The 55300-nt window shown below is 68.1% G+C and carries 54 protein-coding genes and 1 tRNA gene (2 of these 55 only partly in view); 31 read left to right on the forward strand and 24 right to left on the reverse strand.

What is annotated here, in order from left to right; genetic code table 11:
- Together ACXJLH_RS17990 and ACXJLH_RS17995 are read left to right on the forward strand one after the other, a co-directional pair.
- Window positions 1-1990: the 3' portion of a molybdopterin cofactor-binding domain-containing protein gene (locus tag ACXJLH_RS17990; RefSeq protein WP_457445627.1), read on the forward strand. 326 nt of this gene lie to the left of the window's left edge; the window shows 1990 of its 2316 coding nt (coding positions 327-2316); its start codon lies off the left edge, out of view; the stop codon is at window positions 1988-1990.
- Window positions 1991-2041: 51 nt separating this feature from the next.
- Window positions 2042-2821: an SDR family NAD(P)-dependent oxidoreductase gene (locus tag ACXJLH_RS17995; protein WP_457445628.1), complete on the forward strand. Its 780-nt coding sequence runs from the start codon at window positions 2042-2044 to the stop codon at window positions 2819-2821.
- 4 nt (window positions 2822-2825) lie between these two features.
- On the opposite strand, the gene ACXJLH_RS18000 is transcribed toward ACXJLH_RS17995, so the two are convergent.
- The 4 genes from ACXJLH_RS18000 to ACXJLH_RS18015 are packed head-to-tail and all read right to left on the reverse strand — an operon-like array spanning window position 2826 to window position 7702.
- Entirely contained in the window at window positions 2826-3653 is an 828-nt protein-coding gene (locus ACXJLH_RS18000; protein ID WP_457445629.1) for an alpha/beta fold hydrolase, read from the reverse strand.
- Window positions 3654-3661: 8 nt separating this feature from the next.
- On the reverse strand, window positions 3662-4348 hold the full coding sequence (locus ACXJLH_RS18005) for a response regulator (protein ID WP_056195706.1): 687 nt from the start codon (window positions 4346-4348) through the stop codon (window positions 3662-3664).
- Window positions 4345-5628 carry a sensor histidine kinase gene (locus ACXJLH_RS18010; RefSeq protein ID WP_457445630.1) on the reverse strand — a complete coding sequence of 428 codons (1284 nt, stop codon included), beginning with the start codon at window positions 5626-5628 and terminating at the stop codon, window positions 4345-4347. The genes ACXJLH_RS18005 and ACXJLH_RS18010 overlap by 4 nt, the downstream gene beginning before the upstream one ends.
- Window positions 5629-5641: 13 nt before the next feature.
- On the reverse strand, window positions 5642-7702 hold the full coding sequence (locus tag ACXJLH_RS18015; RefSeq protein ID WP_457445631.1) for an SPFH domain-containing protein: 2061 nt from the start codon (window positions 7700-7702) through the stop codon (window positions 5642-5644).
- A 458-nt stretch (window positions 7703-8160) separates the two neighbouring features.
- Here ACXJLH_RS18015 and ACXJLH_RS18020 point away from each other — a divergent pair, with 458 nt between their 5' ends.
- Window positions 8161-8850, forward strand: coding sequence for an N-acyl amino acid synthase FeeM domain-containing protein (locus ACXJLH_RS18020; protein ID WP_457445632.1), 690 nt, complete (start codon window positions 8161-8163; stop codon window positions 8848-8850).
- Window positions 8851-8854: 4 nt separating this feature from the next.
- On the opposite strand, the gene ACXJLH_RS18025 is transcribed toward ACXJLH_RS18020, so the two are convergent.
- The 6 genes from ACXJLH_RS18025 to ACXJLH_RS18050 all read right to left on the reverse strand — a co-directional run bounded on the left by ACXJLH_RS18025 (window position 8855) and on the right by ACXJLH_RS18050 (window position 13276).
- The gene (locus tag ACXJLH_RS18025) at window positions 8855-9073 is read right to left on the reverse strand and encodes a hypothetical protein (RefSeq protein WP_457445633.1); all 219 of its coding nucleotides are present in this window, start codon (window positions 9071-9073) and stop codon (window positions 8855-8857) included.
- 36 nt (window positions 9074-9109) lie between these two features.
- Window positions 9110-10141 carry a bifunctional nicotinamide-nucleotide adenylyltransferase/Nudix hydroxylase gene (locus tag ACXJLH_RS18030; protein WP_457445634.1) on the reverse strand — a complete coding sequence of 344 codons (1032 nt, stop codon included), beginning with the start codon at window positions 10139-10141 and terminating at the stop codon, window positions 9110-9112.
- Window positions 10138-10329 (reverse strand): hypothetical protein, encoded by a 192-nt coding sequence (locus ACXJLH_RS18035; protein ID WP_457445635.1) that lies wholly within the window; start codon window positions 10327-10329, stop codon window positions 10138-10140. The genes ACXJLH_RS18030 and ACXJLH_RS18035 overlap by 4 nt, the downstream gene beginning before the upstream one ends.
- Window positions 10326-11522: a nicotinate phosphoribosyltransferase gene (pncB, locus tag ACXJLH_RS18040; RefSeq protein ID WP_457445636.1), complete on the reverse strand. Its 1197-nt coding sequence runs from the start codon at window positions 11520-11522 to the stop codon at window positions 10326-10328. The genes ACXJLH_RS18035 and pncB overlap by 4 nt, the downstream gene beginning before the upstream one ends.
- A complete protein-coding gene (locus ACXJLH_RS18045; protein WP_457445637.1) occupies window positions 11519-12361 on the reverse strand; it encodes a cysteine hydrolase in 843 nt (280 codons plus the stop codon). The genes pncB and ACXJLH_RS18045 overlap by 4 nt, the downstream gene beginning before the upstream one ends.
- Before the next feature lie 105 nt (window positions 12362-12466).
- Window positions 12467-13276: an AraC family transcriptional regulator gene (locus tag ACXJLH_RS18050; protein WP_457356008.1), complete on the reverse strand. Its 810-nt coding sequence runs from the start codon at window positions 13274-13276 to the stop codon at window positions 12467-12469.
- 69 nt (window positions 13277-13345) lie between these two features.
- Here ACXJLH_RS18050 and ACXJLH_RS18055 point away from each other — a divergent pair, with 69 nt between their 5' ends.
- Both ACXJLH_RS18055 and arr read left to right on the forward strand, forming a co-directional pair.
- Entirely contained in the window at window positions 13346-14605 is a 1260-nt protein-coding gene (locus ACXJLH_RS18055) for an MFS transporter (protein ID WP_056195675.1), read from the forward strand.
- Window positions 14606-14666: 61 nt separating this feature from the next.
- Complete coding sequence (gene arr, locus ACXJLH_RS18060) at window positions 14667-15083, forward strand: NAD(+)--rifampin ADP-ribosyltransferase (RefSeq protein ID WP_457445638.1); 417 nt, start codon at window positions 14667-14669, stop codon at window positions 15081-15083.
- A gap of 31 nt (window positions 15084-15114) precedes the next feature.
- Here arr and ACXJLH_RS18065 read toward each other — a convergent pair whose 3' ends face one another.
- Window positions 15115-15507: a hypothetical protein gene (locus ACXJLH_RS18065; RefSeq protein WP_056195669.1), complete on the reverse strand. Its 393-nt coding sequence runs from the start codon at window positions 15505-15507 to the stop codon at window positions 15115-15117.
- A gap of 233 nt (window positions 15508-15740) precedes the next feature.
- On the opposite strand from ACXJLH_RS18065, the gene ACXJLH_RS18070 reads away from it, so the two are divergent.
- The 8 genes from ACXJLH_RS18070 (at window position 15741) to ACXJLH_RS18105 (ending at window position 22359) form a co-directional block, all read left to right on the forward strand.
- A complete protein-coding gene (locus ACXJLH_RS18070; RefSeq protein WP_457445639.1) occupies window positions 15741-17738 on the forward strand; it encodes an OPT family oligopeptide transporter in 1998 nt (665 codons plus the stop codon).
- 16 nt (window positions 17739-17754) lie between these two features.
- Window positions 17755-17831, forward strand: a tRNA-Arg gene (locus ACXJLH_RS18075).
- A 448-nt stretch (window positions 17832-18279) separates the two neighbouring features.
- Entirely contained in the window at window positions 18280-18918 is a 639-nt protein-coding gene (locus ACXJLH_RS18080; protein WP_457445640.1) for a hypothetical protein, read from the forward strand.
- Complete coding sequence (locus tag ACXJLH_RS18085) at window positions 18884-19120, forward strand: hypothetical protein (RefSeq protein ID WP_157281400.1); 237 nt, start codon at window positions 18884-18886, stop codon at window positions 19118-19120. The genes ACXJLH_RS18080 and ACXJLH_RS18085 overlap by 35 nt, the downstream gene beginning before the upstream one ends.
- 403 nt (window positions 19121-19523) lie before the next feature.
- A complete protein-coding gene (locus ACXJLH_RS18090; protein ID WP_457445641.1) occupies window positions 19524-21419 on the forward strand; it encodes a glycoside hydrolase in 1896 nt (631 codons plus the stop codon).
- Between the two features lie 241 nt (window positions 21420-21660).
- Window positions 21661-21849, forward strand: a complete 189-nt coding sequence (locus tag ACXJLH_RS18095; protein ID WP_457325013.1) for a hypothetical protein — start codon at window positions 21661-21663, stop codon at window positions 21847-21849.
- A complete protein-coding gene (locus tag ACXJLH_RS18100) occupies window positions 21846-22082 on the forward strand; it encodes a hypothetical protein (RefSeq protein WP_457391565.1) in 237 nt (78 codons plus the stop codon). Before ACXJLH_RS18095 ends, ACXJLH_RS18100 begins: the two co-directional genes overlap by 4 nt.
- A complete protein-coding gene (locus ACXJLH_RS18105) occupies window positions 22069-22359 on the forward strand; it encodes a hypothetical protein (protein ID WP_157281397.1) in 291 nt (96 codons plus the stop codon). Before ACXJLH_RS18100 ends, ACXJLH_RS18105 begins: the two co-directional genes overlap by 14 nt.
- On the opposite strand, the gene ACXJLH_RS18110 is transcribed toward ACXJLH_RS18105, so the two are convergent.
- Both ACXJLH_RS18110 and nadB read right to left on the reverse strand, forming a co-directional pair.
- Window positions 22350-22550: a putative motility protein gene (locus tag ACXJLH_RS18110; RefSeq protein WP_056195652.1), complete on the reverse strand. Its 201-nt coding sequence runs from the start codon at window positions 22548-22550 to the stop codon at window positions 22350-22352. The genes ACXJLH_RS18105 and ACXJLH_RS18110 overlap by 10 nt on opposite strands.
- A gap of 109 nt (window positions 22551-22659) precedes the next feature.
- Window positions 22660-24273 carry an L-aspartate oxidase gene (gene nadB, locus ACXJLH_RS18115; RefSeq protein ID WP_457445642.1) on the reverse strand — a complete coding sequence of 538 codons (1614 nt, stop codon included), beginning with the start codon at window positions 24271-24273 and terminating at the stop codon, window positions 22660-22662.
- Window positions 24274-24402: 129 nt separating this feature from the next.
- Between nadB and ACXJLH_RS18120 the strand changes: the two genes are divergently transcribed.
- Together ACXJLH_RS18120 and ACXJLH_RS18125 are read left to right on the forward strand one after the other, a co-directional pair.
- Window positions 24403-26385, forward strand: coding sequence for an alpha/beta hydrolase family protein (locus ACXJLH_RS18120; protein WP_457445643.1), 1983 nt, complete (start codon window positions 24403-24405; stop codon window positions 26383-26385).
- Window positions 26382-28388 (forward strand): S9 family peptidase, encoded by a 2007-nt coding sequence (locus tag ACXJLH_RS18125; protein ID WP_457445644.1) that lies wholly within the window; start codon window positions 26382-26384, stop codon window positions 28386-28388. The genes ACXJLH_RS18120 and ACXJLH_RS18125 overlap by 4 nt, the downstream gene beginning before the upstream one ends.
- On the opposite strand, the gene ACXJLH_RS18130 is transcribed toward ACXJLH_RS18125, so the two are convergent.
- Window positions 28378-29253, reverse strand: coding sequence for a sterol desaturase family protein (locus ACXJLH_RS18130; protein WP_457356017.1), 876 nt, complete (start codon window positions 29251-29253; stop codon window positions 28378-28380). The genes ACXJLH_RS18125 and ACXJLH_RS18130 overlap by 11 nt on opposite strands.
- Window positions 29254-29380: 127 nt before the next feature.
- Between ACXJLH_RS18130 and ACXJLH_RS18135 the strand changes: the two genes are divergently transcribed.
- The 3 genes from ACXJLH_RS18135 to ACXJLH_RS18145 all read left to right on the forward strand — a co-directional run bounded on the left by ACXJLH_RS18135 (window position 29381) and on the right by ACXJLH_RS18145 (window position 32747).
- Window positions 29381-30367 carry an AraC family transcriptional regulator ligand-binding domain-containing protein gene (locus ACXJLH_RS18135; RefSeq protein ID WP_457445645.1) on the forward strand — a complete coding sequence of 329 codons (987 nt, stop codon included), beginning with the start codon at window positions 29381-29383 and terminating at the stop codon, window positions 30365-30367.
- Entirely contained in the window at window positions 30364-31347 is a 984-nt protein-coding gene (locus tag ACXJLH_RS18140) for a DUF2804 domain-containing protein (protein WP_457445646.1), read from the forward strand. The genes ACXJLH_RS18135 and ACXJLH_RS18140 overlap by 4 nt, the downstream gene beginning before the upstream one ends.
- Window positions 31348-31430: 83 nt before the next feature.
- On the forward strand, window positions 31431-32747 hold the full coding sequence (locus tag ACXJLH_RS18145) for a GGDEF domain-containing protein (RefSeq protein ID WP_457445647.1): 1317 nt from the start codon (window positions 31431-31433) through the stop codon (window positions 32745-32747).
- Window positions 32748-32772: 25 nt separating this feature from the next.
- Here the strand turns inward: ACXJLH_RS18145 and clpB are convergent, their stop codons facing one another.
- From clpB to ACXJLH_RS18160, 3 genes are read right to left on the reverse strand one after another with little or no spacing between them, the layout of a single operon-like run.
- The gene (gene clpB / locus ACXJLH_RS18150; protein ID WP_457445648.1) at window positions 32773-35364 is read right to left on the reverse strand and encodes an ATP-dependent chaperone ClpB; all 2592 of its coding nucleotides are present in this window, start codon (window positions 35362-35364) and stop codon (window positions 32773-32775) included.
- A gap of 59 nt (window positions 35365-35423) precedes the next feature.
- Window positions 35424-35789: a fluoride efflux transporter CrcB gene (gene crcB, locus ACXJLH_RS18155; RefSeq protein WP_056195632.1), complete on the reverse strand. Its 366-nt coding sequence runs from the start codon at window positions 35787-35789 to the stop codon at window positions 35424-35426.
- A complete protein-coding gene (locus tag ACXJLH_RS18160; protein ID WP_056195629.1) occupies window positions 35786-36259 on the reverse strand; it encodes a molybdenum cofactor biosynthesis protein MoaE in 474 nt (157 codons plus the stop codon). The genes crcB and ACXJLH_RS18160 overlap by 4 nt, the downstream gene beginning before the upstream one ends.
- Window positions 36260-36371: 112 nt before the next feature.
- Here ACXJLH_RS18160 and ACXJLH_RS18165 point away from each other — a divergent pair, with 112 nt between their 5' ends.
- From ACXJLH_RS18165 to ACXJLH_RS18205, 9 genes are all read left to right on the forward strand, one after another.
- Window positions 36372-37400, forward strand: a complete 1029-nt coding sequence (locus ACXJLH_RS18165) for an SPFH domain-containing protein (protein ID WP_056195627.1) — start codon at window positions 36372-36374, stop codon at window positions 37398-37400.
- A 250-nt stretch (window positions 37401-37650) separates the two neighbouring features.
- Entirely contained in the window at window positions 37651-39249 is a 1599-nt protein-coding gene (locus ACXJLH_RS18170) for a DUF4178 domain-containing protein (RefSeq protein WP_457445649.1), read from the forward strand.
- A gap of 22 nt (window positions 39250-39271) precedes the next feature.
- Entirely contained in the window at window positions 39272-39493 is a 222-nt protein-coding gene (locus ACXJLH_RS18175; RefSeq protein WP_057300037.1) for a DUF350 domain-containing protein, read from the forward strand.
- Window positions 39494-39539: 46 nt separating this feature from the next.
- Window positions 39540-40169 (forward strand): hypothetical protein, encoded by a 630-nt coding sequence (locus ACXJLH_RS18180; RefSeq protein WP_457445650.1) that lies wholly within the window; start codon window positions 39540-39542, stop codon window positions 40167-40169.
- Window positions 40162-40512 carry a YciI family protein gene (locus ACXJLH_RS18185; protein ID WP_457445651.1) on the forward strand — a complete coding sequence of 117 codons (351 nt, stop codon included), beginning with the start codon at window positions 40162-40164 and terminating at the stop codon, window positions 40510-40512. Before ACXJLH_RS18180 ends, ACXJLH_RS18185 begins: the two co-directional genes overlap by 8 nt.
- A 35-nt stretch (window positions 40513-40547) precedes the next feature.
- On the forward strand, window positions 40548-41492 hold the full coding sequence (locus tag ACXJLH_RS18190) for a TolB family protein (RefSeq protein ID WP_457445652.1): 945 nt from the start codon (window positions 40548-40550) through the stop codon (window positions 41490-41492).
- Window positions 41489-43045, forward strand: a complete 1557-nt coding sequence (locus ACXJLH_RS18195; RefSeq protein WP_457391541.1) for a polyamine aminopropyltransferase — start codon at window positions 41489-41491, stop codon at window positions 43043-43045. The genes ACXJLH_RS18190 and ACXJLH_RS18195 overlap by 4 nt, the downstream gene beginning before the upstream one ends.
- A 59-nt stretch (window positions 43046-43104) precedes the next feature.
- Window positions 43105-43362: a hypothetical protein gene (locus tag ACXJLH_RS18200; RefSeq protein ID WP_056195613.1), complete on the forward strand. Its 258-nt coding sequence runs from the start codon at window positions 43105-43107 to the stop codon at window positions 43360-43362.
- A 38-nt stretch (window positions 43363-43400) separates the two neighbouring features.
- Window positions 43401-44987, forward strand: a complete 1587-nt coding sequence (locus tag ACXJLH_RS18205) for a flavin monoamine oxidase family protein (RefSeq protein WP_457445653.1) — start codon at window positions 43401-43403, stop codon at window positions 44985-44987.
- Here ACXJLH_RS18205 and speD read toward each other — a convergent pair.
- The 6 genes from speD to ACXJLH_RS18235 are packed head-to-tail and all read right to left on the reverse strand — an operon-like array spanning window position 44945 to window position 50783.
- Complete coding sequence (gene speD, locus ACXJLH_RS18210; protein ID WP_457445654.1) at window positions 44945-45331, reverse strand: adenosylmethionine decarboxylase; 387 nt, start codon at window positions 45329-45331, stop codon at window positions 44945-44947. The genes ACXJLH_RS18205 and speD overlap by 43 nt on opposite strands.
- Window positions 45328-45585 carry a molybdopterin converting factor subunit 1 gene (moaD, locus tag ACXJLH_RS18215; protein WP_457445655.1) on the reverse strand — a complete coding sequence of 86 codons (258 nt, stop codon included), beginning with the start codon at window positions 45583-45585 and terminating at the stop codon, window positions 45328-45330. Before moaD ends, speD begins: the two co-directional genes overlap by 4 nt.
- Window positions 45582-46790 carry a molybdopterin molybdotransferase MoeA gene (locus tag ACXJLH_RS18220; RefSeq protein ID WP_056195608.1) on the reverse strand — a complete coding sequence of 403 codons (1209 nt, stop codon included), beginning with the start codon at window positions 46788-46790 and terminating at the stop codon, window positions 45582-45584. Before ACXJLH_RS18220 ends, moaD begins: the two co-directional genes overlap by 4 nt.
- A complete protein-coding gene (gene thrC, locus ACXJLH_RS18225) occupies window positions 46783-48174 on the reverse strand; it encodes a threonine synthase (protein WP_457445656.1) in 1392 nt (463 codons plus the stop codon). Before thrC ends, ACXJLH_RS18220 begins: the two co-directional genes overlap by 8 nt.
- A 12-nt stretch (window positions 48175-48186) precedes the next feature.
- Window positions 48187-49533, reverse strand: a complete 1347-nt coding sequence (locus tag ACXJLH_RS18230; RefSeq protein WP_457391533.1) for a homoserine dehydrogenase — start codon at window positions 49531-49533, stop codon at window positions 48187-48189.
- 23 nt (window positions 49534-49556) lie between these two features.
- Entirely contained in the window at window positions 49557-50783 is a 1227-nt protein-coding gene (locus ACXJLH_RS18235; RefSeq protein ID WP_457445657.1) for a pyridoxal phosphate-dependent aminotransferase, read from the reverse strand.
- 19 nt (window positions 50784-50802) lie between these two features.
- Here ACXJLH_RS18235 and ACXJLH_RS18240 point away from each other — a divergent pair, with 19 nt between their 5' ends.
- From ACXJLH_RS18240 to ACXJLH_RS18255, 4 genes are all read left to right on the forward strand, one after another.
- On the forward strand, window positions 50803-51291 hold the full coding sequence (locus ACXJLH_RS18240) for an Mth938-like domain-containing protein (RefSeq protein WP_235531919.1): 489 nt from the start codon (window positions 50803-50805) through the stop codon (window positions 51289-51291).
- A 143-nt stretch (window positions 51292-51434) separates the two neighbouring features.
- Complete coding sequence (locus tag ACXJLH_RS18245; RefSeq protein WP_056195593.1) at window positions 51435-51914, forward strand: peroxiredoxin; 480 nt, start codon at window positions 51435-51437, stop codon at window positions 51912-51914.
- Window positions 51915-52110: 196 nt separating this feature from the next.
- The gene (locus tag ACXJLH_RS18250) at window positions 52111-53778 is read left to right on the forward strand and encodes a PhoH family protein (protein WP_056195591.1); all 1668 of its coding nucleotides are present in this window, start codon (window positions 52111-52113) and stop codon (window positions 53776-53778) included.
- An 82-nt stretch (window positions 53779-53860) separates the two neighbouring features.
- The gene (locus ACXJLH_RS18255) at window positions 53861-54841 is read left to right on the forward strand and encodes an aldo/keto reductase (protein ID WP_457445658.1); all 981 of its coding nucleotides are present in this window, start codon (window positions 53861-53863) and stop codon (window positions 54839-54841) included.
- A gap of 65 nt (window positions 54842-54906) precedes the next feature.
- Here the strand turns inward: ACXJLH_RS18255 and ACXJLH_RS18260 are convergent, their stop codons facing one another.
- On the reverse strand, window positions 54907-55300 hold the 3' portion of the coding sequence (locus tag ACXJLH_RS18260; protein WP_457445659.1) for a PEP-CTERM sorting domain-containing protein. 239 nt of this gene lie beyond the right edge of the window; only the last 394 of its 633 coding nucleotides appear in the window; its start codon lies beyond the right edge, outside the window — the gene reads right to left on this strand; it ends in the stop codon at window positions 54907-54909.

Here is a 55300-nt window from a genome sequence, read left to right on the forward strand (position 1 = left end):
CCCGGGCGACGAGGACAAATACGGCAACCAGGACACCGACGGCTCGCGCAGCATGCGGCACTGGTTCATGCCGATGCGCCGCTGCGGCGCGGCCGCGCGCGCCATGCTGGAGCTGGCCGCGGCCCAGGCCTGGGGCGTGCCGGTGGCCGAGGTGCAGGCCGGCAACCACGCCGTCACGCACAAGGCCAGCGGCCGCTCGCTGGGCTATGGCGCGCTGGCCGAGGCCGCCGCCAAGCTGGACGTGCCCAAGCGCGAGGCGCTGAAGCTGAAGGACGCCAAGGACTTCCGCTACATCGGCAAGCAGGACAGCCACCTGGTGGACGCCGAGGTCATCGTCACCGGCAAGTCGCAGTACGGCATCGACACGCGGCTGCCGGGCATGCTCTACGCCGTCGTCGCGCGGCCGCCGGTGCTGGGCGGCAAGCTCAAGTCCGTCGACTCTTCCGAGGCGCTGAAGGTGCCGGGCGTCGTCAAGGTCATCGAGCTGGCGGGCACGCCGCCACCGTCGGAGTTCCAGCCGCTGGGCGGCGTGGCCGTCGTGGCCAAGGACACCTGGGCCGCGATGAAGGGCCGCGAGGCGCTGAAGATCGTCTGGGACGATGGCGCGCACGCGAGCTATGACTCGGCCGCCTTCCGCAAGGAACTGGAGGCCGCCGTGGCCAAGCCGGGCGGCAAGGTGGTGCGCAACGACGGCGACGCCGAGGCGGCACTCGGCAAGGCCGCCAGGCGCGTGGCGGCGGACTACTACGTGCCCCACCTCGCGCACGCGACGATGGAGCCGCCGGCCGCCACCGCGCGCATCGTGGACGGCCGCTGCGAGGTCTGGACCTCGGTGCAGTCGCCGCAGGCCGCGCGCGAGCGGGTCGCCCAGCGGCTCGGCCTGGACCTGGCCAAGGTGACGGTGAACGTGACGCTGCTCGGGGGCGGTTTCGGGCGCAAGTCCAAGCCCGACTTCGCGGTCGAGGCGGCGCTGGTGTCGCAGGCCATGCAGGGCGTGCCGGTCAAGCTGACCTGGACGCGCGAGGACGACCTGCATCACGACTATTTCCACACCGTCACCGCCCAGCACCTGGAAGCGGGGCTGGACGCCAAGGGCCGGGTCACCGCCTGGTTGCAGCGCGCAGCCGAGCCGACCATCCTGTCCATCTTTGCACCCGACCCCAAGCAGCTGGCGGAGTTCGAACTGGGCCTGGGGCTGATCAACCTGCCCTACGCGATTCCAAACGTCCGCATCGAGAACCCGGCCGCGACCGCGCATGCGCGCATCGGCTGGCTGCGCTCCGTCAACAACATCCAGCATGCCTTCGCGGCCCAGTCCTTCGTCGCCGAACTGGCCCACGCCGCCAAGCGCGACCACCGCGACTTCCTGCTGGAATTGCTCGGCCCGCCGGCACAGATCCCGCCGCCGCAACTGGGCGACGGCTGGAACCATGGCGAGTCGCCCAAGCTCTATCCGGTCGACACCGGCCGGCTGCGCGGCGTCATCGAGCGCGTGAGCAAGGAGGCCAGTTGGGGCCGCAAGCTGCCCAAGGGCCAGGGCCTGGGGCTGGCGGCCAACTACAGCTTCGTGACCTATATGGCCGTCATCGTCGAGGTGCGGGTGTCGCCCAAGGGCGAGCTCAGCATCCCGCGCATCGACGTGGCGCTGGACTGCGGCCCGGCCATCAACCCGGACCGCATCCGCTCCCAGGTCGAGGGCGCCTGCATCATGGGCCTGAGCCAGGCGCTGTACAGCGAGATCACCTTCAAGGACGGCCGCGTCGAACAGAGCAACTACCACGACTACGAGATCGCCCGCCTCAACGTCGCGCCGAAGAAGATCGCCGTCCACATCATGCCGGCCAAGGGCTATGACCAGCCCCTGGGCGGCGTCGGCGAGCCGGCCATCGGCCCCATCGCACCGGCGCTGATGAACGCGATCTTTGCGGCCACGGGCAAGCGCATCCGGCAGTTGCCGTTGAAGGACCAGCTGACGGCGAAGAAGGCCTGAGGCGGCGGCGGGTCCTGGACTGAGCCGCCGCAATTCCACTGGAGAAGACGTATGGCTACGGCAGGCAAGGTCGCGCTGATCACCGGCGGCGGCACGGGTGTTGGCGCCGCCACGGCCCTGATGCTGGCCGGCAAGGGCTACGACCTGCTGATCAACTACTCGCGCAGCGCGGACGAGGCCGCAGCCTGCGCCGTGGCCTGCCGTGCGGCCGGGGCCGGCGTGCTCGTGAAGCAGGGCGATGTGGCGCAGGACGGCGACTGCCGCGCGCTGGCGCAAGCCGCGCTGGACCGCTGGGGCCGCATCGACGCACTGGTGAACAACGCCGGCGTGTCGGTGTTCGGCGCCGCGGCCGACTGGGACGCGCTGGACGCCGACACCTTCCAGCGCATCCTGGCCGTCAACGCGCTGGGCAGCTTCCAGATGGTGCGCGCCTGCGTCGACGCGCTGAAAGCCGCGCAGGGCTGCATCGTCAACGTGTCGTCGGTGGCCGGCGCTCTGGGCGTGGGCTCGTCCATGCCCTACATCGCGTCCAAGGGCGCCATCAACGCGATGACGCTGCACCTGGCCCGGTCCCTGGCACCCGCCGTGCGCGTGAACGCCGTGTGCCCTGGCCTCATCACGTCACGCTGGTTCGTGCAGGGCGTGGGGCAGCAAGGCTACGAGGCCGGCCTGAAGGCCTATGAAGCCGGCGTGCCGCTGCAGCGCGCCTGCTCCCCCGAAGACGTGGCGGAAGCCATCGTCTGGCTGGTGGACGGCGCCCGCACGGTGACCGGTGAGCTGCTGATGCTGGACAGCGGCATGCACCTGGCCAGCGTGAAGCCGCCGCGCTGAGCCCTCAGCGGTCCAGCAGCCCGGCCTCCTGCACCACGCGGGTGAAGGCCTCCGGCGCTTCCAGCGACGGCAGGTGGGCCGTCCCCGGCAGCGCCACGTGGCGCGCGCCCGGGATGCGCGCGGCCATCTGCCGGCAGCGCTGCACCAGGTAAGGCAGGTCCAGGTCGCCGCACACCACGCACGTGGGCACGGCCAGTTGCTCCAGCCGCAGCCAGGCGTCGGGCGCGGGCTGCAGTTCACCAATGGCCGGCGCGTGCAGCGCGATGCGGTTCATCGCCAGGAAAAGCTCGCGCGCGGCGCCGCCGACCCGGCCTTCGAGCTGGCCGGGGCCGTCCAGCCACAGGCGAGCCTGCAGGCGGTTGACCTCGTCGAGCCGGCCAGCGGCGCGGGCGGCCTGCGTGGCGTCGTTCAGCTCACGGCTGGCGGCATCCAGCTCGGGCGTGGGGTCGGGGGCGCCGGTGACGGCAGGCGCCACCAGCGTCAGGCCGGCCACGCGCTCGGGCGAGGCCAGCGCGAAATCGATAGCGATGCGGCCGCCCAATGAGCAGCCCACCAGCTCCACGCGGTCCAGCCGCAGCACGTCCAGCACGGCGCGCAGGTCGCTGACCCAGGCATGCGGGCGAGCGGCGGCCACGCGCGTCTGGCCAAAGCCGCGGCGGTCGATGCGCAGCGCCGAACGCTGCCCGGCAGCCGCGGCCATGGCGCCGTCCCACAACCGGCTGTCGGTGACGCCGGCGTGCAGGAACACGAGCGGTGCGCGGCCGTCGTCGTTGGGTCGGTACTCGACGGCCAGCTCGGCGCCGTCAACGGGAATCCAGTGGGTGACTTGCATGAGCGGGATCAGTTCGGTTCGGCGATGCGATAGCCCACGCCCGGCTCGGTCAGCAGCACGCAGGGCTCGGCCGGCTCGACCTCGAGCTTGGCGCGCAACTGGCCCATGTACAGGCGCAGATAGTGGGTCTGCTCGGTCGCGTCCGCGCCCCAGACGTCGGCCAGCAGGCGGCGGTGGGTGACGACCTGGCCGGCCTGGCGCACCAGGCGGGCGAGCAGCTTGAACTCGGTGGGCGTCAGGCGCACGTCGGCGCCATCGCGACGTACGCGGTGGGCGGCCAGGTCGACTTCCAGGCCGGCGCGCCGGTACATCGTGATGGCCGGCTGGGCCACGGTGCCGCGGTGGCGCAGGGCCACGCGCAGCCGTGCCAGCAGCTCGCCGATGCCGAAGGGCTTGACGAGGTAGTCGTCGGCACCGGCATCGAGCAGGCGGATCTTCTGGCCTTCGACCTGGCGGGCCGAGATGACGATCAGCGGCGTCGAACGTTCGCGGCGCAGGGCCTGCAGCAGTTCCTCGCCATCGCCGTCGGGCAGGCCCAGGTCCAGCAGCACGGCATCGAGATGCCCGGCGTGGGCGAGCTGGGCCATCGCGTCGGCCAGGCTGGCGGCGGTCAGCACCTCGTAGCCTTCGACGACCAGGGCCTCGCGCAGCGTCACGCGCAGTTCGCGGTCGTCTTCGACGAGCAGCAGTTTCACGTCGCGGCCTCCGGCAGCTCAGGCGCGTCGCGCAACGGCAGGCGCAGCTCGAAGCTGCAACCGCCATGGCCGCGCGGGCGCAGGCTCAGGGCGCCGTCGTGGGCCTCGGCAATCGCGCGGCACAAGGCCAGGCCCACGCCCGAGCCCGGTGGGCGCTGAGCAAAGGCGGCCAGGTCGCCGCGCTGGAAGGCATCGAAGACGCGCTCGCGCCAGGCCGGGTCGATGCCGGGGCCACGGTCGCGCACGGCGAACATCGCTTCGCCGCCAAGGCGGCGCACGACCAGCTCGACGACGGCTTCGGCCGGGCTGTACTTCAATGCGTTGTCGATGAGGTTGTCCAGCAGCTGCGACATCAGGGCCGCATCACACCACAGCAGCGGCAGCTCCGGCTCGATTCGCGCCTTCACGCGTTCACCGTCGGGCCGGCGGCGCACGCGGCGCAGCGCGGCGCCGACGATCTCCTCGGCCGACTCCCAGTCGCAGCGCAGCGCCACGCCGGGCGCACCAAGGCGGGCGAGCTGCAGCGTGTTGTCGGTCAGTCGCACCAGGCGGGCGGTCTCGTCGACGATGCGGCTGGCCAGCTCGCTGCGTTGCGCCGTCGTCAACCGGTCTCCCTGGGTCTGCAGGGCAGAAGCCGAACCCATGATGGTGGCCAGCGGCGTGCGGTAGTCGTGCGAGATCGCGGCCAGCATGGCGTTGCGGGTGGACTGGGTCTCGGCCAGTTCGGCCGATTGCCGGGCCTCATCCTGCACACGGCGGCGCTGCAGGGCCAGGCCCATCTGGTCGCACAGGGCCTGGGCGTGCGCAAGCTGGTCCACGGCCAAGGCCTCGGTGCCCAGCCCGCGCAGCGTGACGGCGCCCAGGGCCGTATCGCGGCCGCGCAGCGGCAGATAGAGGTCAGGCTCCTCGGCGTGATGGTCGGTGCCGGGGCCCAGCGCCCGGCCGCCATCGGCGCACAGCTGCAGGCCGGCCAGCGCATTCGCATCCGGCTCGCCGACGACGATGTCCTGCGCGCCGGGCGACGGCCGCAGCAGTGCCGCCGTGGCCAGGCCGGTGTTGCCGGCCAGCGCCTGCAACAGTTCGTGGACATGGACCTCGGGAAGGTCAGCGTCACGCATCAGGTCGCCGAACTCGCGCAGCGCGCGCTCGAGCTGAGCGGCGCGCTGGGCAGCCTGCAGGCCCTGCCAGGCCAGGCGCAGCCGCCAGCCCGCCCAGGCCAGGCCCATCAGCGAGCTGACGGCGATCCAGGGCAGGAATTGGACAACGGGACGAGGGATCATGAGGCGGCGGAGTTTAGGAGCCCTCCACCACCTCGACCTGCGGCCTCGTCGGCTTGTCGAGGCGATCTTTCACCAGGCCAGCCAGCAGCACGTCCACCAGGGTCCCGCCCTGCCCCGCGCCCTGACCACCACCCACCACGACCTCGGGCACCAGTTGCACGCCGGCGCCAGCCAGGGCCTGGGCGACCTGCACGATGGCGTAGTTGCCCGATTCCATCGAGCCGATCTTCTGGCGGATGACCTCGGCCTCGGCCTCACCGATGGCCAGCGTGCGGCCGGCCTCGGCCTGGCCGGTCACGCGCGTGACCTCGGCATCGGCTTCCGCCGTGATCTTCTTCGAGCGCGCCGCGCCATCGGCCGTCTTCACCGCCGCCTGCGCGCTGAACTCGGCAATCGCCACCTTGCGCTCGGCGTCCACCACCTGGGCCTGGGTGCGGGCCAGCGCAGTTGCTTGTTCGAGCTGCTGGCGCACGCCCTGGGCTTCCATCTGCGTCGTGAAGGTGACCTTCTCCTGCTCGGCGAGCTTGCGGTCGGTCAGCGTCTTCATCAGTTCGGCCGGCGGCACGATGTCGCCGATCAGCGTCTCCACCGCGCCAACGTCATAGGCCTTCAACGCCACGGCGATGGCGGCCTTGGCCTCGGCCTGGCGCTCGCTGCGCTTCTTCAGGAAGTCGATGACGTCCGAGTTCTGCGCGGCGTTGCGGAAGTAGTTGCCAATGGTGGGCTCCAGCACCTGCGTGACCAGCGCCTCCATGCTGCCGAAGCGGGCGATGACCTTGGGCGCGTCGTTGCGCGGGATGTGGATGATCTGGCTGACGTCGAGGTTGAAGGTGAAGCCGTCGGCGGAGCGCACGGTGATGGTTGACAGGTTGGCGTCCAGGCGGTGGGCCTCGGTCTTGCCGGTGGCCCAGTTCAGCACCACATTGGCCGTGGGCACGACCCGCACCTTGTGGGTGTAGGTGTTGATGGCGTACTTGCCGGGGTCGAGCACATCCACCCACACGCCCTTCTCGCCACGGCGGACCATGTTGGCGTGGCGGAAGCCCTCGCCCGTCACGTCCACGCCGGGCTTGCCGACGAAGGCCACGACGACGCCCACCGAGGCAATGGGCACCTCGGTCATGTCGATGATCTCGACGGTGGCGAACATCGGGTTGATGAAGTAGCGGCCGGCCAGCAGCACCTGCTCCTGCAGGCCCTTGGTGCCGCCGGCGTTGACGAAGGCATGCGGCTCCTGGAAGAGGTTGTGGCCGGGCACTTCCGGTCCGGCGATCTCGCCGGTGGTCAGGGACGTGCCCTCGCGGGTCGTCACGATGCCGACCTTGTTGTCGGGCACGTCGGTGACGGGCACCTGCACGACCTTGAAGAAGCGCGGGTTGATGCGGTACTTGCCTTGCGGGATGACGGTCATCTGCGGGCCACGCTCGCCGCCGCCGGCCATGAAGGCGCGGGCGTCCTGGAAGCTGTCGCAGGCCACGGTGCGGCCGATGACGCGGCCGCCGGCCAGCGGCTTGCCGTCGCGGGCCTCGACGATGCCGATCTTGCCGGGCTCGATGACGGTCATGCGCTCCAGGTGCACGGTGAACAGCAGCGTGTTGATGCGCCAGGCGCCCGGGGGCACAACGGTCATCTGCAGGCCGCGCTCGCCGGCGGCGAGGAAGGCACGGGCATCCTGGAAGTGGTCGCAGTCGACATGGCGGGCCAGCACGCGGCCGTCGGGCATGGGCAGGCCATCGCAGGCCTCGACGATGCCGACGGCGTCATCGGGAATGACGGTGAACTTGACCAGCTCGATCTCGTACTGCCAGGGCCACAGGCCCAGGTGCAGGCCCGGGGCGAGCGTGTCGGCCTGCAGGCCGGCTTCACCGTAGAGGGCGACGATGCGGCCGGGCGGCAGCTCGCGGTGGCGGCCGAACAGGACGAAGTTTTTGGTCACCGTGCCGATGGAGTCGTCGGGCACGATGACGAAGCCGAACAGGCGCAGCGTGCGCTTGTAGAAGACCAGCGCCACGATGCCAAGCAGGCCGGCGGCCGTCAGCAGGGGATGGGCGAACAGGGTGAACAGGGCGTCCATGAGGAGCACGGTGGTGAAGAGGCCTCCACTGTGTGCGGGGCGGCGTTAGCGCCGCATAAGGGCGTTTCTCTCGGTCAGTCGGCCAGGACGAGCGCTACGCAGGGCCGTCAGGCGGCCGGTGCCAACAGGGACCCAAACACGTAGCACCCAAAAAAATGCCCCGGCCAGTGGCCGGGGCAATCACTTGCACGCCTGCGAGGCTGCCAGCGGTCTGCTCAGGGAGGGAGAAGCAGACGGACGCAACGTTAGCCCCAGCACGGCGCCCTCGCTGTAGGACGACGCCGCACCAGCGGGAAACATACGCTAACAAAGGGCACGGCTTGCATATGGTAGGCCGTGAGAAATCTCATGCCCTGAATGCGACCGGTGTATCGGTCTGTGAGACTCCCCCCATTTGGGGGGTGTCCTTCCTAGACTGCGCCGCTCGCGCGTTCGGCGCGGAAAGAAGGATGCAGTCCATGACCCCTGCCATGCAAACGCGGCACAGTGCGTCGTCGCCCAGTTTCTCGGGCGCTGCCGCACTGGCTTTGAACAGCGACTTCGGCGCGCTCGATGGCGAGGCCCTGGGCCTTGTCGAGCGCCGCTATGGCGACCGCGGGCTGGTCATCTCACGCGAGCGCTACAGCAGCCGCAACCAGGACGGCGACATCGTCTGCACCGCGCGCGACGGCGATCAGATCGTCGGCACCCTGTCCGTGCGCTTCGACGGCAGCGGCGGCCTTCACGCCGATCTGTTGTTCAAGGAAGAGTTGGACGAATGGCGCGCCGCCGGCGACAAGCTCTGCGAGTTCGGCGGCCTGGCCGTTGACAGGCATTCCCATGACCCCAAGCGCGTGCTGGCACAGATCTTCCACCTGGGCTATCTGCACGCCCACCGCCGTGCCCGCTGCGCGCGCCTCGTCATCGAGGTCAACCCGCGCCACGTGGGCTTCTACCGGCGTTGCCTGGGCCTCGTGCCCTACACCGCGGAACGCCACAATCCGCGTGTTGACGCGCCGGCCGTGCTGATGAGCATTGCCTTCGCCGACATCCGCGAGCAGATTTCGCTGTGGGGCGGCCACCCGGACTCCCTGGCCTCGGCGCGCAGCCTCTACCCGCTGGCCTGGGACGAAGCCACCGAAGCCATGATGCTGGCCCGGCTGTCCTGAGGACTTACGACCCCGCGCTGGATTCCGGTGGCGGCTCGCCGGGCTTGAGGTCGGGGATGTCCTTCTTCCCGGCGGGCGTCGGCAGCTGCGCATCAGCCGGGTCCGATTTCTCCGTCGGATGCTGCGGAAGCGACTGGGCGGCGGCATCGCCGGGCTGAGCGGCAGCCGCCTGCGGATCCTCCGGGCGCGCCGTCTGCCCTACGTGGCGCAAAGGGTTGTTCATGGCTGTTCCTTGGCTGTGAGCAGCCTCCGGCAATCGTCATGCCGGCAGCAAGCTCAGGAAGCGGTCCAGCATGTGGAAGTGGTCGTCGAAGAACTGCTCTTCCATCGCCAGCAGTTCAGAAACCGGCACCCAGCATGCCTGGGCCGCGTCATCTGCGCCCAGCACCTCGGGCAACTCGCGATCCCCCAGATCGAAGTGGTGGGCGTGCGAGATCGTGCGACCGCGCTGGCTGCGGTCGGGGTGGTCGAAGACGGCCACGCCCTGCAGCGCGCCCGCCAGCGTCTCGGGCAGCAGTCGCAGGCCGGTTTCCTCTTCGAGTTCGCGCACGGCGGACTGGTGGAGCGTGTCGCGCGGCTCGACGAAGCCGCCCGGCAGGGCCCACAACCCTTGGCCGGGGTCCTTGGCGCGCTGGATCAGCAGCACATGGTCGGCGCAGCGCAGCACCAGGTCCACGGTGACGAAGACCGGCGCATACGGCGCCGCCGCCCAGGCCTGCCGGTAGGCCTTCAGCATGGCCCATTCGCGCCGCAGCGCCGCCAGGTAGGGCAGATGCGCCCAGGCCTGCACGAAGCTGCGCGTACCCGGCGGCACCTGATCGACCCAGCTGGCCAGCACGCCGTCCAGGGCCTCGGGCCCGGCCTCGAACAGCGCGGCGCGCAGGTCGGTGGCGTCCACGCGGTGCTGGCGCGGCAGGCTCAGCAGGCGCCAGGGCGAGAAGCGGCGCAGGTAGTCGCTGGTGGCATCCTTGAAGTGGCCGACCAGCGTGACGTCGGCGTCGCCCACGCGCTCTTCCACGGCCGCACGCACGGCCTGCACCCAGCGCGCCTCGTCGTAGAGGTCGCGCAGCGGCACGACCTCCACGCGTTCACGCTCGGCGTCGGTCAGGGCCAGGCGCAGCATCTCGGCGCGCTCGGTCCAGCTGAAGGCATGGCGCGGTGAACGCGCCTGGTGGGCCGAGCCGAGCAGCACGATGACGCGGGGCGCCTCGGCCAGTGCCGCGCGCAACAAGCTGACGTGGCCGTTGTGAACCGGTTGGAAGCGGCCGATGACGACGGCGGCAGAGGTCATGACAGCACTCCGGGAAAAACCGCCACGATGGGCATCTGCCGCCCTTGGCCGAAAGCGCCCGCGCGCAGCCGGATCAGCGGCGGCGCCTGGCGGCGCTTGTATCCGCGGCGCTGGACCATGCGGGCGACGCGTTCAATGAGCGGCTTGAGCAGTCCGTCCAGCACCGGGACGAGGATGAGCTTGATCATGGCTTGATGCCAAACACTTGTCGCAGATAGGCGAGGAAGGTCTCGTCGTCGCAGAGCGTCTTGCCGGGGCTGTCGCTGAGCTTGGCCACGGGCTGGCCGTTGGCGTGGGTCAGTTTCATGACGATGTTCAGCGGCGTGGGCCCCAGGTCGTTGCTGAGGTGGGTGCCGATGCCAAAGCCCAGCTGCACGCGATCGGCGAAGTGGCGGTACAGCTCGATGGCCTTGGTCACGGTCAGGCCGTCGCTGAACACCAGGCGCTTGGTGTGCGAGTCGATGCGCAGCCTGGCGTAGTGGGCCAGGGCCTTCTCGCCCCAGACGACCGGGTCGCCGCTGTCATGGCGCAGGCCGTCGAAGAGCTTGGCGAAATAGAGATCGAAGTCGGCCAGGAAGGCGTCCATGCCGACGACATCGGTCAGCGCCGTGCCGAGGTCGCCGCGGTACTCCTGCACCCAGTCCTCCAGCGCCGCCTTCTGGTGGTCGCGCAGGCGCACGGTGCCCAGGGCCTGGTAGGTCTGCAGGTATTCGTGCGCCATGGTGCCGATGGGGACCAGGCCCAGCTCCTTGGCCAGCAGCACGTTGGAGCTGCCCTTGAAATGCTGGGGCAAGGCGTCGCGCAGCCGGGTCACCACCTCGCGCTGCCAGGCGCCGGAGAAACGGCGGCGCAGACCGAAGTCGAACAGATCGAAGGGGTGGCGCTGCGGCAGGGGCTCGGCGGCAAAGGCCTGCAGCGTGGCGATCTTGGCGTTCAGCCGGCGTTGGCCTTCGAGACGAACCTCGGGCGTATCCAGCCGGCGGAAATAGAGCTCGTTGACGATGGCCAGTATCGGAATCTCGAAGGCCATCACATGCACCTGCGGGCCGCGCGCGACGATGTTGAGCTGCGCGCCGTCCGTCGTCACCTCGACGAAATCGCGCTGGAACCGGAAGATGCGCAGGAAGTCGACAAAGTCGCTCTTGATGAAGCGCAGGCCCTTCACATAGGCCAGCTCATCGGCGCGAAAGGTCAAGGCACACAGCGCCTGCAGCTCGCGCTCGACGTCGGCCTTCAGCTCGGCCAGCGGGTAGCCGGGCTGGTTGCGGCAGACGAAGCGGTACTCCGCCTGCGTCTGCGGGTGGCGATGCAGCAGCGCCTGCCACATCGTGAACTTGTAGAGGTCGGTGTCCAGCAGGCTGGTGATGACGGGGGTGCTCATGCCTGGATCTCCGTGCTGGTGGACAACTGCAAACTGCGTGCCCGCATCGCGGCCAGGAAGCCGGCCTGCTGGGCCTCGAAGCCCGCCACGGGGCTGATGCAATCGGTCAGCAGCACCAGTTTGGCTAACTGCCGCGACGGCAGATGGTCGGCCAGGTGTTCGACGGTGGCTCTCACGCAATGGCTGCCGGCCTCGCCGGCGATCAGCACGCGGTCGAAGCGATCCAGCTCGGCCAGCAGGGCCTGGTTCAGCGCGGTGCTTTCGTCGGACGGGTCGGGCACCTCGGCCTGCAGCGCGCTGTAGTGCTCGGTCCAGGGGTTCTCGCCCTTGGTGACGACGGCCACCGAGCGCCCTTCCCTGTCCGTCCAGGCGTCCAGCGCAGCCTGCAGGCCGGCGTGCACGCCATGGCCCCAGCTGCCCATCTGGCAGTGCACCGGCCAGACCATCAGCGTGTAGCGGCCGGCGGCCTCCAGCGCATCCAGATAGGCCAGCGCGCGGTCGAGCCGGGCGGGGTCGCGCGGCAGGTATTCGTTCGCGCGAACCTGGGCGGCCGTGATGGGCGTGAACGGCCCGGGGTGGCGGCCGCTGGCCGTTTCCTGCCAGAAGCCAGGGTGGGCGATGTCGATGCGGTGATGCGAATCCAGCGTCACGGTGATGGCGTCGATCTGGCCGCGCAAGCGCTCCACCAGGCCAGCGGCGCGCTGCAGGTCGGCGTGAGCACCGGCCACCGGCAGCGCGGGCTGGATGAGTTCTCCCGTCACGGGCGAGCGCGGCAGCCAGTCCAGCGGCAGGTCGCAGAAGTCGTTCTGAGGGTCGATCAGCAGCAGATGCGTCTTCATGGGCGTGTCAGGTTGTTGCGTGTTTCCAGGCCGGCGCAACTCTATCGACTCAAAGATGCATTCCGGCCGGCGCTGCGACGGGTGGGGTGCGGGCGGAACGCCTGATCACGCCTCTGCAAAGAACCGGCTTGGTGGCATGCCCACCGTGCGCGTCACCATGGCCGTGAAGGCGCTGGCACTGGCATAGCCGAGCTCGCTGGCGATATGGCTCATGGGCCGGCCGCGCGCCGCCAGGGTCAGCGCGTGGGCCAGCAGCAGTTGCGAGCGCCATTGCGCGAAGCTGGTGCCGAGCTGCTCGCGGAACAGCCGGCTCAGCGTGCGCGGGCTGGCGCCCGCCTCGGCGGCCCATTCGTCCAGGCCGGCATGGCGACCGGGCTCGCGCAGCATGGCCTCGCAGAGCTTGCGCAGCCGCGCGTCCTGAGGCAGGGCAACGCCCAGCGCCAACGGGCGGGCGCGCTGGAGTTCACTGAGCACCAGCCGCTCCATGGCGCCGCGTCGCTCGGCGTCGTCGCGGCTCTCCGGGGGTGCGGGATCGGGCATGGCGGGCAGGGCCAGCACCAGCTCGCGCAGCAGCGGCGACACCTCCAGCACCCGCCCCACCTGCCAGGCCTCGCCCGCCAGCAGCTCGGGGCCGAGGTAGAGGGTGCGCAGGTCGCACTGCTCGATGGCCGTGACCGCGTGGACGACGCCAGGCGGAATCCACACCGCCCGCGACGGCGGCACGATGTAGGTCGACGCCTCGGTGTTGACGCGCACGGCGCCCGTCATCGAGAACACGAGCTGGGCCCAGTCGTGCCGGTGCGGCTGGATGTCGGCCAGGTGCTCCAGCAGCCGCGATTTGGCGCGCAGCGGCCGCTCGGGCGTCGGCGCGAAGAGCTCGGGCGAGAAGGCAGGAAAGCTGCGGCGGCCGGCCATGGCTGAATTTCGACAGAAGTTGACGAACCATCGTAACAACGCCGACGCTGCCCTGCCTACATTGAGGGCATGGATACCGCCCTCGCCTCTTCCCTCGACGCCGGCCTGCAGCGCCGGCGCGACGTCACGACGATCTCGACCATCGGTGTCGCCCACGGCACGTCGCACTTCTTCCACATGCTGCTGCCGCCGCTGTTCCCGGCCTTCATCCAGGCTTTTGGCCTGAGCTATTCGGAACTGGGCCTGCTGGTGACGACCTTTTTCGTCATCTCGGGCGCCGGGCAGGCGCTGTCGGGCTTCATCGTCGACCGCATCGGTGCCCGGCCGGTGCTGTTCGCGGCGATGGCGAGCTTCTTTCTCGCCTCCATCGCTGCGGGCCTGGCCCAGGGCTTTGGCGGGCTGATGCTGGCGGCAGCACTCGCCGGCGTCGGCAACGCGCCCTTCCACCCGGCCGACTTCACCATCCTGAACAAGCGCGTGTCGCAACCACGCCTGGGCCACGCCTTCTCGGTGCATGGCATCAGTGGCAACCTCGGCTGGGCCTTCGCGCCGGTGTTCTCCATCGGCATTGCCGAGGCGACGGGCAACTGGCGTTTCGCCTATGTCGGCACCGCCCTCGTTGCGCTTTCGGTGATGGCCCTGCTGTTCTGGCAGCGCTCGGCAATAGACGACCGCCAAGGGTCGTGGGGACACGCGAAGCCGGCGGCCGGCGTCAAGGCGGAGCACCCCATGGCTTTCTTGAAGCTGCCCTCGGTGTGGCTGTGCTTTTCCTTCTTCTTCTGGAGCACGGCGGCGCTGTCGGCCATCCAGAGCTTTGCCAGCCCGGCCCTGCACCAGATCTACGGCCTGCCGCTGGCACTGACGGCCTATGTCGTCACCGGCTACATGCTGGCCGGCGCGGCGGGCATGGTCTGCGGCGGCTTCCTGGTCGCCAAGGCCGAGCGGCTGGAGCGCACGATTGCGTTTGCCATGGCCTTTGCCGCCGCACTGCTGCTGCTGACGGCGACCGGCTGGCTGCCCGGCGGGCTGGCGGCCATCGTGGCCGCGCTGGCGGGTTTTGGCACCGGCCTGGCCGGCCCGTCGCGCGACATGCTGATCAAGCGCGCCTCGCCGCCGGGAGCGACCGGCCGGGTCTATGGCACCGTGTATTCGGGCCTCGACATCGGCTTCGCGATTGCCGCACCCGTGTTCGGGGCCATCCTGGACCAGGGCATGCCGCGCGGCGTGTTCGCGGGCTCGGCGGCGGCGTTGATGATGGGCATTGCGTCGGCGGGCCTGGTGGGGCTGGGCCTGAGCCGCAGGACGGCGGCGGTGCCGGCCCAGGCGTGACGGGGCTTCACGAGATTGCCTCTGTCATGGGCACTGCCGCGCCCTCGTCCCTAACTGCCCGATGACAAGCACCGACGCCCCAAGCCCTCCGCCCTACTATCACGGCACCAAGGCCGACCTGCGGGCCGGCGACCTGATCCAGCCTGGCCATGCATCCAACTACGGCCAGCACAAGAAGGCGAACTACGTCTATCTGTCCGCGACGCTGGAAGCAGCGATCTGGGGCGCAGAGCTGGCCGTGGGCGACGGCCGCGGCCGCATCTACATCGTGGAGCCCACCGGCCCCATCGAAGACGACCCCAACCTGACCGACCGCAAGTTCCCCGGCAACCCGACCAAGTCCTACCGCTGCAAGGCGGGGCTGCGGGTGACGGGCGAAGTCATGCAATGGCAGGGCCACTCCCCCGAGCAGCTGCAAACCATGCTGGCGCATGTGCAGCGGATGCGCGAACTCGGCATCGAGGCCATCCAGGAATAGGCAATAGGCCCTGCGACTCAGCCGGCGAGGCTCAGTCAACCAGGGCCTGGAGCTCCTGCAAGGCTTCGTCCAACAAGGCCGCGCTGCCGGCATCCTGCTCGATGGCCCGGCAGGTGCGCTCCACCAGGCCTTCCAGCGCCGGATCCAGTTGCAACTCGCCGCCGAGTTCATCGAGCAACGCAGCCTCGACGAACAGGCGCAAGGCCTTGGCGCGAGGGATGGCACCGCCTTGAGCTCGGGCGGCCTTGAGCTTGGCGGTCAGCCCCTGCAATGCCGTCACGGCCGCGGGTGGCGCAGCCCGATTGACCAAGCCAGCCGAGGCCCCGGCCGTTGCCTGGCGTTGCGACGGCGAATGGCGCGCCTGCGCCAGTTCGGCCTTGAGCAGGCGCAGTGCGTGGATCAGGGGAGAAATGGGAGCTGTCATGCCAATGCCTGGAGCCGCCGCATTGTGGCGCGGCCCGGTTCGGGAAAGCTGGCAAAATGCGCCCGCTTCTGACCGATGCGCCGCCGCTGGCCTTGCCGTGGCGGTATTTTTTTGAGCCCCCGCATCCAGGGGCTTCGACCCAGGGCATATCCCAAAGTCCGACCGAGCGGTCGGCCGGGACAATCGCCAGCTTTGCTTTAACCAGGCCGCGTCACAAGCGCCGCCCTGATCTCATGGCACTCCAACACCTGACCGACGAGCAGATCGCCACCATGTCACGCGCCCAAAAGGACGAGTGGTGGTTCAAGAACGTCTTCCGCGGCGACATGGCCCAGCTTTCGCTGCGCTCCGGTATCACCGGTTTCCTGCTCGGCGGTGTGCTCTCCTCCACCGGCCTGTACATCGGTGCCAAGACGGGCATTTCCCTCGGCGTTGGCCTCACTTCGGTCATCCTGGCCTTTGCGCTGTTCCGCGCGCTGCACGCAGCCGGCCTGGCCCAGGACTACACCATCCTTGAGAACAACTGCACCCAGTCCATCGCCACGGCGTCGGGCTATGTCACCACGGCGCTGATCTCCAGCCTGCCGGCCTACATGCTGGTGACGGGCCATGTGCCGCTGTGGTGGCAGATCGCCATCTGGATGTTCCTGGTGTCGCTGGTGGGCGTGCTGCTGGCCTTCCCGCTGAAGCGCCGCTTCATCAATGAAGACCAGGCCCCCTTCCCGGAAGGCCGTGCCTGCGGCGTGGTGCTCGACTCGCTGTACCACGGCAAGGGCAGCGAGGGCATGTTCAAGGCCAAGCTGCTGGGCTGGGTGGCCGGCGGCGCGGCGCTGCTGCAGGGCATCTGCGGCGAAGGCTGGATGAAGCTGATCCAGTTCAAGCTGCTGGCCATGGACAAGTGGGCCGGCATGGCGGAGCCCTGGCATCTGCACGAGCGCATCGATGACTACTACTACGCCTGGGCCGTCAAGGCGCATGGCTTCATCCCGAGCATCCTGGGAACGGACTTCCGCACCCTGGGCTTGCGCCTGGTGGTGGACGCCGCGTTGATCGGCACCGGGGGCCTGATGGGCCTCGCCGTCGCGACGAGCTGCTTCGTTGGCGTCATCGTCAACTTCGTGTTCCTGGCACCGCTGATGATCCAGGCCGGTGACATCGCGCCGCGCCTGGGCGCCAATGGCGTGCTGATCCCGCTGAACCGCGTGGAGATCGTCAACCAGTGGTCGCTGTGGTGGGGCGTGACGATGATGGTCGTGGGCGCGCTGGTGTCGCTGCTGGCCAAGCCCGAGATCTTCACGAGTGCGTTCAAGCGCAAGACGCCTGCACAAGTGGCGGCCAAGGCCGAGCCCAAGAGCGACCTGCTCAAGGACATCGAGGTGCCGCTGTGGATCAGCTGGATCGGCGTGCCCGTCGTCAGCCTGATGGGTTGCTACGCCACGCACGCCTTCTTCGGCGTGCCGCTGTGGCTGGCCATCGTGTCGCTGCCGCTGATCTTCGTGCTGACCGTGATCTGCACCAACTCCATGGCGCTAACGTCGTGGACGCCGACCGGGTCCCTGTCCAAGATCACGCAGTTCACGATGGGCGCGCTGGACCGCACCAACCCCGGTTCCAACCTGCTGCCTGCGGGCATGACGGCCGAGATCGCCTCCAACGCGGCCAACCTGCTGTCCGACATCAAGCCCGGCTACATGCTCGGCGGCAAGCCGCGCCACCAGGCCATCGGCCACATCATCGGCAACCTGGCCGGCGTGCTGGTCTGCGTGCCGCTGTTCTTCCTGCTGTTCATCAAGCCTGATGCCAACGGCGCTGCCAGCGCGGCGAACATGGTGTCCGACCAGTTCGGCTTCCCTGCCGCGCTGCAGTGGAAGGGCGTGGCCGACATCATCGCCAAGGGATTGAAGAGCCTGCCCACCTCCGCGCTGATCTCCATGGCCGTTGCGGCCCTGGCGGCCATCGCCATCGAGGTGGCGCGCATCGTCACCAAGGGCAAATCGGGCCTGTCGGCCGTAGCCATCGGCCTGGGCGTCACGCTGCCGCCGCAAGCCACGTTCATGATGTTCGTCGGCGCGCTGATGTTCTGGTACATGGCCAAGAAGTACAAGAACGCCCCCGCCGACTCCCGCGGCCACCGCATCTGGGTCGAAGGCATGGAGCCCATCTGCGCCGGCTTGATCTCAGGCGCCGCCCTGATGGGCATCGGCGACGCGATCATCGGCGTGCTGATCTGATAATCACCCGTTCTGTCTGCCCGTAGCTCAACTGGATAGAGCAGCTGCCTTCTAAGCAGCAGGTCGGGGGTTCGAGTCCCTCCGGGCAGGCCAAATCAAGAGTTCATGAGAACTCACCGCCGATCAGGCGCCTAAGTTCCACAGGGGCTTGGGCGCTTTTTTCGTGCCAGGTGGCGGTTGACCGAGTGGCTCGGGACTAATGGCATCGCGGACCGGACCGCGAGAGACGGAGCATGTCCGCTTTTGGCAGCGGTGGGCCACGGCAAGCGCGCTGACCTCGACCCATTGAGTCGCTTTTATCCTCGCCTTCCCGTCGCTTCTTTAAGTATGCCGGCGGCCATCTGATGCAATTCGCCATCGGCTTCGATGCACCGGCCGGCTCGGCGTCGCGCCTTGGGCCAAGCTGTCGAACGGAAAAGCGTGACAGTCCGATATGCGAACGGTCTTCCTCCTCACATCTGATGATTCGCTCGGTTGGACCTGCGTGCGAACGTGCGACTGCTTGAGGGCGATCCAATGCCCTGCGCCTGTACACGGAGCCATGACCAAATCAATTCGCTGGTTCTTAGTCGTTGGTATTGCTGCCTTAGCGATCTTCGCTGCCAGGCAATTGACCCTCCCGTGGTTCCAAGCGCCCGGCTCCTTGACCATCTGCGTGGATGGCTCGGACCAGGTCTTGCAGTCGACGGATGCCAAGTTCGCTGACTGCATCGAGCGCAACGCGAAGTTGTTTCTGGAAAAGGACTACGCGGAGTCGAAGGACTTGGCAAAGAGTTTTTTGACAATTCTGGTCGCCATCCTCGTCGCATCAATCACGTTCTCTGAGAAGGTTGTCGATATCCACAGCGCGCGGCGGGTTCCCCTCGCCGGAATGCTTGTCTGCTGGTTCCTGCTTCTCGTGGCCATTGTCATGACCGGAAGCGGTCTAGCCAGCATGGCACTGGCCGCAGGCTATGCGGCGTACTACGCCGGCGCGAATTTCCGCCACCTTGAATCGCACGCCGTGCTGCTTTTCATCGGTGGATGTTTCTCCTTCGGAATTGCGATGCTGGCGCTGATCGTTTCGGGCGCAGTCTCGCTACTCGACAAGCGTCAATCAGCCTTGGACTTGAAGAGCAGTGCCGATGCGCAGGACGCGGCGGTCAATGACCTCCTTGATCTCGATGCCGAAGGGGGTTGAATGGGCGCGCCGGCTTGATGACCACCACGCCCGCGTTGACGACCACGATGTCAGGCGCCCCGAACGCCTGCTGTGCTGCGTCGAACAGGCGCTGGATGGACGCTATATCGCCGAGCTCGGCCTGCAGGGCTATCGCTCGCCCACCGCGCCCGGCGATGCCGTCAGCGACCGACACGATCCTTCTCATGGAACTGTCCTCTGACCGAATGATTCAACGGCTTGCCTGCGCACCGTGCCCAGTTCGGCCGACACTCAGGTGTCGCTGCGCTGCGGCGCGTCTCTAGAAGGGGTCGAAGCCGTTGCACCCTGCATTTCCATGGGGGCCACGGCGCAGATTGACTGGATCGTCGCTGCGATCACGGCACACACGACGATCACGACATGAAGATGGACCCACCGGCACGACGACACGGGAACAAGACCGTTGCGCATAAGGATTCCTTAGTTGACGGACTGGGCATCGGCCCGGGAGTCGCGGCGGCTTCTTGCTGCCACAACCTCACGACGATCCGAGACGGCAGAAATCGACAAGCGGAAGTCCGAACCGCTCCGTACGCGGCGGTGGCTACGACAATCGCCCGCACTGCACAAAGCCATCTGAATCCATGACGTCCCGCGCCTTGGGCCTCGGCGGTCTGCTGCTGGCCATCCTGTCGACCATCGCGCAGGCGGCCGTGATCGAGGTCCACGCCGGCTCGGTCACCTACCTCGTCGACAGCGCCACCTTGCGTATCGAAGCCCGCGACGGCGATGCCGCACCGATCCCCCTGCTCAAGCCCCAGGCGCAAGCGCATGACAGCCCGGTCACCACAAGCCCGGGGGCCTGGGCCTGGACAACCGGCGAAGGCCAGCAGGTGCGCCTCAGTACACAAGGCCGGGCGCTCAAGGTGTCGGTCACCGGGCAGCACGGCACGCGCTGGCAGGCGTCCATGCCGGAAGTCTCGTCAGGAACCTGGATCGTGCCGGATGGGCAGGGCATGGCCTTCGGCGTCAACGATGCCTACTGGCGCTCTGTCTTCAACCGCCCGCAGTGCTTCGGCGGCACCACCCTGTTGTCCTTCCCGGCGTGGACCCACCTCACAGGCACGCGGGCCATCACCTACGCGCTGGACGACGGCTTTCAGTCCGAGCTTTGCCTGCAGAACTCGAACGGGCTGCAGGCCAGCCTGAGACATGACTTCGCCGACGGCGCCAGCACGCTGGACCTGATGATCGAGCTCGGTGCACCCAACCCGCTCGCACCGGCGCTGTTCTACAGAAGCCACCTGCGGCAGCAGGGTCGGTTGCGATCCTTTGCCGACAAGCAGGTGCCCGGTCTGAACCGCCTGTTTGGCGCCCCGCATCTGTACGTCTGGGGCGACGGTCGCGATCTCGCTTTCCTGGACGACTTGAAGGCGCTGGGTATTGCCAGGCTCGTGATCAGCTACGACCAGGACCCGAAGACGCACAAGCACCTGGTCCGGCCGGCCTACCTGAAGAAGGCCCATGGCCTGCGCTACCTGGCGGGGCCCTACGACGCCTTCGACAATGGCCAACCCGACGACACGGCCGACATGCCCGCCGCGATCTGGGGGCCTGAGCTCTATCCGTCGGGCTGCCTGCGCGACAAGCAGGGCGCCGTCGTGCCGGGCTTCGCCAGCCGAGGGTGCCAGATGTCCAGCGAAGCCATCGCACGGCACCCGGCAGGCTTTGTCCCGGCGCAGCGCTACGAGGGGCACATCCGTGACGGCGCGAGCCAGGTCTTCATCGACGTGGACGGCTTCGGCAACTTCTACGACGACTTCAGCCCCGAGCACCGCATGACCAAGGCGCAGGACCGCCGCAACGTCCTGGCCCGCCTGGAACTGGGCATGCGCAAGTTCGGCCTGGTGCTGGGCTCGGAGAATGTGACCGCCTGGAGCGCCGACGTCACGCATTACTCGCACGGCACGGGGCAGGCCCACGTGGCGGCGTTCTGGCCCCTGCTCAGCGACAAGCGCTTCAGCGGCTATTGGCCACCGGAGCGCCCTCCGATCTATTTCGGCCGCTTCACGCCCACGGCTGACGAAGCACGCGCTCTGTTCGAACCCGCTGATCGCCTGCCCCTGTTCGATGCGGTCTACCACGACGCGTTGGTGACCGTGGATCGTTGGGAACTCAGCCTGACCAAGGTGGTGGGCCAGGAAGCGCGCCGCTACGCCCGTTCGCTGTTGTACGGCGTGCCAACTCTGTGGAACCTTGACCGGCGCGACCTCGCCAGTGCCGCCGCCTGGCTGAAGGCGGCGCATGACGACTTCCAGGCCGTGCACGGCGTGTCGGCACCCGTGGCGCTCACGGCCTTCGCGTGGCTCACGGACGACCACAGCGTGCAGCAGGTCAGCTACGCAGACGGCAGGGCCGTGACAGCCAACTTCGGCAGCCGGGCCTGGCAGGGCCTGCAGCCGAACTGCGTCAGACTCAGCGGGCGCTCGGTGCTGCCCAGGACTTTCTGCCCGCCCGCGACGGCACTGAACCCTGGCTGAGACACCTTCCCGGGCGCAGACGCAGGCTCCGGTGCCGTAGGCCCACGAATCCCTAGCGAAATCAACAGCCTAGGCGCCTTTCTCGCATCTGAGGTGTTGGCTTTCGAGTCGACCGCCATCCCCCTTTGGAGGGATACGACGGGGGATGCCCGCCCGCCCACCCCCCCTCGGCACCCCCAAAGGGCGATACCCCCGCGGCCGGCCGGCTCCGAGACTGGCTCCATCGAAAACAGGAGCCAACATGCAATCTCAATCCACCCCACTTGCCCCGGATGACGCGCTCTGGGCCAGCGCCTCGCTGCTGCGCATCACCATCAGCCAGTTGCGCGCATGGGAAGCCGAATACGCGCCGCACCTCGCCGCGCAGCCGACGACCGATGAAGAGGCCTGGGAAGGCACCGAACTGGACCCGCGGAGGACGGTGCTTTGATGATCAACAAACCTGTCGGCTTCGCCGCGCTGCTCGAGAAGATGCCGCGGCGTTTCGCGGCCCGGGCCAAGCGGGTCGAAGAGCGAGCCAGGCTCAGGCGTGAGGCTCAGGCCAAGCGCTTCGAGATGGAATTTCTGTGCGCCATCGAGGTGAAGGAAGGCGGCTGGAACGAGTGGCAAGACACCGTCGCCGAGTTCGCCGCCAGAGCAGGAGACGATCATGGGATTGCTTGATGCGAACCGCCATCTTGGCGCCGAGGCCGGCGTCAGCCATTGGGCCTTCGACAGCGCCGCCGGCAGGATCAGCGCCCGCGATGGCGACGGGAACCTGGTGATGGCCATCGCCACCGGCCCGCTCTTCGGCGCCCGATTGGCTGCCGCCTTCAATTCGCCCACGCCTGTCACGATGCCCTATGCCGGCGCCGGGTCTCGCGTTGGGGCAGAGGGGCGATGCGCGGTGGTCGGGGGATTCTGGGCGCCTGAACCGCGCCCCGGTCTTACTCAGGCGTAAACGTTCACGTTGCGCCCCAGCGTGCCTTCGGTCGCCAGTGCCGGCTGCTGCGGCAGCGCGCTGAGCAGGGCCATGGCGCCCGCCGCCTGAATGTCGATCGCCTTGCGCAGCACCAGGAGGCCGACCGCATCGGCTGCCCCTTGGGTATTGCTCGACGCGATGTTGACGCTGGCGGAGTTGGCGATGTCCATCTCGCATGTATCGGCAGGCCTGATCAGAACTTGAGTCGGAACGAGCAGCCTGGCACGACGGCGAGCTTGTATGGTGAAGAGCTGAGGCCCGGCATATCCGCGCTCGGTGCTAGCGTCGGCGCCGCTTGCTGATCAACACCGTCGGGAAGCTCACCGGCAGCGTGCGCGGGTAGTCGCGGCTGAAGTGCAGGCCGCGGCTCTCGTGGCGCATCAGGGCCGAGCGCACGATCAGCTCGGCGCATTCGACGAGGTTGCGCAGCTCCAGCAGGTCGCGTGTGACGCGGAAGCTCCCGTAGTAGTCATCAATCTCGCCGCGCAGCAGCTTGATGCGGTGCAACGCGCGCTCCAGGCGCTTGGTGGTGCGCACGATGCCGACGTAGTTCCACATCAACAGGCGAAGTTCGTCCCAGTTGTGGGCGATGACGACCTGCTCGTCGGCGTTCTCGACCTGGCTCTCGTCCCAGGCTGGGATGGGGGCCCCGTCGGGGAGCGGGTGCGACAGGATGTCGGCCGCGCAGGTCTGGCCCAGCACCACGCATTCCAGCAGCGAGTTGCTGGCCAGGCGGTTGGCGCCGTGCAGGCCGGTATAGCCGGTTTCGCCCACGGCATACAGGCCCGGCAGGTCGCAGCGGCCGAGCAGGTCGGTCACGGCACCGCCGCAGGTGAAGTGCACGGCCGGCACGACGGGAATGGGCTGCCTGGCGATGTCGATGCCGAGCTTGAGGCAGCGGGCGTGGATGGTCGGGAAATGCTCGATGAGGAAGGCTTCTCCCAGGTGGGTGGCGTCCAGCCACACATGGTCCAGGCCGTGCCTTTTCATCTCGAAGTCGATGGCGCGGGCGACGATGTCGCGCGGCGCCAGCTCCATGCGCTCGTCATGCGCCGCCATGAAGCGGGTGCCCCCGAGATGTTCAGGCAGCTTCAGGTAGGCCCCCTCGCCGCGCAAGGCCTCGGTGATGAGGAAGCTGCGCTCCTGCGGGTGATACAGGCAGGTCGGGTGGAACTGGATGAATTCCATGTTCGCGACCCGGCAGCCGGCGCGCCAGGCCATGGCGATGCCATCGCCGGTCGAGGTGTCGGGGTTGGTGGTGTAGCGGTAGACCTTGCCGGCACCGCCAGTGGCCAGCACGACGGCGCGTGCCGCCAGCGTCTCCACGCGCTGGGTGTCGATGTCCAGCGCGTAGGTGCCGTAGACGCGGGTAGGTTCGTCGCGCTGCACGTGGCGTGACGTGATCAGGTCCAGCGCCATCCAGCGCTCGCGCAGCGTGATGTTGGGGTGCTTGCGGGCCAACTCCAGCAGCTGGTCGTGGATGGCCTTGCCGGTGGCGTCGGCCGCGTGGGCGATGCGGCGCACGGCGTGCCCGCCCTCACGCGTCAGGTGCAGGCCCATCGGGCCGGTGTCGTCGGTCGTGAAGGGCACCCCCTGGTCCACCAGCCAGCCCACGGCCGCGGCGCTGCGCTCGGCGATGAAGCGGGCCGCGGCTTCGTCGACGAGGCCTGCGCCAGCGTCCTGGGTGTCGCGCACATGGCTTTCGATGGAATCGTCGCTGCCCAGCACGCCGACGATGCCGCCCTGGGCCCACGCGGTGGCCGCCTCGGTCAGCTCGCGCTTGGCGAGGATGACGACGGGCACGCTGTCGGCGAGATGCAGGGCCACGGTGAGGCCGGCCAGGCCGGCGCCGATGATGACGACGGGGGCGTCGTCTGGGGGGGCAGCAGTCATGGCCGGGCATTGTCGTGCAGTGCCGGCACTCCCGCGCCATGGTGAGGATTGCCATCACACGCAGGCTGCCTACGCCACGCCCTCCCCTATGCTGCGCGCCGCTGTCAACGAAGCAGTGCAGGGAGCGATATGGAGATATTGAAGTGCTGGGCCGGCGTCGTTGCCGGCCTTTTGCTGTTCGTCAGCGCCGCGCGGGCGGCCCCACCGCCGGCCGAGGTGTTCTTTGGCGATCCGGACATCGGCGAAATCGCGCTGTCGCCCTCGGGCAAGCGGCTGGCCATCACGACCGCCAAAGGCGCCAAGCGCGTCGGCCTCGTCGTGCTGGAACTGGCCCCCGGTGGCAAGCTGACGCGAGCCGTGCAATTCGGCAAGGAGGATGTCACTCAGGTCCATTGGGTCAACGATGACCGGCTCGTCTTCAGCCTCACGGACCTGAGTGGCGAGAACTGGCGGCCGCCGGGCCTGTTCGCCGTGAACGCGGACGGCACCGGGCTGCGAAAGCTCATCGAGCGCGACAACCGCTTCGGGATCAACAAGGGGGAGCCTGACTACAGCTTGCTGGACTGGAGCCACAGCCTGCGCCTGGTGCCCGAGCCACGGCCCGGTGAACCCAATGAAGAAGTGCTGGTGACCTCCTACTCGCGCCGCACCCAGGCGCTGTTGTGGCTGAACACTCGCACGGGCATGACGCGCGACGTCGCCGTTCAGGCACCGGCCGACAACATCCAGCAGTGGCTGGTCGACGCCAGCGGCGCGCCCCGCGCCGCAGTGAGCTTCACGAACGACCGCCTGCAGGCTTACTGGCTCAAGCCGGGCAGCACGCAATGGGAGCAGCTCTACGACACGACGGTGCTGAAACAGCCCTTCAGGCTCCACGACGTCGACAGCAAAGGCACGCTCTACGTCACGCACGTGCCCAAAGGAAGCCCGCAAGGCGTGTTGGCGCGCTACGACGCCCAAGCGAAAGCGCCCGCTCAGGCCGCCATCGTGGCAACGCCTGGCTTCGATTTCGCCGGCCACCTGATCACCGAAGGCGGCACCGTGCTGGGCGTGCGGGCGCTGGTGGACAGTGAGGCGACGGTCTGGCTGGATGAGCGCATGGCCAAGTTCCAGCAGCAGGCCGACAAGCGCCTGCCTGGCTTCATCAACCGCATCAGCTGCCTTCGCTGCGGCCAGCAGGATATGGTGGCCATCATCAAGTCCTACGGCGATCACGACCCCGGCAAGGTCTGGCTCTACCTGGGTAAACCGCCCGACGGAGAGCCCCACTGGCGCTCCATCGGCCGGGTGCGCGAGGCAGTCGCCCCCGAGCAGATGGCCACGATGGATTTCAAGACCATCAAGGCCCGTGACGGACGCGAACTGCCGGTGTGGATCACGCGCGCCGACGATGCCAAGGGGCCGCGCCCGGCCGTTGTGCTGGTGCACGGCGGGCCTTGGGTGCGGGGCCATGTCTGGGAATGGGACAAATGGGGGCAGTTCCTGGCCTCGCGCGGCTACGTCGTCATCGAGCCGGAGTTCCGCGGCAGCGCCGGCTACGGCGAGGAGCATCTGCGCGCCGGCTTCAAGCAATGGGGCCAGGCCATGCAGGACGACGTGACCGACGCGCTGCGCTGGGCGCAGAAGGAAGGGTTGGCCAGCGAGAAGGCCTGCATCATCGGCGCCAGCTACGGCGGCTACAGCACGCTGATGGGCCTGGCCAGGGAACCCGACCTCTACCGCTGCGGCGTGGCATGGGTGGCCGTGACGGACCTGGAGCTGATGGTGCAGGGGTCGTGGTGGGTGAGCGATGACAGCAGCATCGCCCGCAAGCTGACCCTTCCCGAGATGGTCGGCGACCCCAAGCAGGATGCCGCCATGCTGGCCGCCAACTCACCGGTGAAGCTGGCCTCGCGCATCAAGGCGCCGGTGCTGCTGGCCTACGGCGAGGCAGACCTGCGCGTGCCCATCGTGCATGGCAAGCGCATGCGCGACGCCCTGACAGCGGCCGGCAATCCACCGGAATGGGTCAGCTACCCCGAAGAAGGCCATGGCTTCGGCAAGCCCGAGAACCGACTGGACTTCGCCCGCAGGGTGGAGACCTTTCTCGCCAAGCATTTGGACCAGCCATGAAGCAGCGTCTGCTCGCCCCACTGATCCTGCTGGCCACGCTCGCCACGGGGACCCCGGTCCTGGCCGCGCCGCCGCCGGCCGAAGCCTTCTTCAAGGACCCCACCATCGTCGAGGCCGTGCTGTCGCCGTCGGGCCGCAAGCTCGCCGTGAGGAGCACCTTCGGCGGGCCGCGCGTCGGCCTCGGGGTCTTCGACCTCAACCCTGGCGGCAAGCCGATGCGCACCGCGCAGTTCAATGATGGTGACATCTCGCAGGCCTACTGGGTCAACGATGACCGGCTGGTCTTCAGCGTCACGGACCTGTCCGATGGCAGCGGCCGCCCCAATGGCGCGCCTGGCTTGTTTGCAATCAACCCCGACGGCAGCCAGATCCGACAGTTGGTGCGGCGCATGGGGCGGCCATTCTTCACTGACGGCAGCCGGCAGGATCGTCTGCTGGACTGGAACCACCGCCTGCTGGCCGTGCCACGGCCACAACCGAACGAGGTCAACGAAGAGGTGTTGCTGGCCGAGTTCACGCCTGACGAGCGCCACCTGGAAACGCCGCTGTGGCTCAACACCCGCACCGGCCGCACGCGGCTGACCGACGTGAACACCCCACCCGACACCGTGGGCTGGGTGACCGACAGCCGCGGCGAGCTGCGCGTCGCGCTGACGCGCCGCGACGGCCGGCGAGGCGCCCTGTGGCGCGGCCCGGGCCGCCAGGACTGGCAGCCTTTGTACGAAAGCGATCTGCTGAACGCGCCCTTCGGCATCAACGCCGTCGACGATGCCGGCCGGCTCTATGTGACGCACACCCAGCGCGGCAGCGAAACGGTGCTGAGCCTGTACGACTTCGAACGTCACGCGCCAGACCCCAAGCCCCTGGTCGTGACACCGGGCTTCGACTTCAACGGTCGTGTGCTCAATGACGCTGCGGGCACTGCCCTGGGCGTGCGTGTCACGACCGACGCCGAGACGACGGTCTGGCAGAACGCCGCCATGCAGGCGCTGCAAAAGGCGGCGGACGAGCGCATGCCGGGCCGCGTCAACAGCATCAGTTGCAGGCGCTGCGGCCAGGCCGATGTCGTGGCGCTGGTGCGCTCCTACAGCGACCGCGAGCCCGGCCAGTTGTGGCTCTACCAGGCCCAGCCGCCCGCGGGCGAAGCAGCTTGGCGCCCCGTGGGCCGCATGCGCAACGCGATCGAGCCGTCCGAGATGGCACAGATGGACCTGCACCGCATCAAGGCACGCGATGGCCGCGATTTGCCTGTCTGGGTCACGAAGAACGCCGAGGCCACAGGTCCGCTGCCGGCCGTCGTTCTCGTACACGGTGGACCCTGGGTGCGCGGCAATGCCTGGGGTTGGCATGCCTATGCGCAATTCCTGGCCTCGCGAGGCTACGCCGTGATCGAGCCGGAGTTCCGCGGCAGCACCGGCTACGGCCGAGACCATTTCCGCGCCGGCTTCCGCCAGTTCGGCCAGGCCATGCAGGACGACGTGGCGGACGCGCTGCGCTGGGCGCAGGAACAGAAGATCGCCAGCGACAAGGCCTGCATCGCCGGCGCCAGCTACGGCGGCTACAGCACGCTGATGGGCCTGATCAAGGACCCCGAGCTCTACCGCTGCGGCGTGGCCTGGGTGGCCGTGACCGACCTGGATCTGTATGTGGCGGGGTCCTGGTGGGTCCGCGATGACATCCCCGAGTGGGGCCGCCAGTTCCAGCTGCGCGACATGGTGGGCGACCCGGAGAAGGACGCCGCCCTCATCGCCGCTCATTCACCCGTCAAGCAGGCGGCCCGCATCAAGGCGCCCGTGCTGCTGGCCTTCGGTGAAGCCGACCTGCGGGTGCCTCTGGCCCACGGAGAGCGCCTGCGCAAGGCCATGCGCGAGGCCGGCAACGAGCCGGCCTGGGTGACCTACCCCGGCGAAGGCCATGGCTTTGCGGTGCTCAAGAATCGCGCCGATTTCGCCGAGCGCATGGAGGCTTTCCTGGCCAAATACCTGGGCCCGACTAGCCCTTGAACCCGTTGTAATGCCGCCGCCACTCCGGTGGCTTCCATAGGTGGGCCAGGCGCATGCCCCAGGTCTTCTCCTGGGCCATGTCGTGGAACATCGCCCGCCACTCGTGCGCATTCAGCCAGAACAGGTTGTGTGTGTAAAAGGGGTGCTCCAGGCCGTAGTCCACCGCCGCCTCCTCGGGCACGAAAGTGCCGAACAGGCGGTCGAAGACGATCAGCGTGCCGCCGAAGTTCTTGTCGATGTATTGCGGGTTGCGGCCGTGGTGGGCGCGGTGGTGGGACGGCGTGTTGAAGATGAACTCGAACCAGGCCGGCATCTTGCCCACCCAGCCGGTGTGCACGAAGAACTGATAGCCCAGGTTGAGTGACAGCGCGAACAGCACCCAGCGAGGCTCGAAGCCCAGCCACACGGCCGGCAGGTAGAACAGCCAGTTGCCCGCAATCGGATAGAACCAGCTCTGGCGCAGCGCGGTGCCGAAGTTCATCTTCTCCGAGCCGTGATGCACGACATGGGCACACCAGAACCAGCGGATGCGGTGGCTGCCGCGGTGGAACCAGTAATAAAGGAACTCGACGAGCAGGAACAGGCCGATGAAGCGCCAGACGGTCACATCCACGGTGAAGAGGCGGTGGTCATGGACCCAGCCCATGGCCGGCAACACCAGCACGACGAGCAGCACCAGGTCGGCAACCAGGTAGCTGCCACCGCTGTTCATGCTGTCGAAGGTGTCCCAGAGGTCGAAGACGCCGGTCCTGCGAAAGCGCCAGGCCTCCATCGCGATGAAGACGCCGAAGACGGGTGACAACATGACCAGCGTCAGGTCGCGCCAGTCGCCGTGGCGGTGGTAGAGGTCGAGCAGCCAGTCCATGCCGCCATGTTGATCCGAAACGGCCAGGCTTTCTTGACGGCAAAACCCGGGTTTTTGACGGATCACGCCACGCCTGGGGAGATCACGCAGAGGACGGTGGCCGGCACTGCTGCATCATCGACCGGCCGTGGATGAGACCCGTGTCGCCGCCAGCTATGTCCAGTTGCTCTTCGAGCACATGGGCGCGCTCGGCCGCGCCGAAGCCCTTGGCACACCGCCGGCGCCGGCCGAGACCTTTGTCGCGCTGCGCCGCTGGCAGGCGCTGCTCGAGCGGGCACGCGACCTCGACCCCGGCCCGAAGTCGACCTTCCCGCTGCGCCTGGCGCGCGGCATCGCGCCGCGGCACTTCGGCGTCGTCGGCTTCGCGGCGCTGGCCTGCGGTACCTTGGGCGAGGCCCTGCAGCGGCTGGAGCGCTATCACCGCTCGGTCTATGACGTGAACATCGCCCAGGTTCACCCCTGCCCCGAGGGCATCTGCATCGAATGGGGCGTGGAGCGCGGCCGCCCCGGCGCCCTCGTCGACGAGACCGCCATCGCGGCCCTGGTGCAGCTGACGCGTGAGTTCACGGGCAGGCCGGTGCACGCACTGGCGGCGGACTTCGTCAACCGCCACCCGGCCGACGTGCGGCCCTACGAGGACTTCTTCGGCGGCCCGGTGCGCTTCGATCAGCCCAGCACACGCCTTGTGCTGGCGCTGCGCGACCTCGCCCTGCCCTTGCGCGGCGCCGACGCGGCCCTGCTGGCGCTGCTCGACGATCAAGCCGAACGCCTGCTGCAGGAGGTGGCTGCCATCAGCGAGCCGGTCGGCGTCTGGCGCCAAGCCCTGGTCGGCCTGATCCGCAGTGGCCGCACCCAGCTGCCCGATCTGGCGCTCAGCCTGCAGATGAGCCCGCGCAGCCTGCAGCGGCGGCTGGCCGAACAGGGCCAGAGCTTCCAGGCCCTGCTGTCGCAGACTCGCCAGCAACTGGCCGAGGCCTATCTGCGCGACCCCGGCGTCGAGCTGGCCGAGGTGGCTCTGCTGCTCGGCTATTCCGAGCAAAGCGCCTTCACGCGCGCCTTCCGGCAGTGGACAGGCCAGGCGCCGCTGCAGTGGCGCAGACAGCATTCACGATGAACCTGGCTCCCCAAACCGTCGTCACCCATGGCGCGCCGGCCATGGGCCGCTATGCCGGCCGCATATCGCGCATCGATTGGTCACCCATGCGTGAGCGCCGCTCCTGGCTCTGGCACAAGCTGCATCACAAGCGCTGGCATTATGTTGGCCTGGGCAATGAGCAGCTCTTCATCGGCGTCGCCATCGTCCACCTCGGCTGGACCTGCACGGCTTTCGCCTACCTCTTCGACCGCCGTCGCCGCACCTTGCTGGCCAACTGGCGCCAGGATGGCCTGCCGGGATTGCAGGCCGGTGTATCCGACGCGCCGCTCGCCGGCGCCCGCACCTGGTTCCGCGGCCCAGGCGCGCGTCTGGCGCTCTGCCACGAGCCGGACGACAGCCTGCGCCTCACGGTCGCCACGCGCGCGCTGCGCATCCAGGCTCGCCTGGACCTCGGCCTCATGGCGCCCCCGCTGCTGGCCATCGGCCCGGTCGACGGCGGCATCGTCCATGCGACGCAAAAGACCACCGCCCTGCCCGTGCAAGGCTGGGCCGAGGCCGAGGGCCATCATTTCGGCCTGGATGGCGCCTGGGCGGCGGTCGACGCGTCCAATGGCCTGCTCGCCCGCGACACCGCCTGGCGCTGGGCCAGCGCCCACCGCGCCGACGTCGGCTTCAATCTGCAGCAGGGCTATTTCGGCGGGCAGGAGAACGTGCTGTGGCTGGACGGCATGCCGATCGCGCTGGCCGACGCGCATTTCGACTTCGACCCCACCCAGCCGTTGCGGCCGTGGCGGGTGCACACCGACGACGGCCTGCTTGACCTGGTCTTCACGCCTGAAGGCGCACGTGCCGAGGACCGTGACCTCCTCGTCGCCGCCAGCCACTACGTTCAGCCCATCGGCTGCTTCGCCGGCACGGTGCGGGCCGGTGCCGGCGCACCGGCGCGCCGCATCGACGGCCTGCTGGGCGTGACCGAGGACCACCGCTCCCGCTGGTGATACGTCACGCTCGGGCTCGGCAGGTCGGTTCAAAGACCGGGGCGGGTCGATACAGTCATGGCGCATCTCCAGTCGCCCCCCACGTGCCCCACGCCACCACACCCACACGCAACCTCGCGGCCGGCATTGCGCTGACCGTGGCACTGGTGCTGGCGCAGGCCTGGCTGCCCGAGCGCAGCATCGACCTCGCGGCCCCCGGTGCGGTGAGCAACCTGTTCCTGATCACCGCGGGCGACGCACCGGGCGAGCCCCCCGTGCAGTGGGTCGATTTCGAACGCCGCCGCTGGGTTTGCCGCTATCCCGCGAACAGCCCTTCGCAATCGTGTGGCATCACCCTCGTGCTGAGCGGCGACGACCCGGCCCGCGGCAGGAACCTGAGCGGATTCGACAACCTGGAGATGGACCTGGCCTACCAGGGCAGTGCCGCTCATCTGCGCGTGGCCCTGCGCAATTTCGACCCGCGCTTCTCCAAGCTGACCGACGGCAACAGCTCCCGCATGCAGTCGATCAACCTGAGGGGGCGCGATGTCACCGGGCCGGTCACCCTTGAACTTTCCGAGCTGACCGTGCCCGAGTGGTGGATCACGCAGTTCGACCTGCCGCGCGAGTTCAACCGGCCCAGTGTCGAGAACGTGACGAGCCTGTCCATCGACGTGGCGGACGGCCTCGCCGGCCAGAACCACGAGCTGGAGCTGCGCCATCTCACGCTCAAGGGGCCGTGGATCGCCCGCGACACCCTCTACCTCGGCCTGCTCTGCGCCTGGCTGCTGGCGGCCGGCACCGTGGTGGGCCGGCACTGGCGCGCGCTGCGGCGCAGCCATCTGCGCCAGCAGCGCGAGATCGACGCGTTGACGGCACGCACCCGCCTGCTGCGCGTCGAGCAGGACAAGCTGCGCCGCCTGGCCACCATCGACGAGTTGACCGGGGTGCTCAACCGGCGCGGGCTGGAGTCAGCGCTGGAGGACTTCGAGGCCGAATCGGCCGGCGTGGCGCTCGTGCTGCTCGACATCGACCACTTCAAGCACATCAACGACCGCTGGGGCCACCCCGTCGGCGACGAGGTGCTGCGCCGCATGGCCGCCATCGTGTCGGCCAATCTGCGCACGAGTGACGTCATCGGTCGCTGGGGCGGCGAGGAGTTCCTCGTCGCCTGCCAGGGCCGCCATGCCGACGACGCGGTGCGGCTGGCGGAGAAGCTGCGCGATGCCGTGCAACGCGGCAACTTCGACGCCAAGGGCCGTTTCGGCATCACGGCGAGTTTCGGCGTTGCGCTGGCACCGCCCGGGGCGTCGACCCACCGCGCCTTCAAGCGGGCCGACGCGGCCCTCTACCGCGCCAAGGCCGCCGGTCGCAACCGCGTCGAACTCGACACCGCGCACGACGCCGTCACCACGCTCTGAGCGTGGCGGGCGCCGCGCACGACGCTCAGTGCACGACGCGACCGAACGAGAACTCGCCGCCTTCGACCTGCACCGGGATCACATCCTTCGGGCCGAAGCGCCCCTGGAGGATGAGCTTGGACAGCGGGTTCTCGACGCGCTGCTGGATGGCTCGCTTCAGCGGCCGGGCGCCGAAGACGGGGTCGAAGCCGACCTTGGCCAGTTCGTTCAGCGCCGCCTCGCTGATGTCCAGCTTCATCTCCATCTTTTCCAGGCGCGCCTCGAGCAGCCGCAGTTGGATGCGGGCGATGGACTTGATGTGGTCGGCGCCCAGCGCGTGGAAGATGACCGTCTCGTCGATGCGGTTCAGGAACTCGGGCCGGAAGTGGGCCTTGACCTCGCCCCACACGGCCTCGCGGATGACCTCGTCCTTCTCACCCGACAACGCCATGATGTGCTGGGAGCCGAGGTTTGATGTCATCACGATGACGGTGTTCTTGAAGTCCACCGTGCGGCCTTGGCCGTCGGTCAGGCGGCCGTCGTCCAGCACTTGCAAGAGCACATTGAACACGTCCGGGTGGGCCTTCTCGACCTCGTCAAGCAGCAGCACGGAGTAGGGCTTGCGGCGCACGGCCTCGGTCAACGTGCCGCCTTCCTCATAGCCGACATAGCCGGGGGGCGCCCCAATGAGGCGGCTCACCGAGTGCTTCTCCATGAACTCGCTCATGTCGATGCGCACCATGTGGTCGTCGCTGTCGAACAGGAAGCCGGCCAGGGCCTTGCACAGCTCGGTCTTGCCAACGCCGGTGGGGCCGAGGAAAAGGAAGCTTCCCAGCGGCCGGTTCGGGTCGCTCAGGCCGGCACGTGAACGGCGAATGGCGTCGGACACGGCCTGGATGGCCTCGTCCTGGCCGATGACGCGATCGTGCAGCTTGGCTTCCATCTGCAGCAGCTTCTCGCGCTCGCCCTGCATCAGCTTGGAGACCGGAATGCCGGTAGAGCGCGCCACGACCTCGGCGATCTCCTCGGCACCCACCAGCGTGCGCAGCAGTTGCGGCCTGTTGGTGCCGGCCTTGCCGGCCTCCTTGGCCTGGGCCTCCTTGAGCTGCTTCTCCAGCTCGGGGAGCTTGCCGTACTGCAACTCGGCAACCTTGTTGAAGTCGCCCTTGCGCTTCCATTCCTCGATGTGCTGGCGGGCGCGATCGATCTCTTCCTTGACGTGGGCCGAGCCCTGGGCCTGGGCCTTCTCTGCCGTCCAGATCTCTTCCAGGTCGTTGTACTCGCGCTGCAGCTTCAGCAGCTCGTCCTCGATGAGGCCGAGGCGCTTGATGGAGCCTTCGTCCTTTTCCTTCTTGACCGCCTCGCGCTCGATCTTGAGCTGGATCATGCGGCGGTCCAGCCGGTCCATGGCCTCGGGCTTGGAGTCGATCTCGATCTTGATCTTGGCCGCGGCCTCGTCGATGAGGTCGATGGCCTTGTCGGGCAGGAAGCGGTCGGTGATGTAGCGGTGGCTCAGCTCCGCCGCGGCAATGATGGCCGGGTCGGTGATCTCCACGCCGTGGTGGACCTCGTACTTCTCCTGCAGGCCGCGCAGGATGGCGATGGTGGCCTCCACCGTCGGCTCGTCGACCAGCACCTTCTGGAAACGGCGCTCCAGGGCCGCGTCCTTCTCGACGTATTTGCGGTATTCGTCCAGCGTCGTCGCGCCGATGCAATGCAACTCGCCACGCGCAAGAGCGGGCTTGAGCATGTTGCCGGCATCGATGGAGCCCTCGGACTTGCCGGCGCCCACCATGGTGTGGATCTCGTCGATGAAGAGGATGGTCTGGCCGGCGTCCTGGCTGACCTCCTTCAGCACGCCCTTGAGGCGCTCCTCGAAGTCGCCGCGGTACTTGGCGCCGGCCAGCAGCAGGGCCATGTCCAGCACGAGCACGCGCTTGCCCTTCAGCGAATCGGGCACCTCGCCGTTGATGATGCGCTGGGCCAGGCCCTCGACGATGGCCGTCTTGCCCACGCCCGGCTCGCCGATCAGCACGGGGTTGTTCTTGCTGCGGCGCTGCAGCACCTGGATCGTGCGACGGATCTCCTCGTCGCGGCCGATGACGGGGTCGAGCTTGCCCATGCGGGCGCGCTCGGTCAGGTCCAGCGTGTATTTCTTCAGCGCCTCGCGCTGGCCCTCGGCCTCGGCCGACTCGACCTTCTGGCCGCCGCGAACCGCCTCGATGGCGGACTCCAGCGACCGGCGCGTCAGCCCATGGCCGCGCACGACGCCGGCCAGGTCGGTCTTGGCCTCGGTCAGCGCCAGCAGGAACATCTCGCTGGCAATGAACTGGTCACCGCGCTTGGTGGCTTCCTTCTCGGCCGCCTGTAGCAGGGAAACGAGATCGCGCCCGGCCTGCACGGTCTGGCCCGAGCCGCTGACCTGGGGCAGGCCAGCCATCAAGCCGTCCAGCGCCGTGCGCAGGCCGCCGGCATTGACGCCGGCGCGTTCCATCAAAGCGCGCGGGCCTTCATCCTGGGCCAGCATGGCCGCCAGCACGTGGACGGGCTCGATATAGGGGTTGTCGCGGGCCAGGGCCAGGCTCTGGGCCTCACCCAGGGCCTCCTGGAAGCGGGTGGTGAACTTGTCGGCACGCATGGTGGGAATCCTCCGGTTGCCAAGCCAAGTGGGCGCCAGCCGGCGCTTTTCAAGTTGAGCTAGATCAAGGCCTGCACGAGACGCATCCCCAGCCACGCGGCAAAAAGCGCTCCCAGCACGTGGGCCAGCGTATGGGCAGCAGCCATGCCCAGCTCGCCATGCCGCAACAACGCCAGCGACTCGCCCGAAAAGGCAGAAAACGTCGTCAGCCCGCCGAGGAAGCCCGTCACCAGCAAAAGTTTCAGCAATTCGTTCGGATGGCGGCCCAGCCACTCCAGCGCAACGCCGATCAACAGGCCCCCCACGAGGTTGACCAGCAGCGTACCGAGCGGGAAACCGGCCCAACGGGTGTTGAACAGCAGGCCGGCCTGCCAGCGAGTCAGCGCGCCCAAGGCGGCGCCTATCGAAACTGCCAACGCATTCACAGGGCATTCCCCCCGGCAATCCCCCAACGCGCCAGCGCCTCGTCGTCCGCCACCCGGGCATCCACCCAGTGCGCGCCGTCCGGCGTGTGCTCCTTCTTCCAGAACGGCGCCTGGGTCTTCAAATAGTCCATCAGGAATTCGCAGGCCTGGAAGGCCTGCCCTCGGTGGGCGCTGGTGACGAGCACCAGCACGATCTGGTCGCGGGCCTGCAGGGTGCCGACGCGGTGGATGACCTTGGCGGCACGGATGTCGAAGCGGGCCATGGCCGCGTCGACCATGGCCTCAATGGCCGCCTCCGTCATGCCCGGGTAGTGTTCCAGCTCCATCGCCGACACTGCCGCGCCGCTGCTGTGCTCGCGCACGGTGCCGACGAAGGCGACGACGGCACCGACGCCGCCATCCCCCATCCGCAGGGCGGAGGTTTCGGCGCCGACGTCAAAGTCCCCGGACTGGATGCAAACTCTGGGCATGACAGAGATTCTCACCCTGGCGCGCGGTGAGATTCACATGTTTGGCCGTTGAAGTCTGAGCCCGCCGCCGGATACTTGCCCCTCATTTCTTCTCACGCAGCCAGGAATCGACATGGCCCTGATGGATTTCATCAAGAAACAGTTCATAGACGTCATCCAGTGGACGGAGGACGGCGATGGCGTGCTGGCCTGGCGCTTCCCGATGTCCGGCATGGAAATCCAGAACGGCGGCCAGCTCGTCGTGCGGGAATCCCAGGTCGCGGTCTTCGTCAACGAGGGTCAAGTGGCCGACGTCTTTGGCCCCGGCACCCACAAGCTGACGACCCAGACCCTGCCGGTGCTGACCTATCTCAAAAACTGGGACAAGCTCTTCGAGTCGCCCTTCAAGAGCGACGTCTACTTCTTCAGCACGCGCCAGCAGATCGACCAGCGCTGGGGCACCAGCCAGCCGGTCGCCATCCGCGACAAGGACTTCGGCGCCGTGCGCCTGCGCGCCTTCGGCAACTACGCCTACCGCATCCTGGACCCCAAGGTCTTCCACAGCCAGATCTCCGGCACGCGCGAGCGCTACACGGTGCAGGACCTGGACGGCCAGCTGCGTGGCCTGATGCTGCAGCACATCAGCGACGCCGTCGCCAGCAGCGGTACGCCCTTCCTGGACCTGGCTGCCAACCAGGTCGAGTTCGCTGCCGCGCTGAAAAACGCCACCGCCGAATCCTTTTCGGCCATCGGCCTGGAGCTGATCTCGGTGACGATGCAGAACGTGTCGCTGCCCGAGGAGCTGCAGAAGATCCTCGACCAGCGCATCGGCATGGGCATCATTGGCCAGAACATGGGCCAGTTCATGCAGTACCAGGCCGCGCAAGCCCTGCCCGAAATGGCCAAGGGCGGCGGCGACGGCGGTGGCATTGCCGGCCAGGCCGTGGGCCTGGGCGCCGGCGTGGCCCTGGGCCAGACGCTGGCGCAGACGCTGGGCCAGGGCCTGGCCGGCGTCGGCACCGCGGCGCCCGCACCGGCGGCCAGCAAGCCCGAAGACATCGTCTCGCTGCTGGAAAAGCTCGGCGACCTCAAGGCCAAGGGCATCCTGACCGACGAGGAATTCGCCGCCAAGAAGGCCGATCTGCTGAAGAAACTTGGCTAGGGCCTGTGAACACTACGGCAGCAGACCGCGTTGTGGCCAGAAAGCCCGCGAGCAAGGCGCGAAACGAGGCTTGGGTAGGCCCCAAGCGAGGCTTCGCAACGCCGCGCGCGGGTTTTCTGGCCGCAACCCGCAGGGAAGGCCATCCGCCCGGGGCCACTCCGCGTTGCACCGCTTGCCCGCACATCAGTGCGGGCGGCGCGGTACGCCTTGATTGGCCCCGGGCGGATGGCCTTCGCGGCCTACTTCCGTAGTGTCCACAGGCCCTCAGGCGCCAGCCGCCCAGCGTCGCTGGCGCGCCGCCTGCCCCAACTGCGGCGCGCCGGTCGAGTTCGCGAGCGCGGCTTCTGCGAGTGCCGTCTGCGGCTTCTGCCGCAGCACCTTGCTGCGCGACGGTGAGGCGCTGAGCCAGATCGGCCAGAGCGCCGAGATCTTCGAAGACTATTCGCCGCTGCAGCTCGGCACGACCGGCCGCTGGATGGGCCGCAGCTTTGCCGTCGTCGGACGCGTGCAGCGTGGCTCGGAGCTGGGCAACTGGAACGAATGGCATCTGTTCTTCGACACCGGTGCCGACGCACCCCGCGTGGCCTGGCTCAGCGAGGACAACGGCCAGTTCGTCCTCAGCCTGGAAGCGCCACTCGCTGAAGCTCCGCCCGAAGCCCCCGCCCTCGGCCAGCCGCTGACGCTGGCCGGCCAGCGCTGGCAGGTGGCCGCCATCGTCGAGGCGGCGCTGCGTGCGGCCGAAGGCGAGCTGCCACGGCCGCCCAAGCCCGGCCGCGTCATCGAGCTGCGCAACGACAAGGGCGAGGTCGGCAGCCTGGAATACCGCGACGGCCAGCCACCGGTCTGGTCCGTTGGCCGCAGTGTGCTTCTCGCCGACATGGCCTTGCAGGGCCTGCGCACGACGGCCGAGGGCGAGTCGGTCGCGGAAGCCAAGTTCAAGGGCCGGGCCATCGCCTGCCCGAGCTGCGGCGCACCACTGGAGCCCAAGCTCACGCAGACCAAGAGCATGGTCTGCGCCCAGTGCAATGCCGTGGTCGACTTGCCGGAGGGCGAATCCAAGGCCCTGGGCTTCACCCCGCAGGATCGCGGCCTGCCGCCGCTGATTCCGCTGGGCCGCACCGGCACGCTGGCCGTTGACGGCGGCAAGCCCGAAGCCTGGCAGGTCGTGGGCTACCAGGAGCGCTGCGACATCCCCGAGGACGCCGACGACGAGCAGAGCTTCTGGCGCGAATACCTGCTCTACAACCGGCTGGCGGGCTTTGCCTTCCTTGTCGACACCCGCGAGGGCTGGAGCCTGGTGCGCACGCTGACCGGCGCCCCCACCTCGGGCCGCGGCGGCGTCAGCTGGCAGGGGCGCGACTATGCGCAGCGCTGGGTTTACGGCGCCAAGACGACCCATGTACTGGGCGAGTTCTACTGGCCCGTGCGGCTGGAAGACCGCGTCCAGGTCACCGACTACATCACCCGCGACGGCCAATTCCTGCTGAGCCGCGAGCAGCAGGGCCCCGAGATCACCTGGAGCGGCGGCAGCCCGGTGCCGGCCGACACCGTGAAGACGGCCTTCAACCTGGTGGCACCGGCCGTCCAGTTCGCACGTGACACTTCCGCCTTCAAGAGCGGCGGCAACCTGCTGCGCAACATCATCATCGGCCTCTTCCTCGTCGTGTTGCTGTTCGCCCTGCTGCGTGCCTGCTCCAGCGACGATTGCCAGCAGTACAAGAGCAGCTTCGGCGAGAACAGCAATGAGTACCGCCAGTGCCGCGCCAGTTCGCGCGGCAGCGGCGCCTATATCGGCAACAGCGGCGGCAGCTACGGCGGCTACAGCAGCGGCGGCGGCGGCCACAAGTGACCCAACACAGCAGGAGAGCACCATGACACTTGATTGGCTCAAACCCGAGGTCATCCTCGGCTCGACGATGTACGCCGTCATCGGTGTCGTCATCTTTTGGCTCTCTTTCGTCATCGTCGACAAGATGACGCCGTACAAGCTCTGGGAAGAACTCGTCGAGCACAAGAACATCGCGCTGGCCATCGTCGTTGGTGCGATGTGCATTTCCATCGGCAACATCGTCGCGGCGGCCATTCATGGCTGAAGGGCGGCGGGCCTGGCTCGCCGCCGGTTTGATCGGCCTGGCCGCAATGGCGGGACCTACAAGCGCAGACGCGCCAAGCCAGGAAGCGCTTCGTGCCGAAGTCCGGTTGCTGGCCAAGCTCGCGCCCGCCGCGATCCGACAAGGCCTGCGGCTGCAGGTCAAGGCGGCCAACGGAGAGGCCGTGCGCTTTGACAGCGTGCATCCCGGCGATGCCCATCCCGAGGACTACGTCGACCACCGACTCACCGGCACCTCGCCCGACGGCAAGTTCTTCGTCGTGTCTTCGCGCAGCTACGAAGGCGAGACGACCTTCTGGGTGTCCCGCACGACCGGCCAGAAGGTGGAGGTCTTCGAGCCGCCGGAGGTCTCGTTGGACGGCCGTTACGCCGTGACGGCGCTGCACCGAGAGTCCACCGGACCGAGCGGCGTCTTCGTTTGGGAGATCGTCGGCGACCGCCTTCTACCGCGCGACCACATCGAGCACGGCGACTACGGCCTGTTCACCTTCAAACGCTGGACCGGCAACGACACCGCCGAGTTGGAGCTCTTCAGCCACTCCTATCTGAAGTTCTGCCTCGGAGCACAGAGCACGACGGCGACGGTGCGGCTGATCCGCTCGACCACAGGCTGGACCGTGGCCGCCCCTACCCAGGCCAGTCAGGTGCGCTGTGAGTGATGGCCCGCGCGACTTACGCACGCTGACCGCCAACGCCCACGAGGACTGGACGCTGTTCGCCGTGCGCTTTCACGACAAGCCCGGCGCCGGTGAACTGCGCCGCCAGCTGCTGCAGGCGCATCTCGAATGGGTGGCGGCCCACGCCGATGTGCTGCGCGCCGCCGGCTCACTGCGGGAATCGCCCGAGGCAACGCCGGTGGGCGGCTTGTGGGTCGTTCGAGCGCCGGACAAGGCTGCCGTCGAGGCTCTGATCGCCATCGACCCCTTCACGACCGGCGGTCTGCGCGCCGGCTGGGATATCTTCTACTGGAGCAAGGCCCTGCCTCAGCCGGTGTCGTTCTAGACTCGCGGCCCGCTGAACGACTGCACTGGCCAGCCATGACCTTCTCCGTCCGCGGCCTCGCCCAGGCCCTGCTCCTCGCGATCGCCCTGCCCGTTTCGGCCGCCGACGCACCACCCGACGTGGCCATCTTCGTCGCGCGGCTCGATGTCGCCGCGGGCAAGGTCAGCGACACCCGCAACATCACGCCCGGCAAGGGCAACAACTTCCAGCCGGCCTTCACCCACGACGGCGCGGCCGTCGTCTACACCTCGGGCCGCACCGGTTCAAACAACATCTACCGCCACGACCTTGCCAAGGGCACGACCGTGGCCGTCACCGCGACGACCGAGAACCTCTACTCGCCGACGCCGCTGGTCGACGGCAACGGCTTCTCGGCCATCCGCGTCGTCACCGCCGATCCGGCCTACGGCATCGAGGTCAACGAGCCGTCCCTGTGGCTGTTCGGCTGGGACGGCAAGCCCGTCGCACCCGTGGTACCGACCAAGCGCATCGGCTACCACGCCTGGGTCAACCCCGACCAGTTGGCCGCCTTCATCGTCGACGACGTGCCGGAGCGCAACAACCACCGGGCTGTGCTCATCAGCCGCACCACCGGCCAGCAGACGCTGCTGACCGCCAAGCCCGGCCGGTCGCTGGGCCGCACGGCCGACGGCAAGCGCGCCCTCTTCGTCGACCAGACCGACCCGGCCCACTGGCGCATCTGTGCGATGGGCGCAGCTGACAAGGCGCCGCAGGTGCTGGTGGAGACGCCCGTCGGCCCGGAGGGCGAAAAAGACGCCAACCGCAGCCAGTACTTCGTGGCCCTGCCCGATGGCTCGATGCTGATGGCGCGCGGCAATCTGTTGCTGCGCTGGGATGGCAAGCTGGGCGGCAGCTTCCAGGCCTTTGCCGAACTCGCCGACCTGGGCGGCGCCATCCGCAACATCGCCGCCAGCCCGGACGGCAAGCGGCTGGCCTTCTCGGTGCTGCTCAAGCCGTGACCGAGCAGCAGCCCACCGCTCGCGCTTCACTGGCCGAGCTGCTGCTGCTCGCCAGCGTCTTCGTCATCGCCGCCTGCGGCCTGGTCTACGAGCTGGCGGCCGGCGCGCTGGCCAGCTATCTGCTTGGCGACTCGGTGCTGCAGTTCTCCACCGTCATCGGCGTCTATCTCTTCGCCATGGGCCTGGGCTCCTGGCTGTCGCGCTTCGTCGAACGCCAGCTCGTCGGCGTCTTCCTGCAGGTGGAGCTGCTCGTGGGCGTCATCGGCGGGCTGATGCCGGCCGGCCTCTTCGCCGTGCACAGCTTGCTGCCGCCGGGCGAAGGCGCGGCCTTCAAAACCCTGCTCTATGCGCTGGTGCTGCTCGTCGGCGCCTTGGTCGGGCTGGAGATCCCGCTCGTCATGCGCATCCTGAAGCGCCACTTCAGCGCGCGCTATGGCCTGAAAGACCTGGTCTCCCAGGTGCTGACCTTCGACTACCTCGGCGCCCTGCTCGTGGCCCTGGCCTTCCCGCTGGTGCTGGTGCCCCAGCTCGGCCTGGTGCGCACGGGCATCGCCTTCGGCCTGCTGAACGTGGCCGTCGCGGTCTGGGCACTGTGGATCTTTCGCGCCGAGCTGCGCGCGCGCCGCAGCCAGGCCATCGCCTGCGGGCTGTCGGCCGTGCTGCTGCTGGCCGCCCTGCTCGGCGCCGATGCGCTGACGCGTTGGTCCGAGGAACGCTTCTACGGCGAGCACATCGTCTTCAAGCAGAGCAGCGCCTACCAGCGCATCGTCGTCACCGATGGCGGCGGCGGCACGCGGCTGTTCCTTAACGGCAATCTGCAATTTCACTCGCGTGACGAGTACCGCTATCACGAGGCCCTGGTCCACCCGGCCATGGCGGCCCAGGGAGCCCCCAAGCGCGTGCTGGTGCTCGGCGGCGGCGACGGCATGGCCGTGCGCGAGATCCTGAAGTACTCGAGCGTCGAGCAGGTGACGCTGGTGGAGCTGGACCCATTGATGACCGGCCTGTTCACGTCTACGCCGAAGCTCGCGGCGCTCAACGGCCATTCGCTTTCGTCGCCCAAGCTGCGCATCGTCAATGCCGATGCCTTCGGCTGGCTGGAACAGCACGCCGAGGTTTTCGACGTCATCGTCATCGACTTCCCAGACCCGTCCAATTTCGCCCTCGGCAAGCTCTACACGGCGAGCTTCTACGAGCTCGTCGACCAGCACCTCAGCGCCGCCGGTTACGCCGTCGTGCAGACCACCTCGCCGCTGATCGCCCGGCGCAGCTTCTGGACAGTCGTCACGACACTGGAATCGGTCGGACTTACCGCCACCCCCTACCACGCGCATGTGCCGAGCTTTGGCGAATGGGGCTTTGTGCTGGCCTCGCGGCGGCCCTTCCGGCAGCCAGCGGCCTTCCCGCCCGGCCTGCGCTTCCTCAGCCTGCAGAGCCTGCCCGCCCTCCTCGACTTTCCGCCCGACATGGCGCGCGTACCGACCGAGGTGAATCGCCTCAGCAACCAGGTGCTGGTGCAAGAGTTTGAAACCGAGTGGGGGCAGGTTCACTAGGCGCGCCTTTTGCCGGAAGATCGGCTCGCCGGCAAAAGACGCTGGCGCAGGAGCCACCCATGCAGACTGCCACCCTGAAGCCCGAAGCCCTGGCCCAGGTCGACCTGCCGTCGACGCCGCCCGGCACCGATGCCAGGAATATTGACAGCATCTATGACAACCTCGTCCACGGCGTCGGCCACGAGCATGTGACCGAAGCCAATGTCGAAGCGCTGATGCAGCGCGCCGCGGCCGACCACCACCCGGTATTGGCCGAAGAGCTGCGCGAATGGCGCTCAAACAGTGATGGCGACGATGTGAAGCCCGTGGCGAGCTGACGGGCGAGGCGACGGCGCAGGCTGCTACCCTGCCGCCCTTGCGCCCGCCCCAGCCCTCTTTTCCCCGCGTCGAAACCACCGGCCCCTCCCGCCGGGCGCTGCTGCTCGGCCTGCTGGCCGGCGGCTGCACGCCCGACGCGCCGGCCCTGCAGGGCGGCTGGGTCGGCACCCATCCCGAGCGCGGCCATCGGCTGCGGGGCGAATTGCCCAAGGCCGACGGGCCGCTGAAGACCACGGGCGTGCTCATCGTCGGCGCTGGCGTCGCCGGCCTAGCCTGCGCGCGTGCGCTGGCCCGGCGCGGCATCGACGACTTCGCCCTGCTCGACCTCGAAGACCAGGCCGGCGGCAACAGTCGTGGCCACGTGCTGGCCGGCGCGCCCTGCCCCCTCGGCGCTCACTACCTGCCGCTGCCCGGCGCCCAGGCGCGTGAAGTCAACGAACTGCTCCACGAGCTGGGCCTGGCCCGTGAACAACTCGGCCGCACGGTCTGGGACGAGCGCCACCTCTGCCACAGCCCGCAGGAGCGCCTCTTCATCGACGGCGAATGGCGCGAGGGCCTGCTGCCGCCGCCGGAGGGCGCCGCGTCGCTGGCGCAGTACCGGCGCTTCTCGGTGCTGGTCACCCAGGCGCAGCGTGAACTCAGCTTTGCCATGCCCAGCCACCGTGCGCGCTGGACCGCCGGCCATGCCACGCTCGACGCCCAGACCTTCGCCACCTGGCTGGACACCGCCGGCCTGAACGATACCCGGCTTCGCTGGTATCTCGACTACTGCTGCCGCGACGACTTCGGCGCCGGGGACAGCACCGTCTCTGCCTGGGCCGGTCTGCACTATTTCGCCAGCCGCCATGGCTTCCATGCGTCCGGCGACGAGGCGGCCGAGCGCGAGCCGGTGCTGACATGGGCCGAAGGCAATGGCTGGCTCAGCGCCCACGTCGCCGCGCCGCTGCGCGAGCGCATCCATCTGGGCCGCACGGTGCTGCGCGTGACCGAGCAGCGCCAGGGCGTCGAACTGCTGGCCTGGAACGAGGCGACCGGCGCGCCCGAACGCTGGGCAGCGCGCGCCGTCGTCATGGCCGCGCCCTTGTTCGTGTCGGCCCGGCTGCTGGCCGCGCCGCCTGATGCCCTGCGCTCGCTGAAGCAGGCCCACGCCCCCTGGCTGACGGCCAGCATCGCGCTTCGCGAGCCGCTGCTGCAACGCCCCGGCGCGCCACCCTCCTGGGACAACGTGCGCTATGGCAGCGTGGCCCTGGGCTATGTCGACGCGCGTCACCAGTCGCGCGATCCGACGCCGCGCCCACCGGTGCTGACGGCCTACCTCGCACTGCCCGAAAGCCAGCGTGGCGAGCTGCTGAAGCAGCCTTGGCAGCACTGGGCCGGGATCGTCACCCAGGAGCTGGCCCAGACCCACCCGGACCTGCCGGCCAAGCTCGAGCGCATCGACCTCTGCCGCTTCGGCCATGCGATGAGCATCCCCGCACCTGGCCTGCGTGGCTCGGCCGAGCTGGCCGCGCTGAACGCCCAGCGCGGCCGCGTCGTGTTCGCACACAGCGACCTGGCGGGGTACTCGGTCTTCGAGGAGGCCTACACGGCCGGCGTCGAGGCGGCCGCGCGGCTCAGCCTCTGAACTGCCGTCTCGCGCGGCGCGAACGCCTTCAGCAAGGCATCGAGCAGGGCCTCGGCCTTGGCGCTGTTGTCGGCGCCGTAATTGCAGACATAGACGTCCAGCGTCACACCGCCCAGCTCGGGCCAGGTGTGCACGGCCAGATGCGATTCGGCCAGCAACACGACGCCGGTGACGCCGCTCTGCTCTTCCTTCGGTGCAAAGCGGTGGAAGAGTTCCGCAACGCCGGTGAGGCCTGAGCGAGTCACCGCGTCGCGGCACAAAGCGGCGAGCGCGTCGGCATCGCGCATGACCGCCAGCGTCGGGTCAACGCCGTGCAGGTCGGCCGTCAGGTGCAGGCCGTTCATCCGCCGGTCACGGGAGGGAAGAACGCCAGTTCATCGCCGTCTGCAAGCTCGGCGGATTCGGCACACATCTTCTGGTTCAGCGCCGCCCGCACCGCGCGGCCGCGAGCCAGCGTCTCGGCATGGATGCCACCTCGCGACTGCAGTGCCTCGCGCGCGGAGGCGACAGTGCTGCCCTCGGGCAGTGCAAGCGCCTCGCCCTCGCCCAGCTTCTCGCGCAGCGAGGCGAAGAAGCGCAGCTTGACCGTGATGCTCACGCCAGCAGCTCCGCGAACGGAATGAAGCGCACCGCGTCGCCCGCCTTGAAGGCCTGGCCGGGCGGGTTATCGAGCAGGCCGTCGGCCCAAAACGCCGAGGTCAAGACGCCGCTGCTCTGGTTGGAGAACATCGCCAGGCCGCCCTCTTCGTCCAGACGCACCCGCAGAAACTCGCGGCGTTTGTCGGGCTTGGGCCAGTCGAAGCCGGCCGCCAGCCGATAGCCCCGCGGCGTCAGGCGCGCAGCGCCTTGCAACTTCAGCAGGAAGGGCCGCACGAGGACGAGGAAGGTCACCAGGCTGGAAACCGGGTTGCCGGGCAGACCGATGAAGTGGGCAGCGCCGACGCGGCCATACGCGAACGGCTTGCCGGGCTTGATCGCGATGGCCCACAGGTCGAGCTGGCCCTCAGCCTGCACGGCGGGGCGCAGATGATCTTCCTCGCCGACGGACACGCCCCCCGAGGTGAGGATGACGTCGGCCTGGGACGCCGCTTCGCGCAGCGCGGCGCGGGTTGCATCGAGGCGGTCGGGCACGATGCCAAGGTCGATGACCTCGCAGCCCAGGCTTTCGAGCAGGGTCCGCAGCGTGAAGCGGTTGGAGTTGTAGATGGCACCGGGCGGCAGCGGCTCGCCGGGCATGACGAGTTCGTCGCCGGTGGAGAACAGTGCGACACGCGGTCGGCGGGTGACGGTCAGCTCGGCGGCGCCAGCGGTCGCGGCCAGCCCGACGGAGACCGCATCCAGCCGCGTGCCGGCCGGCAGCACGACCGAACCGGCGCGCACGTCCTCGCCACGCAGGCGCACGTTGGCGCCAGCGGTGATGGGCTGGGTCATGCTGACCTTGTCGCCCACCAGCTCGGTGAACTCCTGCATGACGACGGTGTCCGCACCCGGTGGCACATGGGCGCCCGTGAAGATGCGCGCCGCCTCGCCGGGTGGCAGCGGTGCGGGCACGCTGCCAGCGGGAATGCGCTGCGTGACAGGCAATGCCTGGCCCGCATCGGCGGCGCGCAGCGCATAGCCGTCCATCGCCGAGTTGTCGGCCGGTGGCACGTCCACCGGCGAGATCAGGTCCGCGGCCAACACACGGCCAACCGCGGCGCTGGTGGCCAGCGTCTCGCGCCCGGCCAGCGGCTGGATCTGCGCCAGCAGCGCGGCCAGCGCCTCGTCCAGCGGGATCAACGGCTTCCTGGGGGCTTCAGACATTGGCGTGAATGTAGGCCTTCACCTGGCCTACATCGGCCGGCATGACCTTCACGCGTTTGGGGAGTTCTTCGATGCCTTCCAGCCCGGCGGGCCGCGGCGGCTCGATGGCCAGGGCCTCGTGGATGGTTGCCGCGAACTTGGCCGGCAGGGCCGTCTCCAGCACCAGCATCGTGACGTTGGGATCGCGCTTCTCCAGCGCCACCTTGAGGCCGTCGGCGGTGTGCGGGTCGATGATGACGCCGTGCTCGGCATGGCAGCGGCGGATGGTTGCCACACGGTCGGCATGCGTGCTGCGGCCGGACACGAAGCCGAAGCCGGCGATGTCGGCATGCTCGCCGCCGCCCAGCTCGAACTGGCTGGCGCCGAAGTGCTGCTTCACGCGACCACCGTCGCGGCCGAGCAGGTCGAAGACGAAGCGCTCGAAATTGCTCGCCTTGGAGATGTCCATCGACGGACTGGACGTCTCGTGAGTGTCGGCCGTGCTGCGCGGGCGGTAGGCGCCGGTGCGGAAGAACTCGTCCAGCACATCGTTCTCGTTGGTCGCGACAACCAGCTGCTTGATGGGCAGGCCCATCATGCGCGCCACGTGGCCGGCACAGACGTTGCCGAAGTTGCCGCTCGGCACCGTGAAACTGATCTTGTCGGCGTTGCTCTTCGTCGCCTGGAAGTAGCCGGCGAAGTAGTAGACGACCTGGGCCAACAGGCGCGCCCAATTGATGGAGTTGACCGTGCCGATGCGGTGCTCGCGCTTGAAGGCGAGGTCGTTGGACACGGCCTTGACGATGTCCTGGCAGTCGTCGAACACACCGTCGACGGCGATGTTGTGGATGTTCTCGTCTTGCAGGCTGAACATCTGCGCCTGCTGGAAGGGGCTCATGCGGCCGTTGGGGCTGAGCATGAAGACCTTGACGCCCTTCTTGCCGCGCATCGCGTACTCGGCGGCGCTGCCGGTGTCGCCCGACGTCGCGCCCAGGATGTTGAGCGTCTCGCCGCGACGGCCGAGTTCGTACTCGAACAGCGCACCCAGCAGTTGCATGGCCATGTCCTTGAAGGCCAGCGTCGGGCCGTTGGACAGACCTTGCAGCGCGATGTGGTCGCCCAGCCAGGTCAGGGGCGTGATGGCCTCGGTGCCGAAGACCTCGGCCGTGTAGACGCGGCGCGTGATGGCGCGCAGGTCGTCGGCGGGGATGTCGTCGATGTAGAGCGACAGGATCTCGAAGGCGAGGTCCGCATAGGCCAGGCCGCGCCAGCGCGCGAGCGTGGCGGCGTCGACTTTCGGGTAGGCCTTGGGCAGGTAAAGGCCGCCGTCGGGAGCGAGGCCTTCGAGCAGGATGTCGGAGAAGCCGCGCTCGGTCTGGTCGCCGCGGGTGGAGATGTACTTCATGTCAGTTCAGGCTCAGGCCAGTTCTTCCTTGCGGATGCGGACGATGGGAGCGAGCACGGTCGGCAGGCCCTGCATCTTGGCCAGGGCTTCGTTCATGCGGCCTTCCACCGTGTCGTGGGTCAGGATGATGAGGTCGGTCTGGCGCTCGCCTTCGCCCGACTCGCGCTGCAGCACGGCATCGATGGAGATGTCGTGCTCGGCCAGGATGGTGGTGATGCGCGACAGCACGCCGGGCTGGTCGGCCACCACGAGGCGCAGATAGAAGGCGGTGTGCACGTCGGCCATCTCGAGGATGGGTGTGTCGCTCATCGCGTCGGGCTGGAAGGCCAGGTGCGGCACGCGGTGGTCGGGATCGGCCGTGTGCAGCCGGGTCACGTCCACCAGGTCGGCGACGACGGCCGACGCGGTCGGCTCGGCGCCCGCGCCCTTGCCGTAGTACAGCGTCGTGCCGACGGCATCGGCCTGCACGACGACGGCATTCATCGCGCCTTCGACATTGGCAATCAGGCGGCTGGACGGAATCAGCGTGGGATGCACGCGCAGTTCGATGCCGCTGGTCCCGGCAGGGACCCCATTTCCATCCATGCGGCGGCGCGTGATGCCCAAGAGCTTGATGCGGTAGCCGAGCTGCTCGGCGTACTTGATGTCGGTGGCCTGCAGGCTGCTGATGCCCTCGACGTGGGCCTTGTCGAACTGCACCGGCACGCCGAAGGCGATGGCGCTCATCAGGGTCAGCTTGTGGGCGGCGTCCACGCCTTCGATGTCGAAGGTCGGGTCGCTCTCGGCATAGCCCAGGCGTTGCGCTTCCTTCAGCACGGTGGCGAAGTCCAGGCCCTTGCCGCGCATCTCCGACAGGATGAAGTTGGTGGTGCCGTTGATGATGCCGGCGATCCACTCGATGCGGTTGGCCGTCAGGCCTTCGCGCAGCGCCTTGATGATGGGGATGCCGCCAGCCACGGCTGCCTCGAAGGCGACAACGACGCCCTTCTCGCGGGCGGCCTCGAAGATCTCCGTGCCATGCAGGGCCAGCAGGGCCTTGTTGGCTGTGACGACATGCTTGCCGTTGGCAATCGCCTGCAGCACGAGGCTGCGGGCCGGCTCGATGCCGCCGATCAGCTCGACGACGATGTCGATGGCCGGGTTGTTGACGAGCTGCTGCGCGTCGCCGACGCAGGGCACGCCGTCACCGACGATGGCCTGATAGGCCTTGGCGCGCTCGGCGTTGCGGGCGGACACCATCGCGATCTCGATGCCCCGGCCGGCGCGGCCGCGAATCTCGGCCTGGTTGCGCTGCAAGACGTGGAAGGTGCCGGCACCGACGGTGCCGAGGCCGATCAGGCCAACTTGAATCGCTTTCATCGCAGGGCTCTCAGGACAGGAAATCAGGAAGTGTGGCGGCGGCGGTAGCCGGCCAGGAAACGGTCGATGCGGCCAATGGCCTCACGCAGATCATCCACATTGGGCAAAAAGACGAGGCGGAAGTGGTCATGCTCGGGCCAATTGAAACCGGTGCCCTGGACGATCAGCACCTTCTCCTCGGCGAGCAGCTCGTAGGCGAACTGCTGGTCGTCGGCTATTGGATAGACCTTGGGGTCCAGCCTCGGGAACATGTAGAGGGCCGCTTTGGGCTTGACGACGCTGACGCCCGGGATCTGCGTCAGCAGCTCATAGGCCAGGTCGCGCTGGTGGCACAGGCGCCCGGTCGGCGCGACCAGGTCCTTGATGCTTTGGTAGCCGCCCAGGGCCGTCTGGATCGCCAATTGACCCGGCGTGTTGGAGCACAGGCGGAGGGACGCCAGCATGTTCAGGCCCTCGATGTAGTCGCGGGCATGGCGCTTCTCGCCGCTGACGATCAGCCAGCCGGCACGGTAGCCGCAGGCACGGTAGTTCTTGGACAGGCCGTTGAAGGTGATGAAGAGCACGTCGTCGGCCAGGGACGCCATGCTGGTGTGCGTGTTGCCGTCGTAAAGCGTCTTGTCGTAGATCTCGTCGGCAAAGATGACGAGTTGGTACTTGCGGGCCAGTTCAATGATGCCCAGCAGCAGGTCGTCCGGATACAGCGCGCCGGTCGGATTGTTCGGGTTGCAGACCATGATGCCGCGGGTGCGCGGGCTGATCTTGGCCTCGATGTCGGCCAGGTCGGGCAGCCAGCCGGCGCCCTCGTCACAGCGGTAGTGCACCGGCCTGCCGCCCGACAAGCCGACGACGGCGGTGTAGAGCGGGAAATCGGGCGCCGGGATCAGGATCTCGTCACCATCGTTGACCAGGGCGTTGATCGCCATCTGGATCAGCTCGGAGGCGCCGTTGCCCAGGTAGACATCGTCCACCGTCACACCCTTGACGCCCTGCTGCTGCGTGTAGTGCACCACCGCCTTGCGCGGCGCGAACAGGCCCTTGCTGTCGGTGTAGCCGCCGGCGTCGCCGAGGTTGCGGATCATGTCCTGCACGATCTCGTCCGGCGGCGTCAGGCCGAACACCGCCGTGTTGCCGATGTTCAGCTTGATGATCTTCTGGCCCTCTTCCTCCATCTGGCGCGCCTTGTCCAGCACGGGGCCGCGGATGTCATAGCTGACGCTGGCGAGCTTGCTGGACTTGGCGATGGGCTTCAAAAGGGGCTCCGGCGCAGCAATGCTGCAGTGCAAGAAGGTGCAAAAAGGGGGATCTTGGAGTTTAAGCAAGGCCCGGGCATGCGGCCTGCCGTTCTGCGCGACACTCGCGCCCGGCTTTTCGCACCTTTTCCCGATGAAGTTCCAGCTTGACGAGCCGCAAGGCGGCAACAGCATTTCGCGCCATGACGCCCAGGGCGTCTGGGTCAACGGCCGGCCGCACACGGCGAGTGTCCTGGTCCCCTGGAAAGGCGACGTGGCCGCCTGGGCGCCTTCGCGCTTCGAGGAACTTCAGCCTGCACATTTCGAAGCGATCAAGGCCTTGAACCCCGAACTGGTCGTCTTCGGCAGCGGCGCCCGGTTGCGTTTCCCGAGCCCGGCCCTGTGGCGTGGACTGGTTGAAGCGCGCATCGGCTTCGAAGTCATGGACAACGCAGCCGCTTGCCGCACTTACAACGTGCTTGCCAGTGAAGGCCGCAACGTTCTGGCAGCATTGCTCATTGAGGGATGACCTCCGCCGGTCGGGAGACCGGGGAGGCTTTATAATCACGGGCTATTGCTTGCGGGCGCCCGCGTAGATTGTTTTTGTGAAAGGCTTCACAGAGCGATCACGAACCGGGGACCCCGTGAGCACAACTCCTGCTGCACCCCCCAATGACGCCTGCGCTCAACAAACCCCTGCCGGAAATTGAGGCTCAAGCCACCGGCGGCGTGAAGTTCACTGCCAATGCCTTCCTGGGCAAGTCGGTCGTGCTGTATTTCTACCCGAAGGACAACACGCCCGGTTGTACCACCGAGGCGATGCAATTCCGCGACCGCCACAAGGACTTCGTGAAGGCCGGCGCGGTGGTGCTCGGTGTTTCGCGCGACAACATGGCTTCGCACGAGAAGTTCAAGCAGGCCCTGGAGCTGCCCTTCGAGCTGATCGCCGACACGGAAGAAAAGCTCTGCCACATGTTCGGCGTGGTCAAGAACAAGATCATGTACGGCAAGAAGGTCAAGGGCATCGAGCGCTCGACCTTCCTGATCGCCCCGAACGGCATCCTGGTGGGCGAATGGCGCGGCATCAAGGTCGCCGGCCACGTCGACGAGGTGCTGAAGGCCGTGAAGGGCCTCAAGAAGGAAGCCGCCTAAGCCGCACAAGGCGCCACATGACGCGCGAAAAACGCGTTGTTTGCTGACATCGCGGGCCCCCGCGGTATGTGCATAATCAGCTCATGCCCCGGGTCGAATCCTTGTCACAGACTGCAAAGCCGCACTCATCCTGTGCGGCTTTTTGCTTTCTGGAGCCTGGATCGCGTGGGGTTCACTTGTCGCCCATCCGCCGTAAATGCCACTGCCTAAGCCTCCTGCACAACGCGCCAGCCGCCTCGATGCCTCTGCTTATTCGGCCACTCTGACCCCCAGCAAACCTCGCGCGACGCCTCCCGTCGTCGTCGCGCCCGCCGCCGCTCCGGTCGCGGTGCCGACAGCCGAAGTGCTGCGGCTTCCCACCCCCACCTCCAGCCCCGCTGCCGCCAGGCCGGGACTGCCCATAAAAACAGCCAGCAAGGCGCCGGCCAGAGCCGCCGCGCCCAAACGCACGCGAAAACCCGCCGGCGCCGCCAAGCTCTTCGTGCTCGACACCAATGTGCTGATGCACGACCCGATGTCGCTGTTCCGCTTCGAGGAGCACGACGTCTTCCTGCCCATGATCACGCTCGAGGAGCTGGACGGCCACAAGAAGGGCATGACCGAGGTCGCCCGCAACGTGCGCCAGGTCAGCCGCGAACTGGACCAGCTCGCCGCCAGCCTGAAGACCAGCGGCATCGAGGAGATGGCCAAGGGCCTGGCCCTGGCCGGCACGGGCCACCGCGAAGCCGAAGGCAAGCTCTTCTTCCAGACCGAGCTGATCGATGCGCCGCTGCCGCAAGGCCTGCCCCAGGGCAAGGCGGACAACCAGATCCTGGGCGTCGTCCAGGCGCTGAAAGGCCTGCACCCCGGCCGCGAAGTGGTGCTGGTGTCCAAGGACATCAACATGCGCATCAAGGCCCGCGCCCTGGGCCTGCCGGCGGAGGACTACCGCAACGACAAGACGCTGGAAGACTCCGACCTGCTCTACACCGGCGTCCAGGCGCTGCCCTCGGATTTCTGGGACCGCCATGGCAAGACCATGGAGAGCTGGCAGCAGGGCGGCACGACCTACTACCGCATCAGCGGCCCGCTCGTGCCCACGCTGCTGATCAACGAGCTGGTCTACCTGGAGGCGCCCGGCGAGACGCCCCTGTACGCCAAGGTCACCGAGATCACCGGCAAGACGGCCGTGCTGCGCACGCTGAAGGACTACGGCAATCAGAAGCACGCCGTCTGGGGCGTGACGTCGCGCAACCGCGAGCAGAACTTCGCGCTGAACCTGCTGATGGACCCGGAATGCGACTTCATCACGCTGACCGGCACCGCCGGCACCGGCAAGACGCTGATGACGCTGGCCGCCGCGCTCGCCCAGGTTTTCGATGACCGCCGCTACAGCGAGATCATCGTCACCCGCGTGACCGTGCCCGTGGGCGAGGACATCGGCTTCCTGCCGGGCACCGAGGAAGAAAAGATGGGCCCCTGGATGGGCGCCCTGGACGACAACCTCGAGGTGCTGGCCAAGGGTGGCTCCACCGCCGGCGAATGGGGCCGTGCCGCCACCAATGACCTGGTGCGCAGCAAGATCAAGATCAAAAGCCTGAACTTCATGCGTGGGCGCACCTTCTTGAACAAGTTCGTCATCATCGACGAGGCCCAGAACCTGACGCCCAAACAGATGAAGACCTTGATCACGCGCGCCGGACCGGGCACCAAAATCGTCTGCCTGGGCAACCTGGCGCAGATCGACACGCCCTACCTGACCGAAGGCAGCTCAGGCCTGACGTTTGCGGTCGACCGCTTCAAGGGCTGGGCCCACAGCGGCCACGTGACGCTGGCCCGCGGCGAGCGCTCGCGGTTGGCGGATTTCGCTTCCGAAGTTCTTTGAACCGATGCGGCCCCTTCGTGGGGCCGTTTCTTTCCCATCAAATGGTTGCGATACCATTTCGCATCCACTGTCTGGCATTCCCATGATCTACCGCTCCCTCGGCCGCACTGGCTGGAACATCTCTGCCATCGGCTTCGGCGCCTGGGCCATCGGCGGCACCTGGGGCCATACGGACGACAGCGCCGCGATGGCGGCCCTGCATCGGGCGCTGGACCGCGGTGTGAACTTCTTCGACACCGCCGACGTCTACGGCGATGGCCACAGCGAGCGCCTGCTGGCCCGCCTCAAGCGCGAGCGCCCCGGTGAAGCCTTCTACATCGCCACCAAGGCCGGCCGGCGCCTGAACCCGCACATCGCCGAGGGCTACCGCGATCTGCGGCCCTTCATCGAGCGCAGCCTGAAGAACCTCGGGACCGACAGCCTGGACCTGCTGCAGCTGCACTGCCCGCCCAGCGCCGTCTACGCCATGCCCGAGGTCTTCGCCGCACTGGACGACCTGGTGCGCGAAGGCAAGCTACGCCACTACGGCGTCAGCGTCGAGCGTATCGACGAGGCCCTGGCCGCGCTGAAGTTTCCCGGCGTGCAGTCGGTGCAGATCATCTACAACCTGTTCCGCCAGCGGCCCGCCGAAGCCTTCCTGCCTGCGGCCCAGGCGGCGCAGGTTGGCGTGCTGGCGCGGCTGCCACTGTCCAGCGGCATGCTGAGCGGCAAGTTCACGCGCGACAGCCGCTTCGGTGCAGACGACCACCGTGGCTTCAACCGCCAGGGCGAGGCCTTCGACAAGGGCGAGACCTTCTCGGGCGTCGACTATGAACAGGGCCTGGCCGCCGTCGAAGAGCTGCGTGCGCTGCTGCCGCCTGGCATCAGCATGGCCCGCCTCGCGTTGCGATGGATCCTGATGAACGAAGCCATCACGACCGCCATCCCCGGCGGCCGCACGCCCGCGCAGGTGGATGAGAACGTCAGCGCCGCCGACCTCGATGCCCTGCCTGCGCCGCTGATGCAGTCGCTGGCCGACCTCTACCAGCGCCGCATTGCACCGCAGGTGCACGGCCTGTGGTGAGCCGCCTTCACGTCACATGAAAAAAAGCGGCCCGAGGGCCGCTGCTTCGTTTTCCCTGCGAGAGATCAGACACGGCGACGGCGACCTGCCGCCAAGCCTGCCAGTGCGATGCCCACCAGGGCCATCGACGCCGGCTCGGGCACATTGACGGTGATGTCGGTGGTCGCAAGGGTGGCGCCGGCCGCATCGGTGACGAAGAGGCGGAAGTCCGTCGAGCTGGCCGCATACGGGTTGAAGTTGAAGCCCGGTGTCGTCAGGAAGGACATCTCCAGGTTCCACGACTCGCCCAAAAACGTCGGCAGGCCCGCGGTCAGCAGGTCGATGTCGGTGTAGCTGACGGCGGCGCTGCTGTCGGTGTCGATGCCCAGCCAGATCTTGCAGCCCTGGCAGCCCCGAATGTCGTAGGCGAAGTCGAAGCTCCAGTTCGCGTAGTTCTTGCCGTCTGGCAGGTAGACGCCA

The sequence above is a fragment of the Roseateles sp. P5_E4 genome, from assembly GCF_054049255.1.

What these genes read in the sequence shown, in the direction of transcription:
- ACXJLH_RS17995 (WP_457445628.1), top strand. Translation starts at nt 2,042, where the DNA reads ATGGCTACGGCAGGCAAGGTCGCGCTGATCACCGGCGGCGGCACGGGT.
- ACXJLH_RS18000 (WP_457445629.1), bottom strand. Translation starts at nt 3,653, where the DNA reads ATGCAAGTCACCCACTGGATTCCCGTTGACGGCGCCGAGCTGGCCGTC.
- ACXJLH_RS18010 (WP_457445630.1), bottom strand. Translation starts at nt 5,628, where the DNA reads ATGATCCCTCGTCCCGTTGTCCAATTCCTGCCCTGGATCGCCGTCAGC.
- ACXJLH_RS18015 (WP_457445631.1), bottom strand. Translation starts at nt 7,702, where the DNA reads ATGGACGCCCTGTTCACCCTGTTCGCCCATCCCCTGCTGACGGCCGCC.
- ACXJLH_RS18020 (WP_457445632.1), top strand. Translation starts at nt 8,161, where the DNA reads ATGACCCCTGCCATGCAAACGCGGCACAGTGCGTCGTCGCCCAGTTTC.
- ACXJLH_RS18025 (WP_457445633.1), bottom strand. Translation starts at nt 9,073, where the DNA reads ATGAACAACCCTTTGCGCCACGTAGGGCAGACGGCGCGCCCGGAGGAT.
- ACXJLH_RS18030 (WP_457445634.1), bottom strand. Translation starts at nt 10,141, where the DNA reads ATGACCTCTGCCGCCGTCGTCATCGGCCGCTTCCAACCGGTTCACAAC.
- ACXJLH_RS18035 (WP_457445635.1), bottom strand. Translation starts at nt 10,329, where the DNA reads ATGATCAAGCTCATCCTCGTCCCGGTGCTGGACGGACTGCTCAAGCCG.
- pncB (WP_457445636.1), bottom strand. Translation starts at nt 11,522, where the DNA reads ATGAGCACCCCCGTCATCACCAGCCTGCTGGACACCGACCTCTACAAG.
- ACXJLH_RS18045 (WP_457445637.1), bottom strand. Translation starts at nt 12,361, where the DNA reads ATGAAGACGCATCTGCTGCTGATCGACCCTCAGAACGACTTCTGCGAC.
- ACXJLH_RS18050 (WP_457356008.1), bottom strand. Translation starts at nt 13,276, where the DNA reads ATGGCCGGCCGCCGCAGCTTTCCTGCCTTCTCGCCCGAGCTCTTCGCG.
- ACXJLH_RS18055 (WP_056195675.1), top strand. Translation starts at nt 13,346, where the DNA reads ATGGATACCGCCCTCGCCTCTTCCCTCGACGCCGGCCTGCAGCGCCGG.
- arr (WP_457445638.1), top strand. Translation starts at nt 14,667, where the DNA reads ATGACAAGCACCGACGCCCCAAGCCCTCCGCCCTACTATCACGGCACC.
- ACXJLH_RS18065 (WP_056195669.1), bottom strand. Translation starts at nt 15,507, where the DNA reads ATGACAGCTCCCATTTCTCCCCTGATCCACGCACTGCGCCTGCTCAAG.
- ACXJLH_RS18070 (WP_457445639.1), top strand. Translation starts at nt 15,741, where the DNA reads ATGGCACTCCAACACCTGACCGACGAGCAGATCGCCACCATGTCACGC.
- ACXJLH_RS18080 (WP_457445640.1), top strand. Translation starts at nt 18,280, where the DNA reads ATGACCAAATCAATTCGCTGGTTCTTAGTCGTTGGTATTGCTGCCTTA.
- ACXJLH_RS18085 (WP_157281400.1), top strand. Translation starts at nt 18,884, where the DNA reads ATGACCTCCTTGATCTCGATGCCGAAGGGGGTTGAATGGGCGCGCCGG.
- ACXJLH_RS18090 (WP_457445641.1), top strand. Translation starts at nt 19,524, where the DNA reads ATGACGTCCCGCGCCTTGGGCCTCGGCGGTCTGCTGCTGGCCATCCTG.
- ACXJLH_RS18095 (WP_457325013.1), top strand. Translation starts at nt 21,661, where the DNA reads ATGCAATCTCAATCCACCCCACTTGCCCCGGATGACGCGCTCTGGGCC.
- ACXJLH_RS18105 (WP_157281397.1), top strand. Translation starts at nt 22,069, where the DNA reads ATGGGATTGCTTGATGCGAACCGCCATCTTGGCGCCGAGGCCGGCGTC.
- ACXJLH_RS18110 (WP_056195652.1), bottom strand. Translation starts at nt 22,550, where the DNA reads ATGGACATCGCCAACTCCGCCAGCGTCAACATCGCGTCGAGCAATACC.
- nadB (WP_457445642.1), bottom strand. Translation starts at nt 24,273, where the DNA reads ATGACTGCTGCCCCCCCAGACGACGCCCCCGTCGTCATCATCGGCGCC.
- ACXJLH_RS18120 (WP_457445643.1), top strand. Translation starts at nt 24,403, where the DNA reads ATGGAGATATTGAAGTGCTGGGCCGGCGTCGTTGCCGGCCTTTTGCTG.
- ACXJLH_RS18125 (WP_457445644.1), top strand. Translation starts at nt 26,382, where the DNA reads ATGAAGCAGCGTCTGCTCGCCCCACTGATCCTGCTGGCCACGCTCGCC.
- ACXJLH_RS18130 (WP_457356017.1), bottom strand. Translation starts at nt 29,253, where the DNA reads ATGGACTGGCTGCTCGACCTCTACCACCGCCACGGCGACTGGCGCGAC.
- ACXJLH_RS18140 (WP_457445646.1), top strand. Translation starts at nt 30,364, where the DNA reads ATGAACCTGGCTCCCCAAACCGTCGTCACCCATGGCGCGCCGGCCATG.
- clpB (WP_457445648.1), bottom strand. Translation starts at nt 35,364, where the DNA reads ATGCGTGCCGACAAGTTCACCACCCGCTTCCAGGAGGCCCTGGGTGAG.
- ACXJLH_RS18160 (WP_056195629.1), bottom strand. Translation starts at nt 36,259, where the DNA reads ATGCCCAGAGTTTGCATCCAGTCCGGGGACTTTGACGTCGGCGCCGAA.
- ACXJLH_RS18165 (WP_056195627.1), top strand. Translation starts at nt 36,372, where the DNA reads ATGGCCCTGATGGATTTCATCAAGAAACAGTTCATAGACGTCATCCAG.
- ACXJLH_RS18175 (WP_057300037.1), top strand. Translation starts at nt 39,272, where the DNA reads ATGACACTTGATTGGCTCAAACCCGAGGTCATCCTCGGCTCGACGATG.
- ACXJLH_RS18180 (WP_457445650.1), top strand. Translation starts at nt 39,540, where the DNA reads ATGGCGGGACCTACAAGCGCAGACGCGCCAAGCCAGGAAGCGCTTCGT.
- ACXJLH_RS18190 (WP_457445652.1), top strand. Translation starts at nt 40,548, where the DNA reads ATGACCTTCTCCGTCCGCGGCCTCGCCCAGGCCCTGCTCCTCGCGATC.
- ACXJLH_RS18200 (WP_056195613.1), top strand. Translation starts at nt 43,105, where the DNA reads ATGCAGACTGCCACCCTGAAGCCCGAAGCCCTGGCCCAGGTCGACCTG.
- speD (WP_457445654.1), bottom strand. Translation starts at nt 45,331, where the DNA reads ATGAACGGCCTGCACCTGACGGCCGACCTGCACGGCGTTGACCCGACG.
- ACXJLH_RS18220 (WP_056195608.1), bottom strand. Translation starts at nt 46,790, where the DNA reads ATGTCTGAAGCCCCCAGGAAGCCGTTGATCCCGCTGGACGAGGCGCTG.
- thrC (WP_457445656.1), bottom strand. Translation starts at nt 48,174, where the DNA reads ATGAAGTACATCTCCACCCGCGGCGACCAGACCGAGCGCGGCTTCTCC.
- ACXJLH_RS18230 (WP_457391533.1), bottom strand. Translation starts at nt 49,533, where the DNA reads ATGAAAGCGATTCAAGTTGGCCTGATCGGCCTCGGCACCGTCGGTGCC.
- ACXJLH_RS18240 (WP_235531919.1), top strand. Translation starts at nt 50,803, where the DNA reads ATGCTGCAGTGCAAGAAGGTGCAAAAAGGGGGATCTTGGAGTTTAAGC.
- ACXJLH_RS18245 (WP_056195593.1), top strand. Translation starts at nt 51,435, where the DNA reads ATGACGCCTGCGCTCAACAAACCCCTGCCGGAAATTGAGGCTCAAGCC.
- ACXJLH_RS18250 (WP_056195591.1), top strand. Translation starts at nt 52,111, where the DNA reads ATGCCACTGCCTAAGCCTCCTGCACAACGCGCCAGCCGCCTCGATGCC.
- ACXJLH_RS18255 (WP_457445658.1), top strand. Translation starts at nt 53,861, where the DNA reads ATGATCTACCGCTCCCTCGGCCGCACTGGCTGGAACATCTCTGCCATC.